Source organism: Chryseobacterium sp. Leaf201 (assembly GCF_001421435.1).
Taxonomy (GTDB): domain Bacteria; phylum Bacteroidota; class Bacteroidia; order Flavobacteriales; family Weeksellaceae; genus Chryseobacterium.
Map to the genome: position 1 here is coordinate 1 of NZ_LMKA01000054.1, position 56,811 is coordinate 56,811.

The window sequence follows — 56,811 nt, forward strand, 5'->3', positions numbered from 1 at the left end:
AGTCATTCAATGCTAAAATAAAAAACTTCAGATTACAATTAAGAGGCGTGCGGGATAAAGCATTTTTCCTGTTCAGGTTGTCTAAACTTTTTGCCTAGTCCCCAAGTTTTGAGATTGATCCCTTTTTGCCTAGTCCCCAAGTTTTGAGATTGATCCAAAAAAGGTTGTACCTAAATAAAAAAGGCTGTAAGAAAATCTTACAGCCTTTACTTGTAGCGAAGACGGGAATTGAACCCGTGACCTCAGGGTTATGAATCCTGCGCTCTAACCAACTGAGCTACCTCGCCGTTTTGGTGGTGCAAATATAGAAAATATTTACAAATCACCAAAATTATTTTAACTTAAAATATTCCAAAACATCACCAACATGTTCTGGTTTGCTGATTATCTTATTGTTAGCATCTAAAATAAAATAGGTCGGAGTTGCATGCACATTATAGGTATCTGCATATGTACTGTTCCATCCTCTCAGTTCGGAATCATTAACCCATGGAAAAGCACTGATTTTTTTAGAGTATGAATCTTTATCCGAATCAAGGGATAAACCTACTACCTGAATATTCTTAGCCTTTAAATCATTGTATTTTGCCAGTAACTGGGGAAGCTCAGTTTCACAGTGTGAACATGTAGAAGACCAGAATACGATAACTTTCTTATCGGCTTTAATATCGTGCAATGTCTTCGCTGTAGTATTTACCGCTGACTGGAATTTATAGTTAGGGAAAACAGCTCCCATTTCAACATTGGCATTTGATTTCAAAGTGGTGGCAAGCCTGTCGGTAATCGTACATTTTAGATTCTTAGCCAGACCCAGGTATTTATTTTTGAAATCCTGCATGTCATACACATCAAAAATATCAATCAGTTCAGAAAGAACCGTCTGTCCGCGTGGAGTTTCAACTTTCAATCTTTCCAAGAGCTTATCCACAGATGCTGTAACATTGGTATTTCCGCCGCTGTTAAGATAGGATACGAGGACCGGTCTTAACAGAGAAGATGTCTCCAGCATGTCATTGGACTTATCAATAAAATTGACGATCTCCTCCTGATTCACTTTTTTAGAAGCATCATTAGAAAGGAATTTACTGTAATTGGTATTGTAATAATAGACAAATGGATGCTGGGCCTGGTCAATGCCCTGAGAACTGCCGGAAAGCCTTTCTATTTCAGTTTTCAAAGCTCTTCCGAACTCTGTGTTGTCTTTATAATATTCTTTGATCTGGGATAGTGCCGGAAGAATCAGTTCTTTTTTCTGTGAGCCTTCCTGAAGTCCGTTCATCAGATTATTGGCTTCATCCAGATAGACAATATTCTTAATTTTATTGGCCTGTGTTTCAAGTTTTACATTGACGTTTTTATTTTCGGAAATAAAATTGAATGTATTATTGGACCCCGGGAAATAGACCTTCATCATTCCCATATAATTTTTCGGATACTTAAAAGTCCAGGTATTGCCTTTGCTTTGCTCTTTAGAGAAAATAATATCCTTGGAACCGTTTAAAGTATATAAAATTGCATCCTGATCTTTGAAATCGACAGGTGCCTGAATCGTTACTGTAAACTGAGCCTGCAATGAAAATACAGCTAAGACAGCTGATAATGTAAAAATCTTTTTCATATCGTAAAAATAAAAAAACTCCCCGACTAATCAGGGAGTTTGGTATTATTTTAATAAAATTTTATGCTTTTGCTGCGGTATACTTTTTAGTAAAGAATGCAATCATGATGATAGCAGCAATTCCTAAAACGTACACATACATATCAACAGGCGTTGCAAGAGCTCCTGTACCTGAACCTCCGGTTCCATCATCTCCAGGTTGATTTGGAGTACCACCACCCTGCGCATTTACACACAGAACAACAAAAAGAAAAAAGACAGTGGCTAGTTTATTAATAGTTTTCATATTCATTATTTTAAAATTTTAGTGTTGACGACATCTCCGGTGCTAGAAACAACTTTAACAACATAAGAGTTTTTGATGTTTTTGTCTAATTCAATTACGAAATCTTTAGACGTTTCTGCATCTTTTTTAGAGATCACTAATTTACCGCTCATATCATATACTTCAATATCAGCTTTCTTCCAGCTAGGATCAAATCTAACAATATAATTATCAATAGCTGGATTATACACTACCAAAGTTCTGATTGGCGCTTTAGTGTCATTGGTTGCTAAAACAATATTGCTTGGCTCGCCGTAGTATAAATCATACTCTGTACCGGCTACCGGGATTACTGCTCCCTGTACAGCCTGCTGCAACGTTCCGCTTGATGTTTTATAGTAGAAACCAATTCCTGCAGACAAAGCATGTGCGCCGTCAGCAATCGGTTCTGCATTTTCTTTGATTTCGAATTTATAAGATTTTACAACCGTAGGACTGTAAGTTACCAATTTAACATTCTTACCTTTAAAGTTAACTTCATTAGCTTCATTGATGTATAACCAGTAGTTGGTATTGTTATAATCATATCCTCCGTTCAGAGATTCCTCAAAAGTTCCGATTACATCTCCTCCTGTAGCAGAAGCCTGAATGGTTGTAGATGCTGAAGTCTGATGTCCGGTAGTTGCGTTAGGGGTTACTACATAATAAGTTCTTCCGATTTCTTTTCCTGCAGCATCCAATGCAATAACACCAAGCTGTTTTACTGTTCCAACGTTAGTATTTTTAGCAGCAGTAACTGAATAATTGATTCCTGCATCTCTTACTGAACTGGAAAATCTTCTAAGTGTACTGAAATTTAAAGTCTGTGGCGTATTGTCTCTTAGTTTAAGGACAAATGTCTGCATCGGCTGGATGACAAGACCTGTATCACCTACAGGAACTCCTGTTAGATCATAAGTTTGTATCTGCGCACCTGTTGTAAATGTAGATCCGTTAGCTTGTGTCGCTACAGTACCTGCAGTGTATTTAACACCCCAAAGGTTTGAAATTGCATTGCCGTCTGTAACAGCTGCTGCTTCAGCATAAGCAATTCTTGATAAATCTAAATTGGTAAAGTAAGGGTTACCGAACTGGTAGATATTCTTACCGTAAGTTAAGGAGAAATAACCGTTGGTTCTGTCAAACTGGTCCTGAAGATAAGAACTGTACAATTCACCGTATTGGTTGGTACCGCTACCGTTAACCCCGAAAGTTGCACTTGCTCCTCCTCCCTGTAAAGTTACCGTAGCAAGATCTTCTGCACGTACGGGAGTACCGCTAAGTGTAAATACAGATCCTGTGGCAGTAGGGGCAATCGTAGGTAAATTTGCAGGCGGAGCGCTTAAATCAAGATTGTTATTTTTAGATCCCAACATATAATACGTAGGAGCTGCTGCCGTTGTGTTCGCCAGGTTGGTCACATGGTTTGAAACTGCGGCTGCATTATTCCAGGTCAGGATTTCATTCTGGGTAAATCTTGTTGTACCGAAGGCTTTGGCCAATTCTGTTGATAAAGTACTGTAAGCCTTACCTGCGAACGGAATGGCAATCTGCTGGAAATAATTTCCGTTACCATGCCTTGCTGTGCGGTATTCTTTGCTTACAATACCTGTAAGGTTAGCTGCCGAAATACCATTTACATAAAGCTGCCCATAAGTAGACGTTGCAAAACTTGCCGGAGTGTTAAGCCTTAACACGATGTTTCCACCGTCTGTTTTGGCACCACCTGCTGTAGTGATTGTTCTGAAAGCAGCAGTAGAAGTTCCTTCTACCATCACATTACCATGAACATCCATAATACCGGTACCTCTTGTCTGAAGACCACCTCCTGCATAAAGCAGCGTGCCTTCGCTTACATACGTAGTAGCAGCGTCATCTATGTGTAATAAAACATCCTGCGCCTGAACAGAATTAATGGCTGCTAATAAACCAATAGCAAATAAACTTTTTCTCATTGTATATAATTATTTGTGTGTTAATACAATATCTCACCGGCAAAGGTATGCCTTTTTTATGAAAAAACAAAAATTTTTCATTTATTAACAAAAATATTATCTTCCGTTAATATGATCTCTTTCTCTTCTCCAATCGAAAACATATAGTCTTCAAGAACCTTTTCTGTAGTACCCCTCAACCCTCTCGCGCCGAGGCCTTTTTCAAGGGTTTCCTCCACTATTTTTTCAATGGATCCGTCTGTAAAAACCAGATTTGTACCGTCCATTTTGAAAAGTTCGATGAACTGATTTACAATTGAGTTTTTAGGCTCCGTCATGATTCTCACCATTGTCTCTTTGGTCAGTTTATCAAGATAGGTAATGATCGGAAATCTTCCTAAAAGTTCGGGAATTAAACCGAAAGACCGAAGATCTACTGCATTAAGATTGGTTAATATGTATTCGTCTTCACCGGTCTTATTGATTTTTTCTGAACTGAAGCCGATAGCCTGCTTGTTCATCCTTCTTTCGATAATCTCCTTGATCCCGTCAAAAGCCCCCCCTGCAATAAACAGGATATTCTGCGTATTTACCTGGATGTATTTCTGGTCCGGATGTTTTCTTCCTCCCTGAGGCGGAACATTAACAATGCTTCCCTCAAGCAGTTTCAACAGTCCCTGCTGAACACCTTCCCCGGAAACGTCTCTGGTGATGCTCGGGTTATCTGATTTTCTTGCAATTTTATCGATCTCATCAATAAAAACAATCCCTTTTTCAGCTTTTTCAACATCATAATCCGCTACCATCAGCAGTCTGGACAGGATACTTTCCACATCCTCTCCCACATATCCTGCTTCTGTTAAAATAGTGGCATCAACAATACAGAACGGAACATTCAGCTCCCGAGCGATGGTTTTAGCCAGTAAGGTTTTTCCCGTACCGGTTTCCCCGATCATGATGATGTTGGATTTTTCCAGCTCCACTTCCCGGTTTTCTTCCTTGGCGTGAAGCAGCCTTTTGTAATGATTGTATACTGCTATTGATAATTGTTTCTTCGCCTGGTCCTGCCCGATCACGTACTGATCCAGGAATTTCTTGATCTCTTTAGGCTTCTTAAGTTCATCCATATTTTCTGCCGGCGCATATCCGGATTCCGGGCTGCTGTCTTTTACAATAGCATGAGCCTGCTCAATACAGTTTTCACAAATGAAACCGTTTTGGCCGGAAATCAGCATCTGAACTTCATTTCTTTTTCTTCCGCAGAAAGAACACTGGTTTGAATTCATTTTTTATATATGATATATAAGATATAGATTAAAGAAACCCGTAAATGTCAGTTTACGAGTTTTTGTATAGTTTAGGAATTTATAATTGAGTCCTGAATTTCTTTATATTCTTCATCTGTCAGTTTTAGTCTCTCATTTCTGAAATTCAGCTCTTCAACTTTATTGAGCGGAATTAAATGGATGTGCGCATGGGGAACTTCCAGCCCTACCACTGCCACTCCTACCCTGACACAGGGAATCGCATTTTTGATTTTTTTGGCCACTTCCTGAGCAAAGCCCCAGAGATTTTTGTATTCTTCAGTTTCAAGATCAAAAATTAAATCGGTTTCTTTTTTGGGAACCACCAATGTATGCCCTTTTACCAGAGGCATCGCATCTAAAAATGCAATAAAATTTTCATCTTCGGCAATTTTGTAAGAAGGGATGTCACCGTTAATGATCTTAGTGAATATTGTGCTCATTTTTCAGAAATTAGTTGAGAGAGATAGAATCAGAATTAAATATCAGGCCTGAAATCAATAATGATTAAAGGGTTATTTCAAGTACTTCGAAAGACAGTTTATTTCCGTTCGGCAGTGTAATATCAGCCGTTTCACCGATTACTTTCCCTAAAAGCCCTTTGGCAATGGGTGTATTCACAGAAATTTTCCCTGCTTTAAGATCACTTTCATTATCCGGCACCAATGTAAATACCTGCTCCTGGTTAGTGGCATTATTTTTAAGCCTTACCGTGGTAAGAATGGAAACTTTTGAAGTATCTAACTGACTTTCGTCTATAATTTTAGAAGTGGAAATAGCATCTTTCAGCTTGGAAATTCTCATTTCAAGCATCCCCTGAGCCTCTTTTGCCGCATCGTATTCTGCGTTTTCAGACAGATCCCCTTTGTCTCTGGCTTCTGCAATCTGCATGGTAATTTTCGGTCTTTCTACAGTCTCCAACTGTTCCAGCTCAGCTTTCATTTTCTCTAACCCCTCCTTTGTAACATAGCTTGCCATAATTTTCAAAATTTAGTTTTAGTATAAAAAAATAATCCGACATTTGCCGGACAATGTTTTCGTTGTTGTAATTGTTTACTTTATACAAATATATAAAAATTTAAATTGAAATGAAAAAAACTTTTTCAATCTTAACGATAATCACATTATTGATTTTCAGTAATTTAACCATACAATCATGCGGGAGCCATGAAGATACCGTAAGTTGTTTCCCAAACAACCCGATCAACGTTACATTGAATCTTAACCTTCCTGCCTATTATGCTTTAAACCAGGTAGGAGGCTGGGTATATATCAACGAACAGCAATCCGGGACCCGAGGACTGATCATTGTAAGATCGTCTGACAGCACCTTTAAAGTATACGACAGAAATGCCCCGCACATATGCCCGGACGGCAATACAACGCTTGAAGTCCAGGACAATATCAGGGTGGTCTGCCCGAAAGATAATGCCCAGTGGATCTTGCTTACCGGACAGCCGACTGCCGTGGCCAACGTTCCCCCGAAAACCTATCTTTACAACTATGATCCTGCAGGTAAGATTTTAAATATTTATTTTTAAAAATGAAAGCCGTTATACAGAGAGTTTCCGAGTCCAGTGTAAAGGTAGACGGAAAATTGGTGGGAGAAATCGGGAAAGGACTGATGCTTCTGGTAGGGATTGATGAAAACGATGAGAAAACGGATGCCGACTGGCTGGTCCAGAAAATCTTAAACTTAAGGATTTTCGGGGATGAAGATGACAAGCTTAACCTCTCCGTTCAGGACATAAAAGGCGAAATATTGTGTATCAGTCAGTTTACCTTGATTGCCGATTACAAAAAAGGAAACCGCCCTTCCTTTATCAAAGCTGCAAGGCCTGAAAAAGCCATTCCCCTCTTTGATTATTTTAAGAAAGAAATCGCAAAATCCGGACTGAAAACGGAGAGCGGAATTTTCGGAGCAGATATGAAGGTATCATTAATTAACGACGGCCCGGTAACGGTTGTGATGGATTCCGTGACAAAAGCTTAAATTTACAAACAGATTATAACTTTATCAAAAATGAAAAAAACATTCATTACTTTAGTCCTGCTGGCAGCATTCAACTTTTCTTTTGCCCAGAAAACCTATACGGATGATCAGAAAGCATCCTATTATATCGGGCTGGATATTGCCCAGAATATGAAGAAACAGGGATTCCCGGTAGATCCGGACCTATTGGCCCAGGCGATGAAAGATGAATTTTCAGACAAGCCGAAATTATTCCCGAAAGAGGAAATGGGACCATTTTTACAGGGTTTTATGCAGAAGCAGAATGAAAAAAGACAGGCTCAGGAAAAAGTAAAGGCTGACGAAAACAAAAAAGCAGGCACCGAATTCCTTGCCAAAAACAAACAGAACAAAAAAATCATTACCACGGCAAGTGGGCTTCAGTATGAAGTATTGAAAGAAGGTGATAAGAAAGCGAGACCTACTGCATCAAGCACTGCTACGGTAAGCTATACCGGAAAACTGATGGACGGAACTGTTTTTGACTCCACAGATAAAAACGGTGGCAAACCGATTGAGCTTAACCTGTCCGGCGTGATCAAAGGATGGACGGAAGGTATACAGCTGATGAGTAAGGGTGCAAAATACAGATTCTATCTTCCTTCTGAACTTGCGTACGGTGATAACGGTGCCGGTAATGTAATCCCTCCGGGAGCAACGCTTATTTTTGATGTTGAACTGGTAGATTTTAAATAATCATTACCCATATCAAACAAAAACGTCTTTCAAAGTTTTGAAAGACGTTTTTTAAATAAATAAACTTTTTATAAAAAAATTAATTTGCAGGAATACTGCTGAAATTAAGGGCAATTCTGATATTCATATCTGAACTGGTCTGATTTTTAAGCTCATAAACCGTTCTTACGGTAACGCCTGTGCTCTTTACCACCGTATCCAGAAAACCTGAGTTTTCAATATCCAGATTCAGCGTTGAGGCATCGGTAGAAATATTTGATCTGGAAGCCACCAGTCTTTCTCCGGTTCCGCTAGATGAAATATATACTTTAATCGATTTGAAAGCGTTCAGGCTTCCGCCTGAAGGTGACACTACCGAAACTTTGGCATCTGAAATCCTTACATCTCTGATCTGTGCATTGTTATTACCGCCAAACCAGGTCTGGACATTGGAGGCCGTAGCAGATGAGGAAACCTCTTTGTTGGCAGGAACCCCTGTGGATACTAAGACATTGGCCGTATAGGGAAATGTATTCTGCACCAGCGACTGCACGGTTCCACAGCTTACCAAAGCTACTGAAGCCACCGCCGCCGACAAAAATATATTTTTCATAATGATAGATTTTAAATTGTGTTTGCAGAAATTATACCAAACAATAAGAGTTATTCGATGCTGACGGTGAAACTTCCTTTTGTATTTCCGGAAGCCATATTGCTTTTACCGATAATCAGCCATACCTCCCCTTTTTCTTTTACGTCGTAGGTGATCTCTCTTCCGAAAGGACCGTCATAATCTCCGTTCGGCAGCCTGATCTGATTGAACCTGATATTAAAATCCTTTTGATTCGTTGATATTTTAGCCTTGATATTCGGCTTGCTGAAACCTGTTATTTTAAGCGTAAATTCCTGTCCGTCTTCAGTAAATTCTTCTCCCAAAGTAACAGGAAGCTGTTCTGCATCTACCGTTCTGGTAATTTTTCCTTCTTTCACGTCCCTCATCACTCCTGTTTTCAGGACTTCTTTGGTTTTCGGGGCATTGTTGATCACAGAATCCTTTATCCTCAATGCAGCAGAATCTGTTTTTTCCGGAACCGCAGGCTGTTCTGAAACCACCGATGAATCCCTGCTTAAAGTTTCGGAAACGGCCGGTTCTTTTTTACATGAAACAATAATCAGCGGGATGAGCAGTAAGGATTTTTTCATAATATTTTTTTTATAAACTGTTTAAATTTCTCTTTTAGTATCACACTATAACTTTTGCAGCAATTGAAATTTAAACATATTGACCATAAAGCCTTTTTGACTTTGAGTATACAGATCAGCTAAAACTGTTCCATCCACAGGATTTTAATATTAAAAAAACGTTAGATTTTACAACCGCACCATTTTGCCACGCTCTGCAGATTAATTAAATGTTCTTATTATTTTCAGCGGATCCTGGAGTGCATTTACAAAATTCACATTCAGTATTGCATCAGGTTAATGTAGGGTCTGATAATAGAGGATTCTGGAAAGGAACTTTTCGTTTTGCTGCGGTTTTACCTTATTCAGAATTTCGGCTCTTAATTTTAAATCTTTCTTCTCTTCTGCATATTTCAGAAGCTGCTTTTCATTAAAGTTGATTTCATTTTGATGATATTCTGAAACAAAGTTTTGACGCTTCATATTTTCAGCAGTGATAATACCGCCCCAGTTGATATAGCTGCAGATGAGAATTGTTGCATAGAAATACCACGCCATGGTATTGAAAAGAAAGGCATTCCTTTTCTGCAGCTGGATTTTGACGAAAGCCGTGATTAAGCCGATCAATGAAAGCACCAGAAATACATAAACCCCCAATCGCTTATAAGTAAATCCGTAGTTGATGATATACTCTGAATTTTTTACCATGGCAGAAATAATGAGTACAGCATTCAGAACAATCCAGACTTTGGCCAGGATTTTCATCAGCCCTGCTTTCGGATCAAAATTAAAACCGGATTTGAAATAAAACATAATCACTAAAATGGCCATTATGATGGACAGGATCACTGCATTTACCCTTTCGTGGGTTTCTTCTGAAAGCTGGCCCGGCGTTTTTGCCGTTTCATAAAACTGTTCATAATTGTAAGTGGCAATAAAAAATATAAGCAGGATATTGAGGGTGAAAAAAGAAATTACACCGCTCATTCTCTCAGCATCCAGATCAAGAAAAGAATACGTTGGTTTCAGGTTTTTATCCCTTGTTTTGAAATCATTATCCAGGATGGAGTTGCTTTTGTAGATTAATTTTTCCACGGCATAATTCCAGTAATTAAATGCAATGAAAAATCCTAACACAATCATGCAGATCAGCTGCCAGAAATTAATATCAATTTCCACATTGGTAAACAGACCGGCAAAATGGTCGCTTCCCGCAGAATAAACCCCAAAGAAAACAGAAACCAGGATAAGGGGAATCAGGAAAAAAGCCAGTGTCTTCTGCCAAAGCCCAGAGACATTCCTTTTGGGCAGCCACTCATCAAAACTGAAGAACCTGCACAATGCCGTAAAACCGTTAACAATAACTACCGGAACCAATAAAAGGATTTTCATCCTTCTGTTTTTAGACCGGTAGCCTAATAATAAAAGGGAACTTACCACCGCCAGCAAGGAAGGGAAATCTCCGTACCACGCAAATGCTGCACTTGACAGAATACTGGTTACGAAAAGTAAAATAAAGGTTTTTAACCTGTTCCTTACCGGGGTTCTGATAAAAGTGAGCAACGCATAGATAATACCGATAATCCCGAGGTTCAGGCCTATATTCTGATCGTAAAATACGATCACGAACAGGGCGGTGGTAAGAAATATATAGTGATGTGTTTTCATGATTTTTAAGATTTATAATTGAATAAAGATGAAGAGATACAGTAATGCGACCGGAATATTAAAGAGAATGAGGAGCGCAGAATTTCCGTGGGACTTTTTATCTGTCACATCGGTGACGAAAATTAACAGTTCAGAAAAAAACACGATTAAATTAAAAATACATGCTGCTATTACATAATAAAAACCCATCCAGGCAAAAAAAACCGATTGCGTCATCAGAAATCCTAACAGAATAACCGTTCCGAATATCCATGAGATCAGAAATGTATTCTTTCCCATCGGGTTAAACTTTATATTTTTCATGATTTAATATAAAACCGGTGTATTTTTCTGCTGGATAAAATCTTTCAGGTTTTCGAAATTCTGCCAGAGAAGTGCTTCAAAATCCCAATGGTAAAACGGACGCATATTTTTACCTTTCTGATACGCTTTGATGTATATTTTGTAATATTCCGGCAAAATCACAGAGCCTAAAACGATGGCTGCCAAAAGATGGGCGTTCAGTTTTCCGTTTCCGAGAAGAAGGAACTGCATGGCGATTTCATCTTCAAAACAGGTTCCGCATCCGGTAATCAGATGGTGAACATCATGATCTTCCATTTTAGGAATCATGGTAAAACCGTGTTTCCTGTAAAATTCTCCAAGTTTTCTGCCCAAAGAATCTTCCTGAAATTCCAGCAGCTGTTTTTCTGTAAACTGCCACTGCCTTTTCTTTTTCTTGAAATATTTCCTGTATAATTTTTGTGTTTTATCATACACAAAAAGAAGAAATTGAACACGTATTTTTTTCATAGTTTAGATATTTAAAAGTGAAATTCCTACATAGAAATATATAATTGCAATAGGAATGTTAATGCAAATGATCATCGAAGCTTTCATGCAGATTTTGAGTTGGGATTTATTGATTAATCCGTAAATCACCAAACATAAGATAACTAACAAATTTATTATCGTACCGAAAATCAACAGGAGATAACCACACATCGCAAATGCATCATTCTTTGTAATAACATATCCGAAAAGGCAGATATTTCCCAATAAAAAAGAAATCCAGAAGAATGATTTTCCGATTAATAAAATATTTTTTTCTTTCATAATATTAAGACTGAGTTAAAGTGAAAACTGTAATTTCCGGGCGCACCATAAAACGGACCTGAAAAGAATGTCCCAGCGCTCGGTTGATGTAGAGCATCCTTCCGTCCTGCAGATTAACTTCGCCGGAGATATAATTCCGGTTTTTCACAGGAACAAGCGGCGTAATTATACCGGGAATCCTGCATTGCCCGCCGTGGGTATGCCCGCTTAAAATCCAGCCCCGGTAACCGTTCCAGATATTCAGATCACACGCATCGGGATTATGGCAAAGAATGATATTCGCTTTTGAAGGATCATAATTTCCCATTACTGTTTCCGGAGCAAAATTGGGCGACCAAAGATCTTCGAAACCGATGAAATGCAATCCGTGACTTTCTTCCTGATCATTTCTCAGCATCTTCATTCCGGAATTTTCTGCTATTCGACAGACATTTTCGGCAACATCTGCTTCACTCCAGTCGGTTCCGTAATCATGGTTGCCAAGAATCCCAAAGGTTCCCAGCTTTCCTAAAACTGCGTGATGCAGTACTTTTTTAAGGTCTTCTCTTTCTTCAGCATTTCCGTGATTTACAAAATCACCTGTGTATACGACGAAATCCGGGCTGTATTTTTTTGCTTTCTGAAAAGAATCGATCAGAAAATTCCAGTCAAAACGGTCTCCCACATGTAAATCTGAAATCTACATTACGACTTTACCTTCCAAATCGTAAGGCAAATTTTTAACAGGGAGTTTTCTTTCCACAAATTCCAGCCAGAACGGTTCGATCTGCCATGAATACAGCATGGGAAAAGCACCGATGAGGGAAAGCTGCGCCAGTCTTTTCAAAAATGTTTTCCTGTTCATTTGTAATTACTGTTTTTTTTGAAATCTACAGTTTAACAATATGCAGTCTAATTTCAGCTTCCCGCAACCGGGCTTCCGAAAATTCCCACTGCAAGTTCAACCCATACCATAGCCAGCACCAGAATTATGGCTGCGGAAACCATTAATTTATACCGAAGGGATTTCTTTGATCTGATGACCAGGTTGATAAAAGAAGCAGTTCCGAAAAGCAATGCTGCCGCAATGATAAAATCGAAGGGCGACCAGTTCCACCCTTCTACAAAAAGGTTTCCGAAAACTGCTGCGACTAATAATACAAACGGCACCGCGAAAATAATGGTTGATTTTTCTTTTTCTGTTGTCATAATTCTAAGTTTTATATTTAAAAGTACTTTGCTTTTCAAAGTTAAATGATAAAAAAATTTAGTTCTTTTATCTTCCTAATAATTTCTCCAGCATATCCAGGTGTTCGGTAAAAGCTTCCCGTCCTTTTTGTGTCACGCGGTAAGAAGTCCGGGGTTTTTTCCCGACAAACTCCTTTTTCACTTCAATATAAGCGGATTTTTCCAATGCAGTGCTGTGGCTGGCGAGGTTTCCGTCGGTAATTTCCAACAGGCTTTTCATTTCAGGGAAATCAACCCAGTCGTTAACCATAAGAACAGACATAATGCCCAGTCTTACACGGCTTTCGAATTCTTTATTGAGTTGATTTATATTGATCATAATCGGATTACAATTTACAGCACATCTGAAAATAATTTTAGGTGCATCTTATTCTTATGTTGTTATTTATATTTCCTGTGCATAATCATGCCATACACAATATGCAGGATGCCGAAACCGATTGTCCAGAACAGCAGTCCCCATCCCAGAATGAATAAGGAGATAAATCCCAATACGATCTGGCAGTAACCCAGGTATTTTATATCGGTCAGCGTATATCTTTCCGCACTTACCAAAGCCAAGCCGTAAAAGATCAGCGTTGCCGGAGCCACAAAAACAAAAAGGTGATGATAAAGAAGAGCCAGACAGAATATACCACCTGAGACCAACGGCACGGCAAAGGTAATCAACAGGCGCCGTGTTGTAGCATCCCAGATTTTCAGTCCTTTCTTTCTGCTTTTATCAGCGGTAAAAATATATCCGCTGAGCAAGGCCACCAACAGAATCAAAGTTCCTACCAGTACAAGTTCCTTTGTCAGAGCGGGCCCGAAAATATTTCTTTCTCCATTAAAATAATCAATTCCCTCTCTTTTAAAAACAAAATATACATAACTGGCACCAATAATAGCTGCCAAACCTGCTACCACTCCGGATAAGCCACTCAGAGAAATAAATCTGGAGGAGCGTTCCATCATAGAACGGATATGTGATAAGTCTTCGTGATAGTTTTTTGAATCCATATAAAGAACTTTGAATTGCAAAGTTATAATTAAATTTTAGATCTCAAAATATTTTTTACAATTTTTATCCGGCTTCTAATTCTGACTGTTTAATTATTTAACTTTAAAAAAAATCTGTTATTCAGAAGATATGAAAAGATTTCTAAAGATTCTACTGATATTATTCGGCTTCATTTTCGGGATTATAGCAGCAGTCATTATTGCATGGAATGTTTCAAGCTCATTGAGAAAAAAGAAAGCGGAAGAAGATTCTATTGCCTATTCGGAAAAATGCGATTCTGTTCCGTTCATTACAGAACAGCCGGAAATCAGATTTGCAGACTTCAGTACAAAAGAAATAAGTACACTTACATTTCAGATTTTACGGAATCAAAAGCTGATCAAAGATTCAACCATCAAAACCGGTCTTAAAGAAAATTCACTGATGTCTGTAAAGATTCCATACAGAAAATTCCTTAAAAGCGATACTCTTGTGGTGACTACGAGAAACCATCTGAAATTTTATATTTCAGGATATCATCACATTGCAGGTCTCCATTATTCGATGATGGGTTATACCGGAGGTTATGAGTGCTTACTGTCCGAAAGCTGTACTATTAATAAAAACGAAAGCAATGGAGTCATTTCAAAAGAGCAGGCATGGCTGGAAACAGAAAAAGAAAACAGGGTAAAAATCATCAACCCTCAAAGTGAAGAATATGAAGCAGTATCCAGGCGCTCGAAAATAAATAAGGACATGGCAAGCTATATATTTCAGAATAACAGGAAAAATAAGCACTGGATGTCTGAAATTCTGTGTGGAATGGAAATCCAGCGAAACGGAAGATTTTATATTTTTATGGAGGAAAGGGAAGATTCCGGAAATAAAGACATCATTAAAATCAATGCTGAAACGGGAAGTTACAGAAGATATACCGATTATCCCTTCCATTAAAAAACCGCCGGATTAATCAGCGGTTTTTCGTTATTCATTAAGAATATAGTATTATTTTGCTCTCAGTCTTTCTTTAATAGAGGCAATATTTTTCTTGGCAGAGTCTTCAAGAATCAGGCTTGCGCTCATGTAAATTCTTGCCGGCATCAGTTCATTGAAATGTTCTGTTCCTTCCCACGAAACTTTTTTAATTAAAGCCAAAGCCTCACTGCTCCTTGAAGCCAAAGTCTCTAAAAATTTCTCCAGCTTTGCATCCATTTCTGCAATATTCTCCGAAACTGAATGATATACATTGTGTTGCTCTGCCCATGCTGCCGATCTGAAATCTGCATCAATTGCCATAGCCGAAAACTGGGATTTTCCGATTTTCCGTTCTACATACGGCCCGATTACAAACGGCCCGATCCCCAGATTGATTTCCGTTAATGCCAGTGCAGCATCTTGGGTGGCAAAACAGTAATCTGCCCCGCAGGCAATCCCGACCCCGCCACCGGTAGTCCGGCCCTGAACCCTTACCACCACAATCTTACCGCAGTTTCTCATGGCATTGAGCACTTTTGCAAAACCACCGAAAAACTGTTTTGATTTTTCCAGCTCTTCAATTTCCAGAAGCTCATCAAAACTTGCCCCGGCACAGAAAGCTTTCTCACCTTCACTTTTTATAAGGATTGCTTTTACTTCCTCTTTTGTGCCTTCCTCCATGATGGTCTGTGCCAGCTTTTCAAGAACGGCTCCGGGAAGCGCATTGCTTTTAGGTGTTCCGAAGGTAATTTCGGCAATATGATTTCTAAGTTCTGATGTTACGGATCCGTTCATTCTATTATAATTGATTGTTGCAAAAATAGTAAATAGTAGTTGTATGCACGGAATAACTTTAAAAATTAAAATTTATCTTATCTGTAAACATCCAGACATTCATTATTCGCTTTTCCTCATCTGTTTGTCGTATTCCAATTCCGCTCTCTTCATAAAAAATTATGAAATATTCTTATCAAATAAAGCTGTTTAAAAAAGCTGTCTACTGTAATCAAACCCGCCATGCAAAAGAATTTATAAAATATTAACTTTTCAATAAAACACACTACTTTTCATATTTCAATATTCAATAAAAACATATAATTATCAATAATTCAAATATAACATGAAATTAATGTTAATTAATATACACAATAATGTGATTTATTAATACCTTTACAGCCTATCCGTAGAAATACGTAATCTGTAATTTGGTATTTTCTACGCTATAGCAGGACGGTTGATTGTTGTTACTTTGGCTTGTCAATAAGACATCAATATACATATTACGGCGGTATCCGAAAAGCCGGTAAGAGAGTAGGAACATTTAAAACTGAAAAATATATTATTATGGACGATGAATTAATGGGAGTCATTAAGACTTTCGCGGGAAATTTCGCACCAAGAGGTTACATGTTATGTAACGGAGCTTTATTAAGTATTGCACAATATTCAGCTCTTTATTCAATTTTAGGAACTACGTACGGAGGTGACGGACAGACAACATTTGCCTTACCGAACCTGAACGGGCGCTCTCCTATCGGTGCAGGAAATCCTTATGTTCTAGGACAAGTGGGAGGAACTACACAAAATACAATAATGGTTCAAAACCTGCCAAGTTTCAGCAGCCAACTGAAAGTTTCGAATTCTAATGCTAATACAGCAACACCTGCAGCATCTGCTTCAATTGCTATTACAGGAACACAGGAAGGAAGAGATTTTACGGCAGTACCAAGTTTTACAGATGCTGCACCAGATACAGTTCTTAATCCGCAATCTGTATTGTTTATAGGCCAGAATATCCCTGTCAACAATATGTCTCCTTACCTTGGATTAACCTATATCATCTGTGTAGAAGGCATTTATCCTTCAAGACCATAATTATAACAAATATTGCTAATCATCAAATACAACAATCATGGACGATGAACTATTAGGAACCATTAAAATATTTGCCGGTAACTTTGCACCGAAAGGATATATGCTCTGCAACGGCATCTTATTAAGCATTAATCAGTACACAGCCCTTTTTGCGATCTTAGGAACTACATATGGAGGGGACGGTGTTACAAATTTTGCTTTGCCTAATCTTAACGGGCGTGCTCCGTTCGGTACAGGAAATTCTACAACCGGAAAAAATATTAATTTGGGCGAGGCGGCAGGAAGTACACAAACTACGATTCTGAGCAGTAATCTGCCCTCAGTGATAAGCCAGCTGAAAGTTTCAAACACTAATGCAAATACAGCCACGCCATCTTCTGCTTCATCCATTGCCATTACAGGAACACAGGCCGGAAGAGATTTCACAGCTGTTCCAAGCTTTACAGATGCTGTTCCGGATACTGTAATCAATACGGCTTCAGTAACCTTTACAGGTGCGAATTTACCTATTGATAATATGCCTCCTTATCTAGGAATAAATTATATTATCTGTGTACAGGGAATCTTTCCTTCACGACCATAAATCAGTTTAAACCTAAACTTAAATTCAATATGAAAAATACTATACTTTATGCTATCTGCAGCCTCTTTATATCCCTGTCTTCATTCGGACAAACCAGTACGGAGACTTTTGAAACTGAAACTCATGGAAGTGCAAGCTTTACAGATAATGGAGTCATCTTTAATATTCTGTCTAATGTGAATATCTATGATATCCAGGCAAATTACCCAAACTCCGGATGGGGCGGTACAACTGCAGACAACAGATATATTGACAATTCCGGCACATTAAACCAGTCTCAGGGTACATCGTTCAGTATTAGGACGACTTCTAACTTATTTAAAGTAAACAGATTCTGGATATATGCCTCTGCTGCCAATCTTAATTTAACTGTGACCGGAACATTGACTATTACAGGAAAATTAAATGGAGTAACAAAATTTACCCAAACCAAAACTGCAGGTTTTAACACTTCAGCCACAGTTACAAAAGGATTTACCCTTATTGACATGACTAATCTTAATGGAAATAATTACAGTAATATTGTCCTGGACCAAATACAGATTACAGCGGGTGGAGGTTATCAATACCTTGCCTTAGACGCCTTTACCTGGGTAAAAGATACAGGAATCGTATTATCTGCCAATGATGTACAAGCTTCTAAAAAAGAACTGAGTATTTATCCTAACCCTACAAGCGGTCCCCTTACCATTAAAGCAGTGGAAAATACAAAGTTTGATGTATACAGCCAGTCCGGACAGTTGGTGAAAACCATTGAGGCCAGGAAAGGTGTAAACCAGGCAGATATTTCAGAACTTCCTAAAGGAGTGTATATCGTAAAATCCCCTTCGGAATCTCAGTCGATCATAAAAAAATAATATATCAATTATCGCCAGGGTAACAACTAATAACCATAATTTTTTTGATATAATAAAACGATCGCGAAGGATTCTAAATACATAAATGTGATACAAATTCCCCTGAAAATAATTTCAGGGGAATTTTCTATCTTGTCCATTTTAGAAGATACTTTACCTGGATTTAATCAGGTCTTCCAGCCTTGACATCATATCGTCTTTTTCTTTCAGCATCCTTTCATAAAGGGCTATTTTTTCGTCATGAAGCATAATCAGCTTATCAATAGGATGTAAATTAATGGTTCCGTAATTAAAAGAATTACTAAAAGCATGTTCTGCGAAAGTATTGGAAATAATATTAACAGCCTGTTCTTCATCAAAGTTTTTAAACGCCTCTACAGGGATTTTCAAAACTTCAGATATTTTCTGAAGCAGCTGATCCTCAACAACTTCCTTCTGTTCGAGTATTGATATTTTCTTCTGGTTCCAGTCTTCACCCAGGTCAAAAGCCAGCGCATCCTGCTTGATGCCCAACATTTCCCTGAACCTTTTGATGTTTCTGCCCTGATGTATTTTCTGTTCCATTTGTGGTTTTAAGTTTTGATTTTGAAAAACTGAAAAGTAAAGATAAATAAATATGGTAAAAGGTAAAAATTTAAGACAGAATAAAATATCCCTGTAATACCGATGAGTAATAAAGTAATCCGTCTCTGTACAATATGATTGAGCCCAACGGAAATACCAGCTCTATACAATCAAAAAAGATTTATCCGGAATATTGTTTCAATGCCAGGATATATTTATCGATGTAGAGTTGTTTTTCTTTCGATTTGTACTGCTGGATATATCTCGGATGTTCCAGAACCGTCATTTTTTCAAAAAGAAGGGCTTCCTGATTGAGTTTTGAAATAAAACCGGCATTCTTTTTTCCTAAGATAAATACTTCTGAAGTATCAAGATCTAAGCTGATATGCTTTTTTAAAGCATCAATCATAAAATCTTTTACTTCATTGAAAAGTTCTTTATCATCGTAATAATTAGCGTTGATCCAGCTTCCTTTCGACTTTCTTACAATGGCCAGAGGAAAAGGTGAATTGATGTAAATGTCTTTATAAAATTCATCGGCTCCTCCATATTCAGCGATCATATCATAAACGAAAACAGACGAAATTTCGTGGGTATGAGCAGACTTCATTTTTATTCCACAGATGTTTTCCAGCCGTTTGGTATCGGTGAAGGGAACTCCGGTAACGCCTGCTCCGTGACGGCTCGGGTTAATTCCGACAATAAATTTTCTCCGGTTGAAATCATTATAATATTTCTGATAAAACTTTTGCATGACTTCCATGGTTTCAGGATTGCCGAGATAAGGATTTAAAACCTGAAAATCATCCGGCAGTTTCCCGTCGTATTTTAGATTCCGGTTAAACTCAACAACTTTATCGGCAAAAGTTTTATTCATGTTTTAATCTTTAAGAAAAACAAAATTTTCAGGTTCATCATCGTCTTCATAATCTTCGTCGTCGCCATCTTCGCTTAAAGCCAGTTCAATATCAATAAACTGAATGTACAGTCCGCAGACCTCATCATTTGCATCATATCCAAAATAAACAGGATAAGAGCCGTCACCAAAACCGCTGGCAAACATCGGGATCTGATAATCGGTGTTCGGAACCGTCCAGTTGATCCAGTCACCCGCATCCCGCTGGTTGTTGGGATGATCTTTGTAGCTTTGCGCAAAAAGTCCGGCAAAATAATCATCATACATATTGTCGACATCCAGTTCAGCTTCAAATTTATCCACATACGGAAGCACTTCCGCATCAGCAATACAGCCTAAACCGGCATCCACTCCGAAACCAAAAAAATCGTCTTCGTCTACACCTTCCAAATCTTCAATTCCAACCAGGGCTTCGCGGTAAACAACAGGCTTTTCTTTGGTAAACTCTACTTTTACCACCGCATATCGGTCGCCCCAGTCTTCGGATTTCACAACAGCAATCGTTACGGGGAAATTCCCTTTCGGAGCTTCGATAAAATAAGGGGATTGATTGGCATTCAGAGCAACCAGCGGATCTCTCACCACCACCTTTCCGGAAGGAAGGGAAACATTCCCGATTTCCATGGTTTCCAGTTGTTGTCCGGCAATTTCATTGGACGTAAAATAAGTTTCCAAATCGGTCGGGCAAACCAATATATCTTTTACTTCCTCGTACTTCTGCATCCAGTTCTCGTTCATTTTTAATATTTTAAATTGGGTTAATTAATTATTAAAAGTACAGTTTATTTATTCTGCATCAAATTCTTCTTCGTCTTTCAAGCCTTTAATAAAGCTTTCAAAATCCTTTGCCAGAAAAATCTTCCTGTAATCACCTTCCTGATCGACATGAACCACTTCCGGCTCGCCGTCTTTTCCGCATTTTGAATAATCAAGAAGAATCATATCATGACCGGCAGACGGACAGTCGGCAATATAGACTCCATCGGCAGGATATCCCCACTCCTCAATCATAAATAGGCTCCCGAGTTCGCCACATACGGAATAGGTTTTTTCCCGCCCGATTCCCATAATCCCGGTGATTGCTATATGATCGTCTGCCCAGGAATTGTATTCAGTAGTCGGGAAACATGATCTATCAACCAGCCCTCCGTTTTGGATTCTCATTAATTCAATATAGGATGCGGGAAGTTTATAGCCCAGCTCCTGTTCAACAGAAGCAATCATTTCATCATCCGGAAATCCTTCGATATAATCTCTTTCCGAATAACTGCTTTCATTCCAGAAACCGTTAAAGTCAAAATCTTTGAAAAATTGTAGTTCCATATTATTTGTTCATTAAAAAAGGAAGCCTTATCAAAAGCTTCCTCAAATATCATTATTTATTTTGAATTAAATCAATCCAAACTGTTCAAAATGATGGGTAAAATGTTTTTTATGGATCAGTTCCCACATTTCTTTGTTTAATTTTCCGAAAACGAAATTCATGTGTTCCGCCTGTGGATTTTCTTTGTAATAAATGGAGAATCTCTTCAGGTTACCCATGAAAGACTGTTTTGCCGCTTCAAGATTTTTATGTCTTAAGTCCAATAACTTTTCATCTTCTGCCAGAAAAGGTGCCGGGAAATCTTTCGGCATTTTTCTGTGATTGTACAGAGAATCCTGCCATTTTTCCAGCTGTTCTTCCGGAGTAAAACATTTGTCCGCTTCCGGTTCGCCTAAACTTACCAGAACGGTAAAATCCAGATGCTCAATCATCTGCTGAGGTGACATTCTGCCCCAGTTTGGCTGCGTGTTTTCGGTTAAACCATTTAATGCTTTCTGAATATTTTTCAGGTTCAGATCAATAAAAGGAGATTTTTTCGCCACCAGCGTTAAGATAGTTGCTACACATACGGTCTCATCTCTCTGATTTACTACCTCAACCAGCCATTTAACTACTCCGGAAGGAATGTTTCTGCCTTTTACACCGCGGTTGATTTTTTCTTTTGCCGTTAAATAAACCGTCATTGTATCGCCCGCATATACAGGCTTGAAGAACGAACAGTTTTCCAGACCATAATTGGCGATAACAGGTCCTTTTTTACCTGAAACGAATAATCCGGCCGCTGCAGAAAGAATGAAATATCCGTGAGCCACGGTTTTATCAAAAATAGTTCCCGTTAAACTTGTTGCATCGGTGTGTGCGTAGAAATGATCCCACGAAACATTTGAGAAATTAACGATATCTGCATCTGTAACGGTTCTTCCCGCTGTTTCTAAAGAATCTCCAACTTCAACATCTTCAAAATATTTTTGGAAAGGATGTTTATCTGCATATTTTTTCTCTGCACCTTGCTGATATACTTTAGTAATCGCCGTTAAAATATCCGGCGACCCTTGAATGGCTGTTTTTTGAAGGAAGAAATGAAGTCCGTTCAAACCGCCCATTTCCTCACCGCCTCCCGCTCTACCGGGACCGCCGTGCATCAAAGTCGGAAGCGGCGAACCGTGACCTGTACTTTCTTTCGCATTGTCTCTGTTCAGTACGAAAATCCTCCCATGCTGAGAAGCCATTTTCCATGAAGTTTCTGCTACGAATTTTTCATCATAAGAGATAATGGAACCTACCAGACTTCCTTTTCCTCTTTTTGCCAACGCTGCCGCTTCTTCCGCATCTTTGTAAGGCATTAATGTAGAAACCGGACCGAACGCTTCGACATCGTGAGAGATATTCTTTTCGAAAGGCCTGTCATTTAAGAATAATTTCGGAGACATAAATGCACCATTTTCATAATCTGCATCTACCAATTCGTGTTTTCCGTCGTAGATCAGTTCTGTTTCAGCTTTCAGAAGGTTTACTTTTCTCAACACTTGGTCATACTGCTGCTTTCCGACCAAAGAACCCATTCTGGTCTCCCTGCTTAACGGATTTCCGATTTTTGTCTGATCCAAAGCTTTAGACAAAGCATTCTGAACATCACCAATTAAGTTTTCAGGAACAATAATTCTCCTGATTGCCGTACATTTCTGTCCGGCCTTTGTGGTCATTTCCGTACGGACTTCTTTGATGAACAGATCAAATTCCGGAGTTCCGGGTTTTGCATCCAATCCGAGAATTGAGCAGTTTAATGAATCTGCTTCCATATTGAAACGGACAGAATTTCCTGAAACAGAAGGCAAAGATTTTAATTTTTTGCCCGTTGTTGCAGAACCTGTGAACAATACAGAATCGCCATCCTGAACATAGTCCAGAATATTTCCCGGTTCACCACAAACCAATTGAAGTGCACCTTCAGGAAGAACACCACTTTCAATCATGTCCTGGAAAACCGCATTCGTTAAATACGAACCGTAAGGCGAAGGTTTCACAATACTTGGGACACCTGCCAATAATGAAGTTGATAGTTTTTCCAGCATTCCCCAAACCGGAAAATTATAGGCATTGATCTGCACAGAAACACCTTCACTCGGCGTTAAAATATGAGTTCCCAGGAAAGTTCCATTGGCAGAAATTTTCTGAGTATCGCCATCTACCCAAAACGGAGTATTTGGAAGCATCCTTTTTGCAAGCCCTGAATAGGTGAAGAACGTACCGAAACCTCCTTCAATATCTACCCATGAATCTGCGTGAGTCGCCCCGGTTTTATATGATAATTCGTAATATTTTTTCTTTCTTTCTAACAGGTAAAGCGCTACTTTTTTCAACATTTCTCCACGATCGTAGAACGTCATAGATGAAAGGTTTTTGTAACCGACTGTTCTTCCGTAATCCAGAGCCTGCTCAAAATTCAGCCCTTCTGTATCCGAAACAGCAACCTGCTCTCCAGTCACGGCATTGTACAAAGGAATTCCGTTCCCGGTGCCTTCTACCCATTCGCCATGAATATAGTTTTTTAGTTTGTTCATATTGTTTTTTACTTTTTCAATTTAAATATTTCCAATAATTATTTTAAAGCCTTTCTGATTCCATAATAGATTAAAAACAGGACAATTGCGGCATCCAGAATCAAGACACTGTTAACAATGGCATCATAAAGCTGTCGTTTTGATTCAAGTTTTTCAATTTTATCCTGACCTGCAAATTCCAATAAATAGGCTGTTTCCAAAGACTCAACATAGAAAAAAAAGCCTAAAACATTGAATTTAAAACCCAAAACCAATATAATAAACCCATATTTTTTAAGAAAATTTTCCAGTTTAATCATGATTGTTTTATTTAGGCTCCTGATAAGGAAACAATTTCACCAGACCTTCATACAGGCTTCTGTGAAGAATAGTCGCATGATTATCCGTTTCCATCATTTTATATTCTACTGTCCAGTTTTTTTTGTTTGATTTTTTAAGAATATCAAATAAGTCTTCTGCATCTTTTACCATTACTTTATGCTCGCCTTTCCCTACAGAAACATAAACAAATTTCTTTTTATCCGCTGATTTAGAAAGCAGCTGCGTGGACTGTTTTAAAAGGCTTTCATCATCCCACCATAAACTGGGGCTGATGATGAAATAATTATCGAACATTTCAGGTTTTTTCAATAAAATTTCTGTCGCCAGAAGTCCGCCGAGCGATTGCCCAAACAGATATGTATCGGTTGTTTTAAACTGACTTTCAATGTAAGGCTTTAGTTCTTTTTCCAAAAAATTAATGAATTTAGCCGAATGCCCTGTTGTAGGATAATCTTTCTGCAGATCTTTTAAATCCGTATGAAAAGTGAAGTCTTTCTTTCTGTCAATGTTGGCAATTCCCACCACAATTGTTTCCGGCATTGCATACATTTGATTGAAGAACTGCAACAGGCCTACGACATGAATAAAATCTTCATTCATGCTTCCATCCAGAAGATAGATCACCGGATGAGCTTTTGTTTTATCGAAATTTTGCGGAAGATAGATGTTTAACGTTCTTTCTTCGTTTAGAACCTTAGATTTCAAGGTTCTTATTTCTCCGATTGTCAAAGGTTTTACATTTCCATTCTGGGCAAAAACCATAGTTTGGAATGCAAACAGGAGACTGCAGAAAATGAGAATTTTTTTAATCATTTTTATTTATTGGTTTAAATTCTTTCCTTCGTCAATTCTTAGACTAATCTTATTAAGTACTTCATTGAAACCTAACGGGTTTTAAAAACCCGTTAGGTTTGATTTATCAACAATTATTCGAAATTCAAAAAATCATATTCAATATCAGATTGGTGATAATTTTTAAAAACATCTAACGAATCAAAATATTGCATGATTTCCGTTCTGTTCAATTTACTTTCTTTTTCAGGATGTAGATATGAATTATATGAAGAAAACTCCCAATGATCAGCTTTATTTACAAATCCATGATTAACCGGATTATTGTGGATATAATGCAAAACTTTCAGTAAATATTTCTCATCTGTTATTTTCTTCCGCTTTACTGCATTAAGAAAAAGTGCACCCTTACGGTTGTATTTTTTATTAAATGCTTTTGCATAAGAATTTAGGAAATTTCCAAAATTTTTCATTAAAGCCTGATGCTCGTCTTCAGCATTTACATCTTCAATATTTTTAAATCTTAATAATAAATGAAAATGATTCGGCAGCAGGCAATACGCATAAATATCCGCAATCTGAATAATATATTTATCTAACTGCTTCAGAAAAAATTGATAATTTGTCTGTTCACGGAAAATTAGTTCTTTCCCATTTACATGAGAAAAAATGTGATAAACAGATTCAAACTCAAAACTTTCTGTATTGATCATTTTGCTTTAATAAAACCTAACGGGTTTTAGAAACCCGTTAGGTTTGGGTATATTCAATTAATTTGCTTACTAAAATCACTTCACATCATCCCAAATGCCGTAATCAACCACTTTTGTAGGAATCTGCTGAACATATTCAGTAAACGGTTCGCAAGGCAGAATGGCCTCTTTTCCTTCTCTTGCCAGTTCCTGGTAGAGTTTTGTACCTTCCGTTTTCCATTTGATCATTTCATCGGAAACATCACGGATGATTTTTGCCGGACTTCCGACAATCAGTTTTCTTGCATCACATTTGAAATTTGCAGGAACAAAAGCCAGTGCACCAATGATACATTCGTCACCAATTACAGCTTTATCCATTACAACCGCGTTCATTCCAACCAGACAGTTTCTTCCGATATGTCCGGAATGAATAATCGCACCATGACCGATGTGCGCAGATTCTTCTAAAATGGTTTCGATGCCCGGGAAAACGTGGAGTGTACAGTTTTCCTGCACATTTGCCCCGTCTTTGATGATAATTTTGCCCCAATCGCCGCGGATCACTGCGTTCGGACCGATATAAACCTCTTCGCCGATTTCTACGTTACCAATAATCACTGCTTGCGGATGAACGTAAGCAGAGGGTTTGATGATGGGACGAATGCCATGATATGAGTAAATATTCATAATTTTAATTTGAAAATTTGATAATGAGCTAATTTGGAAATTAAAACGTCTTAAAAAACATTTTCAAATTCTCAAATTAGCTCATTTTCAAATTAATTATACTTTTTCAATCACCATTGCATAACCCTGTCCGACACCGATACAAAGGGTACACAATGCGTATTTTTTATCCTGTTTCTGAAGTTCTAAAGCAGCAGAACCGATGATTCTCGCCCCGGAAACTCCAAGAGGGTGACCAATGGCGATGGCTCCTCCGTTTGGATTTACCCTTGAATCGTCATCCTGCAGACCTAAGCTTCTGGTTACAGCCAAAGACTGCGCGGCAAAAGCTTCGTTCAGTTCAATAACATCCATATCGTCTAACGAAAGATTAAGTCTTTTCAAAAGTTTCTGAGTCGCTTCAACCGGTCCGATTCCCATAATTCTCGGTTCAACGCCGGCAACAGAAGATCCTAAAATCCTTGCTTTTGGTTTTAATCCGTATTTTTTTACCGCTTCTTCACTTGCCAGAATTAAAGCAGCGGCTCCGTCATTCATGCCTGAAGCATTTCCGGCCGTTACCGTTCCCCCTTCTTTTCTGAAAGAAGGACGAAGTTTCCCTAATCCTTCCATTGAAGAAGTCGGTTTGATGAATTCATCTTTATCAAAAACTTTCGGTTCTCCTTTTTTCTGTGGAATTTCAACTTTTATAATTTCTTCCGCCAGTCTTCCGCTTTCCTGAGCCTGGGCTGCTTTCTGCTGAGACCAAAGAGCAAATTTATCCTGGTCTTCACGGCTGATGCTGTGCATTTCCGCTAAGTTCTCAGCCGTGTCTCCCATGGCGTCAACGCCGTACATTTCTTTCATTTTGGGATTCACAAACCTCCAACCGAAAGTGGTGTCAAACATCTGGCTGTCTCTTCCGAAAGCAGCGCTCGGTTTTGACATTACATAAGGCGAACGCGTCATGTGCTCCACTCCACCTGCAATATAAATTTCGCCTTCTCCTGAAGCAATCGAACGGAAAGCATTGGCCACCGCCGACATTCCTGAAGCACATAATCTGTTTACGGTCTCCCCTCCGATTTTGTAGGGAAGTCCGGCCAGTAAAAGTCCCATTCTTGCTACATTTCTATTATCTTCTCCGGCCTGATTGGCGCATCCGAAAATAACGTCTTCAATTTCCTCAACCGGAACTTCAGGATTTCTTGCCACGATTTCTTTCAGCACAATGGCCGCCAAATCATCGGCTCTCACTTCTGACAGTCCTCCGCTTAGTTTTGAAATGGGAGTTCTGATATAATCTATGATGTATACGTTGTTCATAATAATTCAATTTAACAATCTAGTAGTGTAACAATGTAACAATCATTGGTAGACTGGTATATTGGTACATTGTTACACTAATTTTTTAAACTTGTACTTAATATTTTATAAATAATTTTTCCTAATTCTACAATCTGATGTTCTAGTTTTTCATCAAACGGATAATTTTTGGAATGCTTACATAGGTAAAGCCAATATTTAGTTTCTTCCAATTCTTTAGCTGAAATTTTTATCTTGTTGATAAAATCATTTTTACTGTGAGGGTTTTGTGCTTCAAATGCATTTGCTCCAATGCTTGTTCCGGAACGTAACAACTGTTTTGCAATAACAAACTTTCTTTTGTCTTCTAATAATTCGCAGAATTCAATTATATCTAAAGAAAATTGAACAGTTTTCGTTATCAAAGGATTATTCTCAAAATTAATCATGCCTTTAAAATTGTTACATTGTTAAACTTTTACATTGTTACATTGAGCCTAAAGCTCTGTTACTTTTTTTCCTATTTTATAAACTGTTCCGACGAATTTTGCAATCAGGTCGTTGTTTTGATTGGTAATTTTAATGTCGTAAACAGCGGTTTTCCGGGTGTTGTTTGCCAATACACTTTCTGCCCTGAAAATATCACCTTCTTTTCCGGCTTTGGTAAAATTGATGATACAGTTTAAGGCAACAGCCGCCTCGCCGGTATTGTTGGATGAGAATGCCAGCGCAGAATCTGCAAAAGCAAACGTGACGCCGCCATGGACTGTTTTTAATCCATTGATCATCTCTTTTTTGATGGGCATTTCCAGCAAACAATAATTTTCTTTAACTTCGATCATCCTGATATTCATCCATTGGGAAAAATAATCCTGATCAAACATATATTCTGCAACCTGTCTTGGATTCATTCTTTAATGTGTGTTGGTATTTTATATGTAGATATTTATTATTTTTAGATCATATATAATCGCGTTTTGCTATCAATATTAATCTTTACGAAACATGGCGATTTCTTCATATAATTCATCGGACAGTTTATCATAAATGTTCATGGTCTTGCCGAGAATTACCTGCTCATAGGAAAGGGTTCCTGCATCTGACAGATTTTCATTTGAATAAGGAGTATTTAAATCAATACCATTTTCACTGGCTAATCTCCTGATCAGCTGTTTATATTTTTCATTAAATTTCCCAAGCAACTCAAGCCTTTCCTGATCATCTTCTGTTAAGGAAAGCTCCTGAATGATGTACTCTTTTTCAATAAGAAGCCTTGTTTCCAATTCTGCTCTGAATCCGTCTATATCCATTTTTTAATGTAATAATTTAACAATGTAACAGTTTACCAATGAGATTTTTCACTTTGCTCAGAATGACAGTACGATTGCTACATTGTTAGATTGCTATATTGTTACATTTTTCTCAGTAACGGGCTTTGTCTGTATCTTTCCTCCTGATATTCTTCGTAAAGATTCTGCAGGGTTTCGGAAATTTTTGAAAAACCGATCTCTTTTCCCCATGCCAATAATCCTTTCGGGTAATTTACTCCTTTTTGCATTGCCAATTCCAGATCTTCATCATTTGCAATGCCTAATCTTTTTGCTTCAACGGCTTCATTAATCAGCATGGAAATGATTCTTAAATAGATCTGCCGATACAAAGCTTCGTCTTTTTCTGCAACCGGATTTTGGGCATTTTCTGAATAGTCATAAAAACCTTTTCCTGTTTTCCTGCCGTGAAGCTTGGCTTCAGACATTCTTTGCTGCAATAAAGACGGTTTGTATTTTGGGTCGTAGAAATAATCTTTGTAAACGGTTGTTGTTACGGAGAAATTTACATCGACACCAATTAAATCCATGAGCTCAAACGGCCCCATTTTAAAATTCCCTAAAGTTTTCATCGCATCATCAACCTGTTCTACAGTGGCGATATTTTCTTCAACAATTCTTAAACCTTCACCGTAATACGGACGGGCAATTCTGTTGACAATAAATCCAGGAATATCTTTAGCAATAACAGGCGTTTTACCCCAATCTTTCATAAGGGTATACATTTTTTCCGCTAAAGATTTTTCTGTAATTAAGGACGGAATAATTTCAACCAAAGGCATCAATGGTGCCGGATTGAAAAAGTGGATTCCGATGAAACGCTCCGGTTTTTCTAATTCCGCGCCGAGAGAGGTGATGGAAATGGATGAGGTATTGGAAGCAATGACACAGTTTTCTGAAACATGTTTCTCCAATTCTGTAAAAACTTTGGTCTTGATTTCCTTGTTTTCGATGATAGCTTCGATGATTAATTCGCAATCTTTGAAGTCTTTCAATTCTGTAGCGATGGAAATATTCGTTAAAATTTCAGTCATTTTTTCTGCTGAAATCTTCTGTTTATCAACCAATCTGGTCAATGTTTTTTCCAAACCTACGGTTGCCGTTTCTACCTGTTTTGCGTTGGCGTCATAGACCCAAACTCTGCATCCGTTCGTGGCGGCTACTTGTGCGATGCCAATCCCCATTGTCCCGGCACCGATAACTCCTATATTCATAATCTAACAGTGTATCAATGTAACAATGTAATAATTACGCCCTGTCATGCTAAGCTTGTCGAAGCATCTCAATTGGTAAACTGATACATTGGTACATTGTTATATTAATTTTTATTTCCCTTTATATTCAGGTTTTCTTTTTTGCAAAAAGGCTTGTACACCTTCTTTGAAATCCTCTGTTTCTGCTGCTTCCTGCTGAAGGTCGCCTTCCAGTTCCAACTGCTCTTTCAATGTATTGTTGTATGACTGAGCGAATGCTTTTTTGGTTAGTTTGATTGCGGCAGTTGGCATATTTGACATTTTTTCAAGAATTTCCATTGATTTTGGAGCGAATTCTTCTTCATTGAAAACTTCAGCTACCAAACCGTAAGATTTTGCTTCTTCAGCCGATAGTTTTTTTCCGGTGAATGCTAAATAATTTGCCAATTGTCTACCTAATAATTTCGGTAAGAAGTATGTTCCGCCCGTATCAGGAATCAAACCGATATTGGAGAATGCCTGAGCAAAATACGCCTTGTCAGCTGCGAGAACGAAATCAGAAATTAAAGCCAGCATCGCACCGGCTCCTACTGCCGGACCGTTTACCAATGCAACAACCGGTTTTCTGCAACGTGTAATTTCGGTTACCAAAGGATTATAATAATCTACTACAATCTTTCTGATGATATCGTCATCACGATGTTCATTTCCCTGAACGAAAGCATCATCCAGATTCTGCCCGGAACAGAATGCCCTTCCCCTTCCTGAAATGGCAACGCATCTTACGGTTTCGTCATTGCTGCATTCTTTAATAAAATCTTTCAGATCTGATAAAGACGGCTTGGTAAGCGCATTCATCGTATCCGGTTGATTCAGGTAAGCAATTTTCAGTTTCCCGTCAAAATGCGTTTCGATATCCAGTTGTGTGTACATAGTATTAATTTTTTAATTTGAAAATTAGTCAATTTGAAAATTCTGATTTCACTACTAATTTACTCATTTTCAAATTAGCACATTTTCAAAATTTTTAATGACATTTAAAATAATCAAAAGGCTCAAGACAGTCTAAACACTGGTAAGAAGCCTTACACAGTGTAGATCCGAATCTGCTGATCTGTTTTGAGTTCATAGAGCCGCACCGCGGACACTTTTTCGGTTTCCCGATGTGATGTTCGTCGGCTCCTTTTTCGGGAGGTGAAATTCCGTAGACGCGGAGTTTTTCCCTTGCTTCATCCGTCAGCCAGTCTGTTGTCCAGATCGGAAACATTTTGGTGACTACTTTAGCATGCCAGCCGTTTTCCTTCATGATCTTGATGATGTCTTCTTCAATGGTAAACATAGCGGGACAGGCAGAATACGTCGGCGTAATCGTTACTTCACAAGAATTCTCACTCGTAACTTTGGCTTTTCTTACAATGCCCAGTTCCACGATATTGATTACCGGAATTTCCGGATCGGGAACTAATTCTAATATTTCTAAAGGATTTTTCATTTATTAATTTGAGAATTAAAAAATTTGAAAATTTGAAAATTAAAAGCTGTCCACCATTTTCAAATTAACTCATTTTCAAATTAACTCATTGATTTTTTACCACGTACATCCCGGATAGGCTCTCTGCATATACTGCAGTTCACAAAGCATAAATCCGAAATATTCTGTGTGATAGCCTGTTCTTGATTTTGGCTGCATGAATGGATTTGCAGGATATTCCAAACCGAAATCCTGAAAATCCCGGGTGGTAACGGATACAAAATTTTCATACAGAGCCTCAACATCAGGAGCGACATTTAAAGCAATTAAATCATCTTCTCCCTCTACTTTTGCAAATAAACCTTTGGTGTATTCCCAGATATTATCAACGGCTTTTATCAAACGGCCCCTGCTTTCTTCTGTTCCCTGAGCAAAAATTTTCATCCATGAAGCAGCATGTGTGTAATGATACCTTACTTCTTTCAAGGATTTCTGAGCAATGGCAGAAAGTTCTTCATCCGCAGAATCTGACAATGCCTCGTACATCAGTTTCTGATAGACTGAGAAAACATATACTTTCAGGATGGTCTGTGCATAATCTTCGTTCGGAAGCTCTGTCCAGTGTGCGTTTACATATTCATGCTCATGTCTTAAGAAAGCCAGATCATCTTCGTTTTTGCCATTATCGGCAACTCTTGAAGCGTAAACATAAAAGTTATTGGCCTGTCCGAGTTCATCCAAAGCGATGTTTGTCAATGCAATATCTTCCTCTAAATAAGGGCCTTCACCGCACCACGCAGACAAACGCTGTCCCATGATGAAACTGTCGTCTGCTAGTTTTAATAAATAATTATATAATGGGTTCATTGTTTTATTTTTTGTAAAGTGTAAAATGTCGGATGTACAATGTACTTTTTACAGCTGACATTTTACAAAAGATTACATATTTTTCACATCGTTTGGAATCTCGTAGAACGTCGGGTGACGGTACAATTTATCATCAGCCGGATCAAAGAAAGCTTCTTTATCAATTCCTTCCGAAGTCACAATATATTTACTTGGAACTACCCAAACAGAAGTCCCTTCTTTTCTTCTTGTATACACGTCTCTTGCGTTCTGCAATGCCATTTCTGCTGTTGGCGCCTGTACAATGCCAACGTGTTTGTGGGACAATCCCGGTTTAGTCTGAATAAACACTTCCCACATATCTAAATTTGCCATAATTCAATTTGAAAATTTGAAAATTAGTTAATTTGAAAATTGATGATTCTGTATAATTGAAAATTTGATAATAAATAACACGGTCAAGGTCATTTTCAAATTTTCAAATTAGTACATTTTCAAATTATATTACTTTTTGTTGTTTCTCAGCGAAAGCTGCTGCTGCCTCTTTTACCCAGGAATTTTCTCTCTGCGCTTTTCTCTTGGTTTCAATACGTTTCTTATTGCAGGGCCCGTTTCCTTTTAAGATTTCCATGAATTCACCCCACGGAAGTTCTCCGAAATCGTAATGCTGTCTTTCTTCATTCCATTTTAAATCTTTATCAGGAATGGTTAATCCTAAGAATTCAGCCTGAGCAACGGTAACATCAACAAATCTCTGACGAAGGCTGTCGTTGCTTTCTCTTTTCACCCTGTAGTTCATTGAGATTTTAGAGTTTGGCGAACTGTCATCATTCGGGCCGAACATCATCAGGGCCGGCCACCAGAACTGATCTAAAGATCGCTGGGCCATTTCTTTCTGCTGTTTGGTTCCCCGGCAAAGCGCCATCAGAATTTCATATCCCTGCCTTTGGTGGAAAGATTCTTCTTTACAGATTTTCACCATCGCTCTGGAATAAGGACCGTAAGAATTCCCCATCAGCATCACCTGGTTCATAATCGCTGCACCATCAACCAGCCAGCCGATGGCACCGATATCTGCCCAGCTCAACGTTGGATAGTTGAAAATACTTGAATATTTCGCTTTTCCTGAAAGCATATCGTCATAAGTGGCATCTCTGTCCGCTCTGATCGTTCCGTTTCCTAATGTTTCCGTTGCTGAATACAGGTATAAACCATGGCCTGCTTCATCCTGAACTTTAGCCAGAAGTGCCATTTTTCTTCTTAATGAAGGTGCCCTGGAAATCCAGTTGGCTTCCGGCAGCATTCCGACAATCTCAGAATGGGCGTGCTGTGAAATCTGACGAACCAATAATTTCCTGTAATCATCGGGCATTAAATCTTTCGGTTCTACTTTATTTTCTTCGTGTACGTACTGTACGAATTTTTCTAAGTCCATAATTTTTTGTTTTTTGTAGTAAAGTAAAATGTCGGTTGTACAATGTATTCTGATATACTTTTTACATTATACATTTTACACTTTACAAAAAATTAAACATCATAATTAAGCATCACCACATTGGTTGTCGGGTGGCACTGGCAAGTCAGAACAAAGCCTCTTGCTACTTCTTCTTCGGTAAGTGCGTAGTTTTTCTCCATGAAAACCTCTCCTTCGAGAACTTCCGCTTTACACGTACAACACACGCCTCCTTTACAGGCAAAGGGCACAGGAAGATTGTCTTTCAGTGCTTTATCTAAGATACTTTCTTTTTTTGAATTGAGGTGGAATGAATATTCATCATCATCGATAATGACCGTTACCATGCTTTCGATATTGGCAATTGCCTTGAATTCATCGCTCATTTCCGCAGAATCCTCTTCATCAGGAGCCGAAAAATATTCAAACAAAACCTGAATCGCCGGTACCTTTTTCTCTTTCTTCAGGTAATCTGAAATCCCTTTGATCATTTCCGAAGGCCCGCAGATAAAATAAGTGGCTTCCCGGACATCAATATCGGTATACCTTTCAAATAAAAGGTCCAGTTTTTCAGGAGAGATCCTTCCTTCAAAAATCGGGTCCTCATGCTTTTCACGGCTTACGAGATAAACCACCTTCAGCCTGCCGCTGAACTTTTCTACCAAAGCATCGATCTCAGCTTTTTTCATCACGTGATTCATGCTCCTGTTGCTGTAGAACAGATAAGCATTAGAATTGGGCTCCTGATAAAGGCTTTCCTTTATATTGGAAAGAATCGGGCTGATCCCGCTTCCTGCCGCTAAACCGACGTACGTCTTTGTATTGGTCGGGTGATAAGCAGTATTGAAACTTCCCATCGGAGGCATTACTTCCAGGACTTCATCCATGTGAAGATGCTCATTGAAATATCCGGAAACCTTCCCGCCTTCCAACAGCTTCACCAATACTTCCAGGGTATTGCCCCGCTCACTCGGAGCGTTGCAGATGGAATAAGAACGGCGTTCTTCGTTACCGTTAACCATTAATTTGAAATTGAGATACTGGCCTTGTCTGAACCTGAATTTGTCTTTCAGCTCTTCAGGAATTTCCAGTGCAACATTAACGGCATCATTGGTATCTTTCTGAACTTTTACCGTTTTTAATTTATAAAATGAATTCATTTCGATTTTAGTATTCTGTTAATTTTTCCACCTTCACATTTAGGCAGACTGTCCTGAGCATGGATTTTTACTTTTGTGGTGATTCCTACCCTTTTTTTTATTTCGTTTTCGATGCTTTTCCCAAAACTTCCTGCGAAATCAAGGTATGCATCTGTATTTAATTCCAGATTTTCTTCCGTCACTAGCACATCATCAATTTCAACATCAATATCCAATGCCACACACATCTGTTCTTTTTCCACCGGAGTCAGATAATAATTCGGCACTACGCCTTTTACATGGGAAAATGCTTCTTCAATCTGGCTCGGATAGACGTTGACCCCCCTTACAATCAGCATATCATCAGCCCGGCCAAGAATCGGCTTCATTTTAACCATCGTTCTTTTGGCATTTTCATCGTAGTACAGACTTGTGATATCATTGGTCCAGTAACGCAGAAGCGGCATGGCCTTTTTTGTTAAAGTGGTAATCACCAAAACCCCTTCTTCACCTAACGGAAGCGGCTCTTTGGTAATTGGGTCTAAGATTTCAGGATAAAAATGGTCTTCCCAGATGTAAGAACCTCCTTTTTCCTCAAAGTCTTCCATCGAAACTCCGGGTCCGATAATTTCACTTAACCCATAAATATTGGTTGCATGAACACCTAATTTTTCTTCAATATGATGTCTAATAATCTCCGTCCACGGTTCTGAACCTAAAACGGCATATTTTAAACTGATTTCGTCTGATGAGATTCCTCTTTTCGCAAATTCATCAGCGATTGTTAAAGCATAAGAGGGTGAGCAGCAAAGTACTTCAGGTTTGAAATCTATGATTAAATCTACCTGTCTTGTGGTCATTCCGCCCGAAATCGGAAGAACGCTCATGCCTAATTTTTCCGCACCGTAATGAAGTCCGAGTCCGCCTGTAAAAATTCCGTAACCGTAAGCGTTATGCAACTGCATTCCCGGTTTTGCTCCGGCTGCATTCAATGATCTTGCCACCACTTCACTGAACAGGTCAACATCTTCTTTGGTATATCCCACCACGGTTGGCTTTCCGGTTGTCCCGCTTGAACAGTGAATTCTCTGCAGTTCATTTTTCGGAACCGTAAATAAGCCGAACGGATAATTGTCCCTTAAATCCTTCTTATAGGTAACCGGAAGTTTTGTAATGTCTTCTATTGATTTTATATCATCAGGTGATATCCCTGATTCATCGAATTTCCCTCTGTAAAAATCAGATCTCTCCTGAAGATAGTGTACAAGCCCCACCAATCTTTCCGACTGGAGGTTCCTTAACTCATCTAATTTTAAATATTCAACGGGGAAGTCCATAATTAACTAACTAACACTTGTTAGGTGTAAATTTAAAAAGATTTTATGACCTGGCAAAATTTTTATGATTTTTGTCACGTTTGAATTAAGAACGAAGTTAAAGTAGACAAATGTTTGTGTTGAGTTTGTCGTTTAAGCACAAACAGAAAGTTTACAAACGTAATCAGTGGAGCGTAAAACCTCTAATAATTAGAGTTGGGATTCTTCCTTCGTCAGAATGACAAAATACGGTTTGTTATTTCTGGTTTCCGAGCAGCCCAAAAAGCACTTTATCCCTTATTTCATCGGTGATTTCAGTAGTGGATTCAATATTTCTTTTAAACCAGAAATATGAGTTGTTCAGGGTATGGAGTATAAACCTAGTGGTGAAAGCCGGAGATTTCAGTTCCCAGTTTTCTGCCTTGTAGATTTCAGAGATCAGCTCTTCTACATCCTGCTGGTAATTTTTTCTCAGTTCAATAAATTCAGGCAGCCTTTCTTCCAGATGCTTCCATTCATTGGAGTAAATATGGGTGACATCACGGTTTTTAAGAACAACCGACAAATGTTTATCAATAAAGAGATTCAGTTTTTCTTTAGGAGGAATATCGGTATTTTTTACTTTCTGAAGTTCGGTAAAGAAATCATTGGCAATGCCGAAGCAGATCCATTCCAGAATTTCTTCTTTTGAACGGATGTGCGCATATAAAGAAGCGGCCTTGATGTTCAGCCTCGTAGCCAGATCTCGTACAGAGCTGCCCATATACCCTTTCTCTTTGAAAAGTTCTACAGCAATGTCCAGTATTTTCCTTTGTTTTTCTTTCAGTTCCATCAATGGAGGCAAAAGTAATTATTTTGATTTTAATAATCTGATTTTTTTCTTCTCTACAATGGAGAAGAATTTATTACGATTAATAGTTCGCCTGACGATTCTTACATTATTTTAAACAGAAATTTTATGATCCGGAAATTTTGTCCAGCAAAATTCAATTAAAAATACATATTTCGGAAATTTTGTCTTTATTTTTTAAAAAATCAACAATTGAATACTTTTTGCGATAAAGAAATCAGAATTAAATGATTAAATAAGATTAAGGGCATCAGAAATTAGAAAACCGGATTAGGAAATTAACATTTATCTTAAACGTATGGTCTGAAATCTGATGTCTGAAATCTAAAACTGAACTGAGTAAAAAATCAAAAATATATACAATATGAATTTAAACCAATATACTGTAAAGTCACAGGAAGCCATCCAGGCCGCACAGCAGGTCGCCATGGAATTCGGCAATCAGAGTATAGAGCCCCAACATCTTCTGGAAGGAATCTTTCAGGTAGATGAAAATATATCGCCTTTCTTATTAAAAAAATCTGAAGCAGACGCAGCTTTGGTAAGGGAACGCAACCGTGAAAATCTTGAAAAGCTTCCGAAAGTACAGGGAGGGAATATTTATCTTTCACAATCGGCAAACAAAGTGTTGCTTGATGCTCCCAACATTGCTAAAAAGATGGGTGATGAATTCGTAACCATTGAACATTTATGGTTGTCACTTTTAGAAACAAATTCTGAAGTTTCTAAAATGCTGAAAGATATGGGTATGACCAGAAGCCTTCTGGAAGGCGGAATTAAAGAATTGAGAAAAGGAAGCAAAGCCACTTCTGCAAGTTCAGAAGAAACCTATCAGTCCTTAAATAAATATGCTAAAAACTTCAATGAATTAGCAGCAGAAGGAAAATTAGATCCGGTTATCGGCCGTGATGAAGAAATCAGGAGAGTTTTACAGATTCTTTCAAGAAGAACAAAAAACAACCCGATCCTGATTGGTGAACCGGGAGTTGGTAAAACTGCAATCGCAGAAGGAATTGCCCACCGAATTATCAGTGGAGATATTCCTGAAAATTTGATGGATAAGACCTTGTATTCACTGGACATGGGAGCTTTGATTGCCGGTGCAAAATACAAAGGTGAATTTGAAGAGCGTTTGAAATCGGTCATCAATGAGGTTACAAAATCCAACGGGCAGATCATTCTTTTCATCGATGAGATCCACACGTTGGTGGGAGCCGGAGGCGGCGAAGGTGCGATGGATGCAGCCAATATCCTGAAACCTGCCCTGGCAAGAGGGGAATTAAGAGCCATCGGTGCCACGACTTTAAATGAATATCAAAAATATTTTGAAAAAGACAAAGCACTGGAAAGACGTTTCCAGAAAGTGACGGTGGAAGAACCGGATACGGAATCGGCAATTTCTATTCTTCGTGGTATTAAAGATAAATATGAAGCGCACCACAAAGTAAGAATCAAAGACGAAGCAATTATTGCGGCAGTGGAAATGTCCCAACGCTATATTTCCGACCGTTTCTTACCGGACAAAGCAATAGATTTGATTGATGAAGCCTCCGCTAAACTGAGAATGGAAATCAATTCAAAACCTGAAGAGCTGGATGTTCTCGACAGAAAACTGATGCAGATGGAAATTGAACTGGCAGCTATTTCAAGAGAAGGAAACCAGACAAAAATTGAGCATTTAAAAGAAGATATTTCCAAAATTTCTGAACAGAGAAATGAAATCAATGCCAAATGGCTCAAAGAAAAACAGAAATCTGAGGATTTAACATCCATCAAAAAAGATATTGAATCTCTGAAACTGGAAGCCGAAAGAGCATCAAGAGCAGGAGATTACGCAAAAGTTGCCGAAATCCAGTACGGAAAAATAAAGGAAAAAGAAGATGCTTTGCAGAAACTCGAATTGGAGATGCAGAACCATCAGAATGAACTGATTAAAGAAGAAGTGACTTCTGAAAATATCTCCGAGGTAATTGCCAAATGGACGGGAATCCCTGTTACCAAACTGCTGCAATCTGAAAGAGAAAAATTATTACACCTGGAAAATGAAATCCATCACCGGGTTGTAGGACAGGATGAAGCGATCCAGGCGGTGGCAGATGCAATCAGAAGAAACAGGGCAGGATTAAGCGATGAGAAAAAACCCATCGGGTCATTCCTTTTCCTAGGAACAACCGGAGTCGGTAAAACCGAGCTGGCAAAAGCACTGGCAGAATTTTTATTCGATGATGAAAACAACATGACGAGAATTGACATGAGTGAATATCAGGAAAGACACAGCGTGTCCAGGCTTGTTGGTGCACCTCCGGGATATGTCGGGTATGACGAAGGCGGCCAGTTGACGGAAGCTGTGAGAAGAAGACCTTACTCAGTTGTGCTTCTGGACGAAATTGAAAAGGCACATCCGGATGTTTTCAACACCTTGCTACAGGTTTTGGATGATGGTCGTTTGACGGACAATAAAGGCAGAGTCGTTAATTTCAAAAACTCAATTATCATCATGACTTCGAATCTAGGTTCGCACTTAATTCAGGAGAATTTTGAAAATATTACCGATGAAAACCAGGACGAGATCGTTGACAAAACAAAAGAGGAAGTTTTTGATTTACTAAAACAAACTTTACGTCCGGAATTCCTGAACAGGATTGATGAGATTGTACTGTTCCAGCCTTTAAGGAAAAAAGAAATCGGAAAAATCGTAACGTACCAGTTGAGAGGATTCAATGATATGCTCGCAAAACGAAACATTATTATGACGGCCACTCAGGATGCTTTAAATTATTTAACCAACAAAGGGTATGATCCGGCTTTCGGGGCCCGGCCTTTAAAAAGAGTGATCCAGCAGGAAGTCCTCAACAAATTATCGAGAGAGATTCTGGCAGGAACCGTGAACGACGGCGACAGGATCACACTGGATTATTTTGAGGAAACAGGTTTGGTTTTCCGGCCTGCAGAACTGTAAGTAGTTTTTTTTCATATATATATTATTTTGTAATAAATGCCGCAGATAAAAGTCTGCGGCACTTATTTTTTTATTTAGTGCCTGGTATAACAAATATGGCTTAACCCCAAGAAACCCCTATTAAGCAATATCAAGTTTTCATATTAAATAGTTAAAACAAATGCTCATTTACTATCACATGTTCATTAAAAATACAAAATTACTATTTAATGAATAATAAAATAACTCAACAAATAGGTGAAATACTTGTATATTAACTCCAGATTATTTAATTTCATCATCGTAACAAAATATATATTTATGAAGAAACTAATGTATGGAGTTCTTATGTTGAGCTTCCTGTCTGCCTGCAACAGCGATACTATTGCAAATTCGAGTGAAGAGTCTGATAACCTGGCTGCCGTAGCGGGAGGTTCTGCTTTACAGCGAGGCTGTGCTTCTGAAGAAATCAGGAAGGCTGCCCTGCAGAGCAGTCCTGAGCTCAGACAGAAATATTCGGAACTTGAATCCAAAACTGAAAAATTCGAAAATGACTTTAAGCTCGGAAAAGTATTAGCCGACGGTACCGTAGAAATCCCGGTCGTAGTGAATGTTCTGTACAGGACTTCTACTGAAAACCTTTCTGCTGCGCGGATTGCAGAACAGATTGCCGTTCTAAATGCCGATTACGGCGGAACCAACACCGACGCGTCTAAAATCCCTACGGCATTCCAAGGTATAAAAGCCGGAGATGTAAAAGTAAGGTTCAGACTGGCAAATACTGTGAGAAAGGCGACAACAAAAACCAGCTGGAGTACCAATGATGCTATGAAAAAAGCATCCAGCGGGGGAATTGATGCTACCAGTCCGGCCAATTACCTGAACATCTGGATTGTCGGAAATATGGGACAGATCCTGGGCTATGCCACCTTCCCGGAATCTTCAGGATTATGGAATGACGGCGTGGTGATTGCTGCTTCCTATTTTGGGAAAACCGGTGCTTCATCTCCTTTCAACCAGGGAAGAACGGCCACCCATGAAGTAGGCCATTACCTGAACCTGAGACACATCTGGGGAGACGCGAACTGTGGAAATGACCTGGTGTCAGATACGCCTACGCAGACCGCTGCCAATTACGGAAAACCAAGCTATCCGCTGTACAATACCTGCAGTGGCGTACAGAGATCCGTTATGTTCATGAACTATATGGATTATGTAGATGATGCTGCGATGTTTATGTTCTCTGCGGGACAGAAAACAAGAATGCAGTCTGTAGTAGCCTCTTCAGGTGCAAGATCAGGTTTGAGGGTATTATAAACTGAGATCAGTTTTTATCATTCAATCTTATAATTTTATATAAGCTAAATGCCGCAACAAAAAAAAGTTGCGGCATTTTTATGATCTGTTACTTTTCAGATATTGATATTTCGTTCTTCTTCTACATTTTCCACCCCTTCAATTGCTTTGATTTCAGAAACCAATGAATTATCGGGCTCTACAATAATCACGTTGATCATTTCTAAAACGTCAAGCACTTTAACTCCTTTTTTTTCTAAAGATTCTGTTACTTTATGTATGGAACCCTGAGAAACGGAAATCAGCCATTTCATCTTCATTCTTATTTTTCTATGGGCCCAATCGGATCAATCGGAAATTTGGGATTGATCAAAATCGGTTTAGGGAATGGAAACGGCCTTAACAGTCGGAGCTTAGTCGGAGCCTGTACCAGACCGGCGCCCACATCTCTCTTGGGCTGCGGTAAAGCTTTCGCGGTAGCAATCAGCTTATTCCAGAGATTCATTCCGCGCAGTCCTGTTGCCTGGGCCCAAAGTGCTGCAATCCCGGCTACATGCGGTGTTGCCATGCTGGTTCCGTTCCATGCAGCATATTTTCCAGGAAGTTTGGTTGATGAATATACATTTACACCAGGCCCTGCAATATCTACTGCACCATACGTAAGGAACTGGCCGCCGTTGGAAAATGCCGCAACATTCATATTAATATCTACGGCACCCACCGCCATGATGGAAGGGCAGTTTGCAGGATGCGAAACCGGCCTGATCAAACCCGGACGTGCAGAATCATTACCTGCGGCAGCCACAATTAAAGTTCCCAGAGACAGTGCTCTTGCGGCAGCCGTTTCAAAAACAGCAGAAAATCCTGAGTTTACCGTTGGTGCCCCGAGAGACATACTTACCACAGAGCAGCCGTTGGCAATGGCCCAGTTGATTCCGGCCAGAATTCCGCCGTCAGCGCCTTTGCCCAGATTATTAAGCACTTTACCGATATAAATCTGCGATCCATAAGCAATACCATAGCGTTCTGAAGCTGACACTGAGCTTAAAGGGCCGCATGCCGTTCCCGTACAGTGTGTGCCGTGGCCGTGGCCGTCCTGTGAAGCCTGCCCGGAGACGAAGCTCTGCTGTACAATCGGCCTGCCAGAAAAATCAGGATGACTGAAATCAAAACCGGTATCCAGAATTGCCACCTTAATTCCGGCTCCCGTATAAGGGTTGTAGCTTAAAACGGTAGAGGGTGTAACTTTCGTCGCTTTCAGCCCCCACGTTGATCCTACAGATTCGATATCGGCTTCCATCGATGTATAATCTTCTTCGTTTAAAGGGGAACCGACAAGCATTTCCGTGAACTGATTAACGGCATCGCGATAACCTTCCACATATTTCTGCGTGGTATCATCCAGCATATGGATGGCGTACACTACCCTCTCTTTTTCCACAATCATACTGCTTTCCCCGAGGCTGCTGATTGAATTTTCAACAGCAGGCTTTTCATTCAAAATGGCAATTCCCAGTTTATCAAGAATAATTCCGTCGGTATCTTCCAGATCTTTCATGGTGAAAAACTCGTTTTCAAAATCAAGCGAACTTTTCAGGTTCAGGCCGCTGTCCTGGTTTATAGAACTGATAGAATCTGCAGTGTTAGCTCCTTCAGGCAAAAGAACCAGATATTTTCCCGTGTATTCTACCTGTTCTGCTTTTTTTAAATTTTTTGACATGATTTTATATTTTATTAATTTCTGCCTACTCTTGGGATTTTCGGCGTTCTCCGTTTCTAAGAATGATTTTGATGTTTAAACACAGGTCAAAGGTCTGCAGAGTCAACAGCAAATTCCTCAGGGATTTACCTGAAACTTCAGCCAAAGACAACGGAAATATTTTACCGTAAAATCACGGTAAGGTAAATGGGGAAAGACCTGAGCTTTTCCGGGAAAATTTTTGAGAGTTTTGTAAAATAATGTTTAATTTTAAATTAAAACCTTAATCATGAGAATCCAGAATTTCACAACCGAACATTTTTTGCTTTACACAGTTACCTTCATTGCAGGCGGGCTGATTTTTTTACTGATCAGAAAGTTGACAGACCATTCTTCGGAACCGCCTTCCGTACCTGTTTCCCCGAATACAATGCCGGAGATCCTCATCCGGAATATGATCAGCAATTACCGCAGGAACCAGCTTGCTGCCATTCAGAATTCATTGCAGATAACAGACGCGCAGTCGGTAAGTTTTGATATCAGAACACTGAAAAACTTCATTTACAGCATTGAAAATGAAAGCAGGAAACGAAATTCTTCTGTAGACGAGAAAGATTTGGGGATCCGATTTTATTACGCAGCATATCCCGAAGATCTCAGCGCACCCGACTTTGACAGTGTGGATAAGAATTACGCAAAAAAGCATACGCTGATTATGATTCCTACCTTGAGCAGACTTGACGAAACGGGTAATTACATGGATTTTGATTTTAATCCGCTTGACGGATCTACCTATATTCAGGGCCGGGAAAAAACTTCACAGCCTGAAACAAGGATGATGGCAGTAAGCTCAAAATCCAGTTCTGAAGTGCTGGCACAGAATCATGGCGGCCTGATACCTCCGGATTCTATTGTAACCCAAAATTATTAAACAATGGATCTCATTAGGCACATCCTGGAATATATTTTTTACCTGTCTGAAGGATTTGCCGCCTTAACAGCACTGTATTTTATAAAGTCTGTAAAAGAAAAAACCTGGAAATTTTTTACCGCTTATCTGGTCATCATTTTTGTTTTAGACCTCTTCGGGAGATTTGGGTATATGTTTTTTGAGTTTTCGAAAATGTACTATTACAATTACCTGGTAATTCCTCTACAGTTTATTTTTTTCTTCTGGCTTTATACGGTGAGATTTCCAAACGGGAAACTTTATTTTTATTCATTGACCTTTCTTTATCTCGTTTCATTTTTACCAAGTGAGCTTTATTTCAGCAAGAGCACGATTATCAATTCATTTAATTATACGTTCGGATGTTTTTTACTGCTGGTTTTAATTGTTTCAGAATATTACCGGCAGCTGTATGCTGATGACATCCTCTATTTCAGGAAAAACAGGATGTTTTATATCAATCTCGGTGTCACACTGTTCTACATCGGAACCTTGCCGTTTTACACTTTTTATAAAATACTGTACAGCGAATATCCATCTTTGTGGTTAACGTACTGCTCGTACGCACAGATCTCGGACATCCTTATGTATTTACTTTTTTCAGCTTCTTTTATATGGGGAAAACAGAATTTTTAGTAACGTTGATCATCTTCAACCTGTTTTTTGTAATGTTCGTCGTTGCAATTGTTGTGTATATCAATAAATACCGGCTCAGGAAAAAGCAGTACCTTAATGAGATGAGGCTGAAAAACGAGATTCACGAAAAAGAGCTTCTCACAATGCAGATTGAGATCCAGCAGGCTACCATGCAGCAGATCGGCAGAGAACTTCATGATAACATCGGGCAGAAACTTACTCTGGTAAGCCTGTATGCCCAACAGCTGCTGCACGAAAAAAAGGAGGAACAGGTAAATGATCGTATCGAACAGATCTCCCAGATCACAAACGAATCGCTGGAAGACCTGCGAAACCTTTCCCGGACACTTACAGACGACAACATCAGCAATAAAGATATTGTTACATTGATTGATAATGAGATATCAAAAATAAAATCGCTCCACAAATGTAAAATTTCATTTGAAAATAACTTAAAAAACAGTGACCTCAGCTTTTCTCACAAAAACGTGCTCTTAAGGGTTATCCAGGAGTTTATCCAGAACAGCATGAAACACTCTGAGTGTGAAAATATTTTTATAAAATTAACCGGCCCGGAAGCGTATCTGTGGAAACTGGAACTTAAAGACGACGGAAAAGGGTTTGTTCAAGACGCACATAAAAGCAACGGAATCGGCCTTGCCAACATAAGGAAAAGAGCAGAAATCATCGGCGCGGAATATGAACTTACCACCGCACCGAACAAAGGCACAGCAATCACCCTGAAAATAAAACATCCATCATGAAAACCACTGTTGTTATCGTAGACGATCATATCCTGATTGCAAAAGCGCTTGAAAGCATCGTTACTCATTTTAAAGATTTTGAAGTCCTGTATGTCTGCGAAAACGGCCGCCGTCTTCAGGAGAATTTAGCCAATCATGCAAAAGTGCCTGACATTATCCTTCTGGATATCAGCATGCCCGAAATGGATGGTTTTGAAACCATACTCTGGCTGCAAAGTGAATATACTGAAGTAAAAACCATAGCCTTAAGCATGCAGGGCGACGACAGCAGTGTGATTAAAATGGTGAGAAACGGGTCCAAAGGGTACCTGCTGAAAAACACAAGCCCGGCAAAACTTGAAAAAGCATTAACAAGAGTGCGCGACGACGGTTTTTATTATCCTGAATGGGCCTCAAAAATTATCTTTTCAAATTTTAAACATCATGAAGAAAGTACAGCATTAAAATTTTCAGACCGCGAAAAAGAATTTCTGAAGTATGCCGTTACAGAACTCAGTTATAAAGAAATTGCAGAAAAAATGTGCTGCAGCCCAAGAACCGTGGAAAGCTACCGCGATCAGCTTTGCGAAAAACTGGAACTGAAAACCCGGGTCGGGCTTGCTGTTTTTGCCTTGAAAAACGGTTTCGCAGATTCTTAAAAGAAAAAAACTTTTTCAATAATAAAAAAGTTTTTAAGTTCTACCAGGTTTTACTGTTGTCAGCCGGCGTATAATCCATAAAAATGCCGCCATCCAGATTCACGGACTTTGCTTTTTTCGTAACCGGAATGGTGAGCATCGTTTTCTTCTGGTCTTTTTCCCATACGGATGGTGAAAAATGCAGTTTTTCAACCGTTCCGTCCTCATAACCGATTTCAGCATCGAAAGGAATCGCAAAACCTCCCACGTTATCCACATGCACGGTAAGAAGGCCGTTTGCCTCTGAGGTATCTGAAACTTTAAGGTCAATATAATAATTCGTATAAAACCAGTTATTAAAAAACCAGTTGAGATTTTTCCCCGAGCCTGTATTCATTGAGTTGAAATAATCCCACGGAACCGGATGCTTTCCGTTCCAGTTGTTCATGTAATGATGCAGTGCTTTTTTAAAAAGGTTATCACCCAGATAGTCTTTTAAGGCCAGATAAGACAGAGAAGATTTCACATAAGAATTGTTTCCGTAACCTGCCCCGCTTACCTGCGTGCTCATCGTGATGATCGGCTGGTCCTGTTCTGCAGAAGGATCACTGATCCATCTTTTTACCCTGAAATTTTTATAAAATTCCTTTGCTTTTGCCTCCCCGTTTTCATCAATTCCGATAAGATATTCCAGTGTGGTCGCCCATCCTTCATCCATGAATGCATACCGGGTTTCATTGATTCCCATATAGAAAGGGAAATAAGTGTGTGCAATTTCATGGTCTGCGGTAAGCCTTGCATCCTGAAAATCATCCGGGATACTGGTATCATTAATCATCATCGGGTATTCCATATCTGCATACCCTTGAATTGCGGTCATCACATTGTACGGATATTCAACGCCCGGCCAGTTTTTTGAAAACCAGTCCAGATTATAACGCATCCACTCTGTATAATGTTCAAAATCTTTCGCTCCGGCTTTATATGCAGTCTGAACACTGGCTCTTTTTGTTTTAAGCTGGACACTTGAGGCATCCCATACATAATGGCTGCTCAGGGCAAAACAGAAATCCGTAATATTTGCGGCTCTGAATTTCCAGGTATTCCATTTGTTCTGCTTCGTGACTTTCCCGGATTTCATTTCCTGTTCGGAAGCGATATGAATGATCTTGTCGCTTTTTAACGAAGCCCTGTATCTTTTTAAATATTCAGGCTGAAGCACCGCATCAGGATTCAGGAAATCTCCCGTTGCCCAGACCACATAATTTTTCGGTGCCGTAATGGCGAAGCTGTAATCATTGAAATCATTGTAAAACTCCTGCCGGTCTGAATGGGGAAGCATATCCCAGCCGTTATAATCATCATAGACGGAAATCCTCGGAAAGGAATAGGCCACGTAAAAAGTTTCAGGATCAATCTGCCCTTCCCTGCCGCTTTGTACGGATAACGGATATTCCCATTCTATTTTAATTTCCGCTTTTGTCCTGGATTTCAGAACCTTGCTGAGCTTTACCTTTTCTACGGTTCCCCAGTCGTCGGTATTCACTGCATACTTTTCACCGTTTACTGTAAACGACCTGATGTGAAGGCCTGATGATAAAAAATCTTTGGAAACCACGCCTGATCTCGGGGCCTGAGGTTTGTGCAGATTGTTGACAAAGCGTATCGCAAGTTCATTAAGATCGTCCGGACTGTTATTGCTGTATACAATGGTTTCTTTTCCTAAAACGGTTTTTGAAGCGGCATCTACCTTTACTTCAACATTATACACCCCTTTGTTCTGCCAGTAATTTTTACCGGGAGCACCCGAAAGGTCACGCGTACCGTTTTCGGATGCTTTTTTAATATTCCTGGGCATATACAGCTCCTGAGCGGAAACCTGTACTGAAGCCAACATGACCAATCCAAAGAAAAGTTTTTTCATGTAAATTTTTTAATACCTGATCACAAAATTAAGCAAAATGTTGCAGAAAAATTATGATGTTAAGTCTCAATATAATGACAAGTTCAATATTACATCCTTCCCTGCTCGTCTGCTTTCTTAATGGATTTGGCATCCTTCACCGATTGGTTTCCGAAGTTGAATTTTAAAGAGAGAGTAACGCTTTGCGTATCGCGGTAATCAATAAAATAATTATCCTGATTGGCATATCTGGTACTTACCTTTTCACCGGATGTCCTGAAAATATCATTAAAGATAAAACTTGCTTCCAGTTTATTGCTGAAAAACTTTTTATTCATCACCAGATATGCAGACGAAGATCCTGAAATTGTGAATGTTCCCTGGATGGAAGGCGAATTATACCGGTGGCCCAGCTCCAGTTTCCAGTCACTTTTTTTATCCAGTGTAAAACTGGTGGAAATATCAGAAACCCAATTCCAGACTTTATTTTTATAGAGCAAACGGTCAATTCCCATAAAATAATTCTCATTGTGCTCAATGTTTTCAGAGAGGCTTAAACTCCACCAGGGCCTGATCTGAAAATTTTTGTACAGGTTTAAACCATACGCCTGGCCTTTTTCAATATTCGTATAATAATACACCAGATTATTGACACTGGGGTCCTGATAAGAGATTTCCATCGATGGGAAGATTTCTTTCCTGTAATAGAAATCAAGGTTCCATTCTTTCCAGGTGTAGGTTAAGTTAAGGTTGTGGATAATTGTGGCTTTCAGCTTCGGGTCGCCCTGGAAATAGGAAAACAGGTTGTAATAAGACTTTGCAGGATTGAGCCATGAGTAAGACGGACGGCTGATGCGCTTTCCGTAAGACAGCCCGAACTGATGATTGCTTTCTGTAGTATATTGGGCATAAAACGTGGGAAATAATTTCCAGTAATTGTTTTTATTGATTTCAAAAGGTTCTGAGACCACCCCTTCCAGATCGGTTTTCTCAGCCCGGAGGCCTGCTTTGAAATTCCATTTTCCGGGATTATACGCCAATGAGGAATACAGTGCGAAATTGTATTCTTTATAATCAAAAATATTGCTTTTATCTGCCCTGTACTGCAACGCTCCATTTTCATTATCAGAAAAATCAAGCTGGCTGCCGGTTTTCACGAAACTGTATTTCCCTCCGGATTCCAGTTCCCATTTTTCATTTTTCCACTGATAATCTGCCTGTGTGGAATAGAGCTGCACATCACTTTTATTGTTCGTTACAAAGTTATTCTCTGCGGGCGGCTGATTGACAAAATCAAGATACGTCAGGACATTCTGATATTTCCGGGCATTGTTTCCTGCAAAATAATTCGTCCATGTCAGTTTGCTTTTAGCATTCAGCTTCCGGTCTGCCTGAAAGCTTACCGAATTATTGATGATCCGGGAATGGTGGTCATTGATGGTGGTATACATGGATTCCGCCACATTCTGATTATTATAGATCAGGGTAGGGACATTGTAGGTTCCGAAAGATCTCGGACTGAAAAATCCTGAATAATTCAGGCTCACATTCGTAAGGCTGTCGATTTCATATTCCAGATTGAAATTCAGGGTGTTCTGGCTTCTGTTCTGGTCTTTCCTGTTCATGGTGCTGATCCACCGCTTCTGGTCTTCAGCATAGTTTACATAATCAGTCCCTTCACGGTAATAGGTCCCGCTCCCGAAATAATAGTTTGCCATTACCGAAAGCCTGTTCTTTTTATAATACTGCGAAATTCCGGCTAACCCTTTTGCATATTGGCTCTGTATGTATTTTGAGGTGATGGTTCCGCGGTACCCTTCAATCTTATTTTTTTTCATCACGATATTGAGAACGGCACTTCCGGATGCTTCATATTTGGCAGGCGGATTGGTAATCACCTCAACGGATTTCACTTCATCACCCTGGGTATTTTCCAATAAGTTTTTCAGTTCATCCCCGGTCAGCATAACTCTTTTATCATTGATGGTCACCAAAATACTCTGGCTTCCTTTGATGGCTAAAACATCATTTCCTGCCGTAACTCCGGGTGTTTTTTTAATAATCTCCCAGGCGTTAAGCGAAGAAATATTGCTGTTTTCCACATTAAATTCCAGCCGGTCTATTTTTCTTTTCACCAACGGCTTCTGCCTGGTCATTACCACTTCCTGAATGTCCTGAACCTCTTTTTTCAGAACAATCTGCAAGGCTCCGTTTTCAATTTCCAGATTGAGCGTTTTTTCAGCCTGGGTGTACTCCAGATCTTTGATGATTAATTTTACCGATTTGTCATCAATATTTTCCAACATGAAAAATCCGTTCTGATCTGTGGTCAGAGTTTTTATTAAAGCATTCTGCGAATTATAAACTTCTACAGAAACCAAAGGAAGCTTTTCATTCTGGGTGTTGGTAACCGTTCCCTGGATGGTATGTTTCTGGGAAAACAGCAGCACCGGAAAAAATAATAAAATGAGGAATTTATACATCGTTAATTTTTTTTAGGTTTAAAAAACGGAGGGCAATACATTTCTCCCGCTACAAAAGTCTGCATTGGCAAAGAGAATTTGGGTTAACGGAAGGTTAATGAAGGGTTAATGGCTGCCGGACAAAAGATGAAAGCTTTATCTTTGTTTCAATGATTTCAAAAAGTAAAAACCTTATCGCTCTTTTTACCGCTTTATTCCTGCTTCTTATAGGGATCCAGGGGTATTTCATGTATAAGACCTATCAGGTGAAAGAGCGTGAAATCTACCGTACCGTACACAAAAGACTCACAGAATATACAGACCGCCTGGAAGATAGAGGTGCTATGAGAAAATCACCGGACGATTCCATACAGGCAATTTTAGTCCGTTTTAAAGACAGAAAAATCACCCGGGATGAGTTCCTGGATCTTTTTGACAAGAACAGAAAGGCTACCGAAAAGGAATTCAGCAAATTTGTAGATAAACAGTTTAAAGAGGAAGGCTATCAGGTAGCGGTAAAAATTGAGTATTCATCGATTGTTTTTAACCCTACGAAAACCAACCTCATCCGTAAGCCTATCGTAATTTATGAAACGGAGAAGAAGGTTAAAAATGCCGGGATTGCCAATACAGGATCCTGGGAAACCATTTCAAAATCCACCGATGAAACTGATAAAAAAATCACCAGAAACAACAGCTTTTCAGTCAGGAGCATTACCGGATATGAAATTTTAAATATCAAAAGTGTTGTTTTCAAGGAACTGACTTTGCTTATTCTCTGCTGCATAGCCCTGCTTGCCAGTGTGCTGAGCCTTTATATTTTCACCATTAAAAATCTGATAAAGCAGCAGAAGCAGATTGAGGTTCTCCATACGATTGTTGACAATATTTCCCATGAGTTCAAGACACCGATTGCCACTTTAAAGATCGCTTCCAAAGCCCTCAAAAAGAACATGAATCATGAAACCACGCTTCCTCTTATCGACAGGCAGATTATCCGCCTGGAAAGCCTGCTGCATCAGCTGCACCAGGAAGAGCATGAAGAACATGCAGACAGGATCCGGCCAGAGGACTGGAACTTTTTTATTCAGGATTTGGCGTTTACCTATTCCGGAAATACCTTCAGGCTTCAAAGCAATGTTGTAAAAGAACTTTCTTTCGATAAAAACCTGATGGAAACGGTTATTAAAAACCTATGTGAAAACAGCGTGAAATACGGAGCCTCTGAAATTGATATCCATCTTACTGATCTTGAAAAAAACCTGGAAATTACCGTAGCGGATAACGGAGAAGGAATCCCTAAAAGTGAAATGAAAAGTATTTTTGAAAAATTCTACAGGATACAGGCCAATAACATCCACAACACAAAAGGCCTTGGGCTGGGACTGTATTTCGTACACAATATCATTACAAAGTATAAAGGGAAAATTGATGTGACCAGTACCCTGAAAAAGGGAACAACTTTTAAAATAAACCTTCCGTATGAAAACTAAAATCTTATTGGCAGAAGATGATTCCGATTTTGGAATGATTTTAAAACAGTATATGGAACTGGAAGATTTTGAGGTAACATGGTTTCAGAATCCGGAAGATATCGTAGCCATTTTACCTTCAGACTTTTCATTCCACATTGGTATTTTAGATATTATGATGCCGAATATTGACGGGTTTTCTTTAGCTAAAATGATTTTAAAAGAAAAACCAGGGTTCCCGCTGCTTTTCCTGACCGCTAAAAACCAGAAAATAGACCGGCTTACCGGACTGAAAATAGGAGCGGACGATTACATTTCCAAACCCTGCGATCCTGAGGAACTGATTCTGAGGATCAGGAATATCCTTAAAAGGACGCTGCCTGTACCTGCCGAAACCCTGATAAAAATCGGTGAATATACGCTTGATACCGAAAAGCTACTGCTTTCTCACCGGCAGTCTGATATAAGGCTTACCATCCGGGAACAACAGCTTTTGCTTTACCTGCTGAAAAACAACCGCAAGACTATAAAGCGGGATGATATTTTAGACAATCTCTGGCAGACCAGCGATTATTTTACAGGCAGGAGCCTTGATGTCTTTATCAGCAGGCTGCGGAAATATTTTATCCATGATCCTGAAATAAAAATTCAGTCCCTTAGAGGAATAGGCTTTGAAATTAATTTCCCGGCCAACTAATTTTTCAGGAAACTCAGTTCCGCCAGTACAGGGAAATGGTCTGAAGGATACAGCAGGTTCTCTCTCCTGTCATTGATGTGGCGGTGAGATCTGATCTTGAAACCTTTCACAAAAATATAATCGATCCGGTCTTTAGGAACCTCATTGATATTGAATCCTGTAAATGTCCCTTTAGGCCCGTAATGCTTCGTCTCCGAATGGTAAAAAGAATCCTGAAGGTTCTGCGACATGATTTTAATCGGTTCCGAATCTTCTGTCAGGTTGAAATCCCCACTCACGGTAACCGGTAAATTTTTAGGATTGATTTTCCTGATCTTCTTTAAAATCAGTTCTGAAGATTTTACCCTTGCGATAGTGCCGATATGGTCAAAATGAAGATTCAGAGCCATGAATTCTTTCTTTGATTTTTTATCCCTGAAAACGGCATAGGTACAGATCCTGTTCAGCGCAGCATCCCATCCTCTGGAGGGTTTTTCCGGAGTTTCCGAAAGCCAGAATGTCCCTGATTTTACCGCCTGCAGCCTCTCAGTATCATAAAATATCGCTGAAAACTCCCCTTTTTCTTTTCCGTCATCTCTGCCGACCCCAATGTAATCATAATTTTTCAATCCGTTTTTAAGATCTTTCATCTGTCCGGGAAGTGCTTCCTGAACGCCGAAATAATCAGGATGATAATAAGTAAGCAAATCCTCGACATCCTGTTTCCTGTTCGTCCATGAATTCTCTTTATCGGAATCTACATTCAGCCTGATGTTGAAGCTCATTACTTTAAGATCCTGTGAAAAACCTAATGCAAAAAGCATCAGAAATACGATGGAAAATCTGAAATTCATACGTTCTTATTTTAATTATCAAAACAGCAAAAATAAGATTTCTCCATCAGAGAACCGTTATGGATTCTATATTTATTGTTAATTAAGCCCAATAAAAAACTCCGGAATATCCGGAGCTCTGTATGTATTTGAATTAAGGAAATTTATTCCTTCGTAAATTTGAACTCCCGTCCTGCCTGTGTAAAAGTAATTGTTTTTTTGTCTGCGCTGAAAGTCATTGAGATTTGCGCCTGGTCAAAAGTAAACGTATTGTTTCCTGCATACTCAAGAGGGAATTCCTGCTGGCCCGTTGCCTGGCCGAAGAGCTGGCTGTTCTTTTCCTTGAATGTTATTTTTATAGGTAGGTCTTTACTGCCGTAGGTTCCCGTAAAATCTTTAACATTGATTTTCTCCACAGGTTTTGCATCTGCTGAAGACCAGCTGTTGTTCTGGGCATTCACATCAGGGATATTGGAATCCGGATCAAGCTTCACCTGCTCTATTTCTTTGGCAGAATCCACTTTAAACGTCCATTCTGTATTTCTTTTCCATACCTCAACAGGTATCTTTACGATCTGCTGGGTCCCGTCTTTGAATTTCACCTGTACGGTGGTAGGCATCGGCAGCTGTCCGATATTTTCAACGGTAACCTGCGCTCCGTTTTTATAATCCCCGTTTACGTATTTCACATTTTTCACAGCCTGGTCTATTTTCCATTTGTTGATAAACCAGCCTCTCCAGAACCAGTTCAGCTCTTCACCCGAAACATTTTCCATCGTGTGGAAGAAATCCCACGGCGTCGGATGCTTGAAAGCCCAGCGCTGAATGTAGGTCTTGAATGCTTTGTCAAATTTTTCAGGCCCCAGGATCGATTCCCGTAAGATACCCAGTCCCATCCCCGGTTTGTAGTAAGCCAAAATCCCGATGTTGTTTTCCTTCATGTTGTCCGGTCCTACCATAATCGGCTCAAAACTGTCATTCATCAGGAATGCTCCCATCTGGGCTATATTTTTCTTTTCGTAATATTCCCCTTTATTAAAAGCTTCTGTTGAAAGTTCATTGATAAAAGTGTTAAACCCTTCATCCATCCAGGCAAACAGTCTTTCATTGGAACCTACAATCATCGGGAACCAGTTATGCCCGAATTCGTGATCGGTAACGCCCCAGAGCTCTGCGCCTTTAGAATTCATATGGCAGAAAACGATGCCCGGATATTCCATTCCGCCTTCGTTTCCGGCAACGTTGGTAGCGGCAGGATAAGTATATTCATACCATTTAGCAGAATAATGTTCGATGGCCGCTTTTGTATATTCCGTTGATCTTCCCCATGCTTTTTCCCCGGCACTTTCTACAGGATATGCAGAGATGGCCAGTGATTTTTTTCCGCTTGGAAGGTTAATTCTTGCCGCATCCAGCACAAAAGCCGATGAAGATGCCCAGGCAAAATCCCTGGCCTGTGTGATTTTGAATTTCCAGATTTTCGTGCCTGCCTGCTGGTTCTTCCCTATTTCAGATTCAGAACGGATCATTACTGTTTTATCGCTGTTCTTAGCCTGCTCCCATCTGTTATTTTCTTCTTTGGAATACACTTCTTTCGCATTAAGCAATTCTCCTGAAGCCACTACATAATGACTCGCAGGAACCGTGATGTTTGCAGTGATATTACCATATTCCAGATAAAACTCAGATGCTCCCAGATATGGCATCGTATTCCAGCCCAATACATCATCATATACGCACATCCTCGGGTACCACTGCGCTATGGTAAAGACCTTTCCGTTCTTCGTATCTTCTATTCCCATCCTGTCTGATCCGTATTTCGGGGAAAGGAATGAGTATTCAATTTTAATTTTTGCAACGCCTCCCTGCGCTTTCAGTTCGTTGGGCAGGTCAATCTGCATTCTTGTGTCTGTGATGGTATATTTCACGTCTTTACCATCAAGCTTTACCGACTTGATGGTATAGCCTCCTTCAAATTCTTCTCCATGAGATCCGTTACGGCTCCCGGACATCGGAACTACCGCATTTCCTCTCGAATCTTTTTCAAACAGGTTTTGATCCAGCTGCAGCCACAGAAACCCTAATTTATCCGTACTGTTGTTGGTATAAGTAATTTCTGCCGTTCCGGTAATTTCATTTTTGGCTTCGTTAAGGCTCACATTCAGATTATAGTCTGCGGAATTCTGCCAGTACGCATATCCCGGCTGTCCGCTTGCAGATCTTGTCGGAGTCCCGGTCTGGGTATAGAAAAACGGCTTAAAAGCCTCTACATAATCATATTTGGGTGCTTCCTGAGCATAGGCCGGCTGTGAAAAGAGCATAACGGCTAGAGTGGAAACGAGGATCGGAAATTTACAATTCATTGAATTATTATTTTGTTTGGTTAATTAGTAAAGCAAACTACCGGAATTGTTACATTCCGGCAGCTTTTACTTCTTGCAATAAGAGCGTATTTCAACTCAGTACTTAAACTTAATAAATATTAGAGCTGATTTAAATACATCATCTCCGGAAAATTATTTTGAATAATTAATACCTGAAATTAATTGGATTTCTGTGCTTTAATCATCGCTTCCAGGGCATCCCACATTTCCTGCGGAATATCCTCCAGCATATTGAATTCTCCGGCGCCCTGCAGCCATTCCCCGCCATCAATAGTTACCACTTCACCGTTAACGAAAGATGAGAAATCCGAAACAAGATATGCCGCAAGATTAGCGAGTTCCTGATGTTCCCCCACCCGTTTAAGCGGATTTTTCTTTGCCAGGTCAAACTGGTCTTTCATATCTCCAGGCAGCAACCGGTCCCAGGCTCCTTTCGTAGGGAAAGGCCCCGGAGCAATGGCATTAAACCGGATGTTGTATTTCCCCCATTCAACAGCCAGAGACCTCGTCATGGCCAGAACCCCTGCCTTGGCACAGGCTGACGGAACTACATAAGCAGAACCGGTCCACGCATATGTTGTCACGATATTTAAAACCGTTCCCGGAGTTTTTGAGTCGATCCAGTGTTTACCGACGGAAAGTGTACAGTTTTTAGTTCCTTTCAGCACAATATCCAGGATAGAATCAAAAGCAGAGTGGGTCAGCCGTTCCGTCGGGGAAATAAAATTCCCTGCAGCATTATTCAGAAGGATATCAATTTTCCCGAATTCTTTCAGGGCTGCTTCTTTCATGGCTTCCACCTCATCCCAGTTTTTTACATCACAGGCTACGCAAAGCACTTTTCCGCCGGTCTGCTCTTCCAGTTCCTTTGCAGTTCCCTGTAATTTTTCCAGATTTCTGGAGGTAATCACTACTTTCGCCCCTAATTCAAGGAAGTATTTGGTCATGGCTTTTCCCAAACCGCTTCCGCCTCCCGTTACGATTGCTACTTTATCTTTGAGTGCATCTTCACGCAACATCGGCTGTGTATACAGATTCATATTTTTATTGTTTGAGTAAATTTAAGATTTTAAGTGGTTCGGCAAGCTATAAATAATATGCGGACAATAATAAGCATTGCATGTTTTTAGTTTCGGCGGCGGCAAGGCCGCCGCC

Annotated in this window: 61 protein-coding genes, 1 tRNA gene and 1 pseudogene; 16 read left to right on the forward strand and 47 right to left on the reverse strand. The window is 39.4% G+C overall.

Annotated features, from left to right (window positions below):
• A pseudogene (locus ASE55_RS20620) lies at positions 1-98 on the forward strand (DDE transposase); the annotation flags it as partial.
• A 115-nt stretch (positions 99-213) separates the two neighbouring features.
• On the opposite strand, the gene ASE55_RS04940 reads toward ASE55_RS20620, so the two are convergent.
• The 7 genes from ASE55_RS04940 to greA form a co-directional block, all read right to left on the reverse strand.
• Positions 214-287, reverse strand: a tRNA-Met gene (locus ASE55_RS04940).
• Positions 288-331: 44 nt separating this feature from the next.
• Positions 332-1,618, reverse strand: a complete 1,287-nt coding sequence (locus tag ASE55_RS04945; RefSeq protein ID WP_056216228.1) for a peroxiredoxin family protein — start codon at positions 1,616-1,618, stop codon at positions 332-334.
• Positions 1,619-1,679: 61 nt separating this feature from the next.
• Positions 1,680-1,904, reverse strand: coding sequence for a hypothetical protein (locus ASE55_RS04950; protein WP_056216340.1), 225 nt, complete (start codon positions 1,902-1,904; stop codon positions 1,680-1,682).
• Positions 1,905-1,909: 5 nt separating this feature from the next.
• Positions 1,910-3,877 carry a T9SS type A sorting domain-containing protein gene (locus ASE55_RS04955; protein ID WP_056216230.1) on the reverse strand — a complete coding sequence of 656 codons (1,968 nt, stop codon included), beginning with the start codon at positions 3,875-3,877 and terminating at the stop codon, positions 1,910-1,912.
• Between the two features lie 77 nt (positions 3,878-3,954).
• Positions 3,955-5,142, reverse strand: a complete 1,188-nt coding sequence (gene clpX, locus ASE55_RS04960) for an ATP-dependent Clp protease ATP-binding subunit ClpX (RefSeq protein ID WP_056216232.1) — start codon at positions 5,140-5,142, stop codon at positions 3,955-3,957.
• A 71-nt stretch (positions 5,143-5,213) separates the two neighbouring features.
• The gene (locus tag ASE55_RS04965; RefSeq protein ID WP_056216234.1) at positions 5,214-5,603 is read right to left on the reverse strand and encodes an HIT family protein; all 390 of its coding nucleotides are present in this window, start codon (positions 5,601-5,603) and stop codon (positions 5,214-5,216) included.
• Positions 5,604-5,667: 64 nt separating this feature from the next.
• Complete coding sequence (greA, locus tag ASE55_RS04970) at positions 5,668-6,138, reverse strand: transcription elongation factor GreA (protein WP_056216236.1); 471 nt, start codon at positions 6,136-6,138, stop codon at positions 5,668-5,670.
• Between the two features lie 110 nt (positions 6,139-6,248).
• Here greA and ASE55_RS04975 point away from each other — a divergent pair, with 110 nt between their 5' ends.
• The 3 genes from ASE55_RS04975 to ASE55_RS04985 are packed head-to-tail and all read left to right on the forward strand — an operon-like array spanning position 6,249 to position 7,867.
• Positions 6,249-6,701, forward strand: a complete 453-nt coding sequence (locus tag ASE55_RS04975) for a hypothetical protein (RefSeq protein ID WP_056216238.1) — start codon at positions 6,249-6,251, stop codon at positions 6,699-6,701.
• A gap of 2 nt (positions 6,702-6,703) precedes the next feature.
• Positions 6,704-7,153 carry a D-aminoacyl-tRNA deacylase gene (gene dtd, locus ASE55_RS04980; RefSeq protein WP_056216241.1) on the forward strand — a complete coding sequence of 150 codons (450 nt, stop codon included), beginning with the start codon at positions 6,704-6,706 and terminating at the stop codon, positions 7,151-7,153.
• 30 nt (positions 7,154-7,183) lie between these two features.
• Positions 7,184-7,867: an FKBP-type peptidyl-prolyl cis-trans isomerase gene (locus tag ASE55_RS04985; protein ID WP_056216242.1), complete on the forward strand. Its 684-nt coding sequence runs from the start codon at positions 7,184-7,186 to the stop codon at positions 7,865-7,867.
• A gap of 79 nt (positions 7,868-7,946) precedes the next feature.
• Here the strand turns inward: ASE55_RS04985 and ASE55_RS04990 are convergent, their stop codons facing one another.
• The 10 genes from ASE55_RS04990 to ASE55_RS05035 all read right to left on the reverse strand — a co-directional run bounded on the left by ASE55_RS04990 (position 7,947) and on the right by ASE55_RS05035 (position 14,017).
• Positions 7,947-8,459, reverse strand: coding sequence for a hypothetical protein (locus ASE55_RS04990; RefSeq protein WP_056216244.1), 513 nt, complete (start codon positions 8,457-8,459; stop codon positions 7,947-7,949).
• Between the two features lie 50 nt (positions 8,460-8,509).
• Complete coding sequence (locus ASE55_RS04995; RefSeq protein WP_056216246.1) at positions 8,510-9,049, reverse strand: hypothetical protein; 540 nt, start codon at positions 9,047-9,049, stop codon at positions 8,510-8,512.
• Between the two features lie 276 nt (positions 9,050-9,325).
• Positions 9,326-10,696, reverse strand: a complete 1,371-nt coding sequence (locus tag ASE55_RS05000; RefSeq protein ID WP_056216248.1) for a DUF4173 domain-containing protein — start codon at positions 10,694-10,696, stop codon at positions 9,326-9,328.
• Positions 10,697-10,708: 12 nt separating this feature from the next.
• On the reverse strand, positions 10,709-10,999 hold the full coding sequence (locus ASE55_RS05005; protein WP_056216250.1) for a hypothetical protein: 291 nt from the start codon (positions 10,997-10,999) through the stop codon (positions 10,709-10,711).
• 3 nt (positions 11,000-11,002) lie between these two features.
• Entirely contained in the window at positions 11,003-11,488 is a 486-nt protein-coding gene (locus tag ASE55_RS05010; RefSeq protein WP_056216252.1) for a Coq4 family protein, read from the reverse strand.
• A 307-nt stretch (positions 11,489-11,795) separates the two neighbouring features.
• Positions 11,796-12,470: a metallophosphoesterase gene (locus tag ASE55_RS05020; protein WP_317041549.1), complete on the reverse strand. Its 675-nt coding sequence runs from the start codon at positions 12,468-12,470 to the stop codon at positions 11,796-11,798.
• Entirely contained in the window at positions 12,471-12,635 is a 165-nt protein-coding gene (locus ASE55_RS20845) for a hypothetical protein (RefSeq protein WP_317041548.1), read from the reverse strand. It abuts the gene before it with no gap.
• 53 nt (positions 12,636-12,688) lie between these two features.
• Positions 12,689-12,979: a hypothetical protein gene (locus ASE55_RS05025; RefSeq protein ID WP_056216257.1), complete on the reverse strand. Its 291-nt coding sequence runs from the start codon at positions 12,977-12,979 to the stop codon at positions 12,689-12,691.
• 67 nt (positions 12,980-13,046) lie between these two features.
• The gene (locus ASE55_RS05030; RefSeq protein ID WP_056216258.1) at positions 13,047-13,337 is read right to left on the reverse strand and encodes a winged helix-turn-helix domain-containing protein; all 291 of its coding nucleotides are present in this window, start codon (positions 13,335-13,337) and stop codon (positions 13,047-13,049) included.
• Positions 13,338-13,399: 62 nt separating this feature from the next.
• A complete protein-coding gene (locus tag ASE55_RS05035; protein WP_056216260.1) occupies positions 13,400-14,017 on the reverse strand; it encodes a hypothetical protein in 618 nt (205 codons plus the stop codon).
• A 130-nt stretch (positions 14,018-14,147) separates the two neighbouring features.
• On the opposite strand from ASE55_RS05035, the gene ASE55_RS05040 reads away from it, so the two are divergent.
• A complete protein-coding gene (locus ASE55_RS05040) occupies positions 14,148-14,951 on the forward strand; it encodes a hypothetical protein (RefSeq protein WP_056216262.1) in 804 nt (267 codons plus the stop codon).
• 51 nt (positions 14,952-15,002) lie between these two features.
• On the opposite strand, the gene ASE55_RS05045 is transcribed toward ASE55_RS05040, so the two are convergent.
• Positions 15,003-15,767: an enoyl-CoA hydratase/isomerase family protein gene (locus ASE55_RS05045; RefSeq protein ID WP_056216264.1), complete on the reverse strand. Its 765-nt coding sequence runs from the start codon at positions 15,765-15,767 to the stop codon at positions 15,003-15,005.
• 549 nt (positions 15,768-16,316) lie between these two features.
• Between ASE55_RS05045 and ASE55_RS05050 the strand changes: the two genes are divergently transcribed.
• The 3 genes from ASE55_RS05050 to ASE55_RS05060 are packed head-to-tail and all read left to right on the forward strand — an operon-like array spanning position 16,317 to position 18,287.
• Entirely contained in the window at positions 16,317-16,847 is a 531-nt protein-coding gene (locus ASE55_RS05050) for a phage tail protein (protein WP_056216266.1), read from the forward strand.
• 37 nt (positions 16,848-16,884) lie between these two features.
• Positions 16,885-17,430, forward strand: a complete 546-nt coding sequence (locus ASE55_RS05055; protein ID WP_056216268.1) for a phage tail protein — start codon at positions 16,885-16,887, stop codon at positions 17,428-17,430.
• Positions 17,431-17,459: 29 nt separating this feature from the next.
• A complete protein-coding gene (locus ASE55_RS05060; protein WP_056216270.1) occupies positions 17,460-18,287 on the forward strand; it encodes a T9SS type A sorting domain-containing protein in 828 nt (275 codons plus the stop codon).
• Positions 18,288-18,440: 153 nt separating this feature from the next.
• Here the strand turns inward: ASE55_RS05060 and ASE55_RS05065 are convergent, their stop codons facing one another.
• From ASE55_RS05065 to ASE55_RS05170, 22 genes are all read right to left on the reverse strand, one after another.
• A complete protein-coding gene (locus ASE55_RS05065; RefSeq protein ID WP_056216272.1) occupies positions 18,441-18,851 on the reverse strand; it encodes a helix-turn-helix domain-containing protein in 411 nt (136 codons plus the stop codon).
• Positions 18,852-19,032: 181 nt separating this feature from the next.
• Positions 19,033-19,728, reverse strand: coding sequence for an SMUG2 DNA glycosylase family protein (locus ASE55_RS05070; protein WP_056216274.1), 696 nt, complete (start codon positions 19,726-19,728; stop codon positions 19,033-19,035).
• A gap of 3 nt (positions 19,729-19,731) precedes the next feature.
• On the reverse strand, positions 19,732-20,505 hold the full coding sequence (locus ASE55_RS05075; RefSeq protein ID WP_185116277.1) for a DUF4241 domain-containing protein: 774 nt from the start codon (positions 20,503-20,505) through the stop codon (positions 19,732-19,734).
• Between the two features lie 48 nt (positions 20,506-20,553).
• Positions 20,554-21,090: an SMI1/KNR4 family protein gene (locus ASE55_RS05080; protein WP_056216278.1), complete on the reverse strand. Its 537-nt coding sequence runs from the start codon at positions 21,088-21,090 to the stop codon at positions 20,554-20,556.
• Between the two features lie 66 nt (positions 21,091-21,156).
• Positions 21,157-23,652, reverse strand: a complete 2,496-nt coding sequence (gene paaZ, locus ASE55_RS05085) for a phenylacetic acid degradation bifunctional protein PaaZ (protein WP_056216280.1) — start codon at positions 23,650-23,652, stop codon at positions 21,157-21,159.
• 38 nt (positions 23,653-23,690) lie between these two features.
• Positions 23,691-23,951 carry a hypothetical protein gene (locus ASE55_RS05090; RefSeq protein ID WP_056216282.1) on the reverse strand — a complete coding sequence of 87 codons (261 nt, stop codon included), beginning with the start codon at positions 23,949-23,951 and terminating at the stop codon, positions 23,691-23,693.
• Positions 23,952-23,958: 7 nt separating this feature from the next.
• Positions 23,959-24,786, reverse strand: a complete 828-nt coding sequence (locus ASE55_RS05095; protein WP_056216284.1) for an alpha/beta hydrolase — start codon at positions 24,784-24,786, stop codon at positions 23,959-23,961.
• 113 nt (positions 24,787-24,899) lie between these two features.
• A complete protein-coding gene (locus ASE55_RS05100) occupies positions 24,900-25,478 on the reverse strand; it encodes a transposase (protein ID WP_056216286.1) in 579 nt (192 codons plus the stop codon).
• Between the two features lie 75 nt (positions 25,479-25,553).
• The gene (locus ASE55_RS05105) at positions 25,554-26,147 is read right to left on the reverse strand and encodes a transferase hexapeptide repeat family protein (RefSeq protein ID WP_056216289.1); all 594 of its coding nucleotides are present in this window, start codon (positions 26,145-26,147) and stop codon (positions 25,554-25,556) included.
• Between the two features lie 96 nt (positions 26,148-26,243).
• Positions 26,244-27,452 carry a 3-oxoadipyl-CoA thiolase gene (pcaF, locus tag ASE55_RS05110; RefSeq protein WP_056216291.1) on the reverse strand — a complete coding sequence of 403 codons (1,209 nt, stop codon included), beginning with the start codon at positions 27,450-27,452 and terminating at the stop codon, positions 26,244-26,246.
• Positions 27,453-27,529: 77 nt separating this feature from the next.
• Positions 27,530-27,880 carry a four helix bundle protein gene (locus tag ASE55_RS05115; protein WP_056216293.1) on the reverse strand — a complete coding sequence of 117 codons (351 nt, stop codon included), beginning with the start codon at positions 27,878-27,880 and terminating at the stop codon, positions 27,530-27,532.
• Positions 27,881-27,928: 48 nt separating this feature from the next.
• Positions 27,929-28,342 carry a PaaI family thioesterase gene (locus tag ASE55_RS05120; protein WP_056216295.1) on the reverse strand — a complete coding sequence of 138 codons (414 nt, stop codon included), beginning with the start codon at positions 28,340-28,342 and terminating at the stop codon, positions 27,929-27,931.
• A gap of 78 nt (positions 28,343-28,420) precedes the next feature.
• Complete coding sequence (locus ASE55_RS05125; RefSeq protein WP_056216297.1) at positions 28,421-28,741, reverse strand: hypothetical protein; 321 nt, start codon at positions 28,739-28,741, stop codon at positions 28,421-28,423.
• Positions 28,742-28,842: 101 nt separating this feature from the next.
• Positions 28,843-29,973 carry a 3-hydroxyacyl-CoA dehydrogenase NAD-binding domain-containing protein gene (locus ASE55_RS05130; RefSeq protein ID WP_056216299.1) on the reverse strand — a complete coding sequence of 377 codons (1,131 nt, stop codon included), beginning with the start codon at positions 29,971-29,973 and terminating at the stop codon, positions 28,843-28,845.
• Between the two features lie 111 nt (positions 29,974-30,084).
• Positions 30,085-30,885 (reverse strand): enoyl-CoA hydratase/isomerase family protein, encoded by an 801-nt coding sequence (locus ASE55_RS05135; protein WP_056216301.1) that lies wholly within the window; start codon positions 30,883-30,885, stop codon positions 30,085-30,087.
• 94 nt (positions 30,886-30,979) lie between these two features.
• Entirely contained in the window at positions 30,980-31,444 is a 465-nt protein-coding gene (paaD, locus tag ASE55_RS05140; protein WP_056216302.1) for a 1,2-phenylacetyl-CoA epoxidase subunit PaaD, read from the reverse strand.
• 96 nt (positions 31,445-31,540) lie between these two features.
• Positions 31,541-32,290, reverse strand: coding sequence for a 1,2-phenylacetyl-CoA epoxidase subunit PaaC (gene paaC / locus ASE55_RS05145; protein ID WP_056216304.1), 750 nt, complete (start codon positions 32,288-32,290; stop codon positions 31,541-31,543).
• 72 nt (positions 32,291-32,362) lie between these two features.
• Positions 32,363-32,644: a 1,2-phenylacetyl-CoA epoxidase subunit PaaB gene (paaB, locus tag ASE55_RS05150; RefSeq protein WP_034695796.1), complete on the reverse strand. Its 282-nt coding sequence runs from the start codon at positions 32,642-32,644 to the stop codon at positions 32,363-32,365.
• 124 nt (positions 32,645-32,768) lie between these two features.
• On the reverse strand, positions 32,769-33,704 hold the full coding sequence (paaA, locus tag ASE55_RS05155; protein ID WP_056216306.1) for a 1,2-phenylacetyl-CoA epoxidase subunit PaaA: 936 nt from the start codon (positions 33,702-33,704) through the stop codon (positions 32,769-32,771).
• Positions 33,705-33,796: 92 nt separating this feature from the next.
• On the reverse strand, positions 33,797-34,882 hold the full coding sequence (locus tag ASE55_RS05160) for a 2Fe-2S iron-sulfur cluster-binding protein (protein WP_056216308.1): 1,086 nt from the start codon (positions 34,880-34,882) through the stop codon (positions 33,797-33,799).
• Complete coding sequence (locus ASE55_RS05165) at positions 34,879-36,198, reverse strand: phenylacetate--CoA ligase family protein (protein WP_056216310.1); 1,320 nt, start codon at positions 36,196-36,198, stop codon at positions 34,879-34,881. The genes ASE55_RS05160 and ASE55_RS05165 overlap by 4 nt, the downstream gene beginning before the upstream one ends.
• Before the next feature lie 235 nt (positions 36,199-36,433).
• Entirely contained in the window at positions 36,434-37,009 is a 576-nt protein-coding gene (locus ASE55_RS05170; protein WP_056216311.1) for a TetR/AcrR family transcriptional regulator, read from the reverse strand.
• Positions 37,010-37,391: 382 nt separating this feature from the next.
• On the opposite strand from ASE55_RS05170, the gene clpB reads away from it, so the two are divergent.
• Both clpB and ASE55_RS05180 read left to right on the forward strand, forming a co-directional pair.
• Entirely contained in the window at positions 37,392-39,986 is a 2,595-nt protein-coding gene (gene clpB, locus ASE55_RS05175) for an ATP-dependent chaperone ClpB (RefSeq protein WP_056216313.1), read from the forward strand.
• Positions 39,987-40,286: 300 nt separating this feature from the next.
• Positions 40,287-41,282: a zinc metalloprotease gene (locus ASE55_RS05180; RefSeq protein WP_056216315.1), complete on the forward strand. Its 996-nt coding sequence runs from the start codon at positions 40,287-40,289 to the stop codon at positions 41,280-41,282.
• A gap of 95 nt (positions 41,283-41,377) precedes the next feature.
• Here ASE55_RS05180 and ASE55_RS05185 read toward each other — a convergent pair whose 3' ends face one another.
• Together ASE55_RS05185 and ASE55_RS05190 are read right to left on the reverse strand one after the other, a co-directional pair.
• Entirely contained in the window at positions 41,378-41,575 is a 198-nt protein-coding gene (locus tag ASE55_RS05185; protein ID WP_238584996.1) for a hypothetical protein, read from the reverse strand.
• A gap of 8 nt (positions 41,576-41,583) precedes the next feature.
• Positions 41,584-42,981: a S8 family peptidase gene (locus tag ASE55_RS05190; RefSeq protein ID WP_082474351.1), complete on the reverse strand. Its 1,398-nt coding sequence runs from the start codon at positions 42,979-42,981 to the stop codon at positions 41,584-41,586.
• Between the two features lie 268 nt (positions 42,982-43,249).
• Between ASE55_RS05190 and ASE55_RS05195 the strand changes: the two genes are divergently transcribed.
• The 4 genes from ASE55_RS05195 to ASE55_RS05210 are packed head-to-tail and all read left to right on the forward strand — an operon-like array spanning position 43,250 to position 45,947.
• Positions 43,250-43,891 (forward strand): hypothetical protein, encoded by a 642-nt coding sequence (locus ASE55_RS05195; protein ID WP_056216319.1) that lies wholly within the window; start codon positions 43,250-43,252, stop codon positions 43,889-43,891.
• A gap of 3 nt (positions 43,892-43,894) precedes the next feature.
• A complete protein-coding gene (locus ASE55_RS05200) occupies positions 43,895-44,545 on the forward strand; it encodes a hypothetical protein (RefSeq protein WP_056216321.1) in 651 nt (216 codons plus the stop codon).
• On the forward strand, positions 44,524-45,309 hold the full coding sequence (locus ASE55_RS05205; RefSeq protein WP_056216323.1) for a sensor histidine kinase: 786 nt from the start codon (positions 44,524-44,526) through the stop codon (positions 45,307-45,309). Before ASE55_RS05200 ends, ASE55_RS05205 begins: the two co-directional genes overlap by 22 nt.
• Positions 45,306-45,947, forward strand: a complete 642-nt coding sequence (locus ASE55_RS05210) for a response regulator transcription factor (protein ID WP_056216325.1) — start codon at positions 45,306-45,308, stop codon at positions 45,945-45,947. The genes ASE55_RS05205 and ASE55_RS05210 overlap by 4 nt, the downstream gene beginning before the upstream one ends.
• 40 nt (positions 45,948-45,987) lie before the next feature.
• Here the strand turns inward: ASE55_RS05210 and ASE55_RS05215 are convergent, their stop codons facing one another.
• Positions 45,988-47,850 (reverse strand): M1 family metallopeptidase, encoded by a 1,863-nt coding sequence (locus tag ASE55_RS05215; protein ID WP_056216327.1) that lies wholly within the window; start codon positions 47,848-47,850, stop codon positions 45,988-45,990.
• Positions 47,851-47,939: 89 nt separating this feature from the next.
• A complete protein-coding gene (locus ASE55_RS05220; protein ID WP_056216329.1) occupies positions 47,940-50,312 on the reverse strand; it encodes an outer membrane beta-barrel family protein in 2,373 nt (790 codons plus the stop codon).
• Between the two features lie 149 nt (positions 50,313-50,461).
• Between ASE55_RS05220 and ASE55_RS05225 the strand changes: the two genes are divergently transcribed.
• Both ASE55_RS05225 and ASE55_RS05230 read left to right on the forward strand, forming a co-directional pair.
• Positions 50,462-51,784 (forward strand): sensor histidine kinase, encoded by a 1,323-nt coding sequence (locus tag ASE55_RS05225; RefSeq protein ID WP_056216330.1) that lies wholly within the window; start codon positions 50,462-50,464, stop codon positions 51,782-51,784.
• A complete protein-coding gene (locus ASE55_RS05230) occupies positions 51,774-52,460 on the forward strand; it encodes a response regulator transcription factor (protein ID WP_056216332.1) in 687 nt (228 codons plus the stop codon). Before ASE55_RS05225 ends, ASE55_RS05230 begins: the two co-directional genes overlap by 11 nt.
• Here ASE55_RS05230 and ASE55_RS05235 read toward each other — a convergent pair.
• The 3 genes from ASE55_RS05235 to ASE55_RS05245 all read right to left on the reverse strand — a co-directional run bounded on the left by ASE55_RS05235 (position 52,457) and on the right by ASE55_RS05245 (position 56,696).
• Positions 52,457-53,293 carry an endonuclease/exonuclease/phosphatase family protein gene (locus tag ASE55_RS05235; protein ID WP_056216334.1) on the reverse strand — a complete coding sequence of 279 codons (837 nt, stop codon included), beginning with the start codon at positions 53,291-53,293 and terminating at the stop codon, positions 52,457-52,459. The two genes, ASE55_RS05230 and ASE55_RS05235, sit on opposite strands and share 4 nt — an antisense overlap.
• Before the next feature lie 143 nt (positions 53,294-53,436).
• Positions 53,437-55,635: a M1 family metallopeptidase gene (locus tag ASE55_RS05240; RefSeq protein WP_056216336.1), complete on the reverse strand. Its 2,199-nt coding sequence runs from the start codon at positions 55,633-55,635 to the stop codon at positions 53,437-53,439.
• A gap of 179 nt (positions 55,636-55,814) precedes the next feature.
• Entirely contained in the window at positions 55,815-56,696 is an 882-nt protein-coding gene (locus ASE55_RS05245; RefSeq protein WP_056216338.1) for an SDR family oxidoreductase, read from the reverse strand.
• Between the last annotated feature and the right edge of the window lie 115 nt (positions 56,697-56,811).

Excerpts from the sequence above, each read along its gene's own strand:
- ASE55_RS05050 (WP_056216266.1), top strand. The coding sequence starts at position 16,317 with ATGGACGATGAATTAATGGGAGTCATTAAGACTTTCGCGGGAAATTTC.
- pcaF (WP_056216291.1), bottom strand. The coding sequence starts at position 27,452 with ATGAACAACGTATACATCATAGATTATATCAGAACTCCCATTTCAAAA.
- ASE55_RS05210 (WP_056216325.1), top strand. The coding sequence starts at position 45,306 with ATGAAAACCACTGTTGTTATCGTAGACGATCATATCCTGATTGCAAAA.
- ASE55_RS05045 (WP_056216264.1), bottom strand. The coding sequence starts at position 15,767 with ATGAACGGATCCGTAACATCAGAACTTAGAAATCATATTGCCGAAATT.
- ASE55_RS05235 (WP_056216334.1), bottom strand. The coding sequence starts at position 53,293 with ATGAATTTCAGATTTTCCATCGTATTTCTGATGCTTTTTGCATTAGGT.
- ASE55_RS05190 (WP_082474351.1), bottom strand. The coding sequence starts at position 42,981 with ATGTCAAAAAATTTAAAAAAAGCAGAACAGGTAGAATACACGGGAAAA.
- ASE55_RS05065 (WP_056216272.1), bottom strand. The coding sequence starts at position 18,851 with ATGGAACAGAAAATACATCAGGGCAGAAACATCAAAAGGTTCAGGGAA.
- greA (WP_056216236.1), bottom strand. The coding sequence starts at position 6,138 with ATGGCAAGCTATGTTACAAAGGAGGGGTTAGAGAAAATGAAAGCTGAG.
- ASE55_RS05095 (WP_056216284.1), bottom strand. The coding sequence starts at position 24,786 with ATGATTAAAAAAATTCTCATTTTCTGCAGTCTCCTGTTTGCATTCCAA.
- clpB (WP_056216313.1), top strand. The coding sequence starts at position 37,392 with ATGAATTTAAACCAATATACTGTAAAGTCACAGGAAGCCATCCAGGCC.
- ASE55_RS05185 (WP_238584996.1), bottom strand. The coding sequence starts at position 41,575 with ATGAAATGGCTGATTTCCGTTTCTCAGGGTTCCATACATAAAGTAACA.
- paaZ (WP_056216280.1), bottom strand. The coding sequence starts at position 23,652 with ATGAACAAACTAAAAAACTATATTCATGGCGAATGGGTAGAAGGCACC.
- ASE55_RS05035 (WP_056216260.1), bottom strand. The coding sequence starts at position 14,017 with ATGGATTCAAAAAACTATCACGAAGACTTATCACATATCCGTTCTATG.
- ASE55_RS05245 (WP_056216338.1), bottom strand. The coding sequence starts at position 56,696 with ATGAATCTGTATACACAGCCGATGTTGCGTGAAGATGCACTCAAAGAT.
- ASE55_RS04995 (WP_056216246.1), bottom strand. The coding sequence starts at position 9,049 with ATGAAAAAATCCTTACTGCTCATCCCGCTGATTATTGTTTCATGTAAA.
- ASE55_RS05225 (WP_056216330.1), top strand. The coding sequence starts at position 50,462 with ATGATTTCAAAAAGTAAAAACCTTATCGCTCTTTTTACCGCTTTATTC.
- ASE55_RS05010 (WP_056216252.1), bottom strand. The coding sequence starts at position 11,488 with ATGAAAAAAATACGTGTTCAATTTCTTCTTTTTGTGTATGATAAAACA.
- ASE55_RS05120 (WP_056216295.1), bottom strand. The coding sequence starts at position 28,342 with ATGAATCCAAGACAGGTTGCAGAATATATGTTTGATCAGGATTATTTT.
- ASE55_RS20845 (WP_317041548.1), bottom strand. The coding sequence starts at position 12,635 with ATGAACAGGAAAACATTTTTGAAAAGACTGGCGCAGCTTTCCCTCATC.
- ASE55_RS05205 (WP_056216323.1), top strand. The coding sequence starts at position 44,524 with ATGGGGAAAACAGAATTTTTAGTAACGTTGATCATCTTCAACCTGTTT.
- ASE55_RS04955 (WP_056216230.1), bottom strand. The coding sequence starts at position 3,877 with ATGAGAAAAAGTTTATTTGCTATTGGTTTATTAGCAGCCATTAATTCT.
- ASE55_RS05055 (WP_056216268.1), top strand. The coding sequence starts at position 16,885 with ATGGACGATGAACTATTAGGAACCATTAAAATATTTGCCGGTAACTTT.
- ASE55_RS05025 (WP_056216257.1), bottom strand. The coding sequence starts at position 12,979 with ATGACAACAGAAAAAGAAAAATCAACCATTATTTTCGCGGTGCCGTTT.
- ASE55_RS05005 (WP_056216250.1), bottom strand. The coding sequence starts at position 10,999 with ATGAAAAATATAAAGTTTAACCCGATGGGAAAGAATACATTTCTGATC.
- ASE55_RS04950 (WP_056216340.1), bottom strand. The coding sequence starts at position 1,904 with ATGAAAACTATTAATAAACTAGCCACTGTCTTTTTTCTTTTTGTTGTT.
- ASE55_RS05070 (WP_056216274.1), bottom strand. The coding sequence starts at position 19,728 with ATGAATAAAACTTTTGCCGATAAAGTTGTTGAGTTTAACCGGAATCTA.
- paaA (WP_056216306.1), bottom strand. The coding sequence starts at position 33,704 with ATGGACTTAGAAAAATTCGTACAGTACGTACACGAAGAAAATAAAGTA.
- ASE55_RS04985 (WP_056216242.1), top strand. The coding sequence starts at position 7,184 with ATGAAAAAAACATTCATTACTTTAGTCCTGCTGGCAGCATTCAACTTT.
- paaB (WP_034695796.1), bottom strand. The coding sequence starts at position 32,644 with ATGGCAAATTTAGATATGTGGGAAGTGTTTATTCAGACTAAACCGGGA.
- ASE55_RS05040 (WP_056216262.1), top strand. The coding sequence starts at position 14,148 with ATGAAAAGATTTCTAAAGATTCTACTGATATTATTCGGCTTCATTTTC.
- ASE55_RS05075 (WP_185116277.1), bottom strand. The coding sequence starts at position 20,505 with ATGAACGAGAACTGGATGCAGAAGTACGAGGAAGTAAAAGATATATTG.
- ASE55_RS05135 (WP_056216301.1), bottom strand. The coding sequence starts at position 30,885 with ATGTACACACAACTGGATATCGAAACGCATTTTGACGGGAAACTGAAA.
- ASE55_RS04965 (WP_056216234.1), bottom strand. The coding sequence starts at position 5,603 with ATGAGCACAATATTCACTAAGATCATTAACGGTGACATCCCTTCTTAC.
- ASE55_RS05220 (WP_056216329.1), bottom strand. The coding sequence starts at position 50,312 with ATGTATAAATTCCTCATTTTATTATTTTTTCCGGTGCTGCTGTTTTCC.
- ASE55_RS05115 (WP_056216293.1), bottom strand. The coding sequence starts at position 27,880 with ATGATTAATTTTGAGAATAATCCTTTGATAACGAAAACTGTTCAATTT.
- ASE55_RS05215 (WP_056216327.1), bottom strand. The coding sequence starts at position 47,850 with ATGAAAAAACTTTTCTTTGGATTGGTCATGTTGGCTTCAGTACAGGTT.
- ASE55_RS05200 (WP_056216321.1), top strand. The coding sequence starts at position 43,895 with ATGGATCTCATTAGGCACATCCTGGAATATATTTTTTACCTGTCTGAA.
- ASE55_RS04975 (WP_056216238.1), top strand. The coding sequence starts at position 6,249 with ATGAAAAAAACTTTTTCAATCTTAACGATAATCACATTATTGATTTTC.
- paaC (WP_056216304.1), bottom strand. The coding sequence starts at position 32,290 with ATGAACCCATTATATAATTATTTATTAAAACTAGCAGACGACAGTTTC.
- ASE55_RS05105 (WP_056216289.1), bottom strand. The coding sequence starts at position 26,147 with ATGAATATTTACTCATATCATGGCATTCGTCCCATCATCAAACCCTCT.
- ASE55_RS05130 (WP_056216299.1), bottom strand. The coding sequence starts at position 29,973 with ATGAATATAGGAGTTATCGGTGCCGGGACAATGGGGATTGGCATCGCA.
- ASE55_RS05180 (WP_056216315.1), top strand. The coding sequence starts at position 40,287 with ATGAAGAAACTAATGTATGGAGTTCTTATGTTGAGCTTCCTGTCTGCC.
- paaD (WP_056216302.1), bottom strand. The coding sequence starts at position 31,444 with ATGAAAAATCCTTTAGAAATATTAGAATTAGTTCCCGATCCGGAAATT.
- dtd (WP_056216241.1), top strand. The coding sequence starts at position 6,704 with ATGAAAGCCGTTATACAGAGAGTTTCCGAGTCCAGTGTAAAGGTAGAC.
- ASE55_RS04945 (WP_056216228.1), bottom strand. The coding sequence starts at position 1,618 with ATGAAAAAGATTTTTACATTATCAGCTGTCTTAGCTGTATTTTCATTG.
- ASE55_RS05195 (WP_056216319.1), top strand. The coding sequence starts at position 43,250 with ATGAGAATCCAGAATTTCACAACCGAACATTTTTTGCTTTACACAGTT.
- ASE55_RS04990 (WP_056216244.1), bottom strand. The coding sequence starts at position 8,459 with ATGAAAAATATATTTTTGTCGGCGGCGGTGGCTTCAGTAGCTTTGGTA.
- ASE55_RS05160 (WP_056216308.1), bottom strand. The coding sequence starts at position 34,882 with ATGAATTCATTTTATAAATTAAAAACGGTAAAAGTTCAGAAAGATACC.
- ASE55_RS05080 (WP_056216278.1), bottom strand. The coding sequence starts at position 21,090 with ATGGAACTACAATTTTTCAAAGATTTTGACTTTAACGGTTTCTGGAAT.
- ASE55_RS05060 (WP_056216270.1), top strand. The coding sequence starts at position 17,460 with ATGAAAAATACTATACTTTATGCTATCTGCAGCCTCTTTATATCCCTG.
- ASE55_RS05030 (WP_056216258.1), bottom strand. The coding sequence starts at position 13,337 with ATGATCAATATAAATCAACTCAATAAAGAATTCGAAAGCCGTGTAAGA.
- clpX (WP_056216232.1), bottom strand. The coding sequence starts at position 5,142 with ATGAATTCAAACCAGTGTTCTTTCTGCGGAAGAAAAAGAAATGAAGTT.
- ASE55_RS05000 (WP_056216248.1), bottom strand. The coding sequence starts at position 10,696 with ATGAAAACACATCACTATATATTTCTTACCACCGCCCTGTTCGTGATC.
- ASE55_RS05170 (WP_056216311.1), bottom strand. The coding sequence starts at position 37,009 with ATGGAACTGAAAGAAAAACAAAGGAAAATACTGGACATTGCTGTAGAA.
- ASE55_RS05240 (WP_056216336.1), bottom strand. The coding sequence starts at position 55,635 with ATGAATTGTAAATTTCCGATCCTCGTTTCCACTCTAGCCGTTATGCTC.
- ASE55_RS05090 (WP_056216282.1), bottom strand. The coding sequence starts at position 23,951 with ATGATTAAACTGGAAAATTTTCTTAAAAAATATGGGTTTATTATATTG.
- ASE55_RS05100 (WP_056216286.1), bottom strand. The coding sequence starts at position 25,478 with ATGATCAATACAGAAAGTTTTGAGTTTGAATCTGTTTATCACATTTTT.
- ASE55_RS05165 (WP_056216310.1), bottom strand. The coding sequence starts at position 36,198 with ATGGACTTCCCCGTTGAATATTTAAAATTAGATGAGTTAAGGAACCTC.
- ASE55_RS05230 (WP_056216332.1), top strand. The coding sequence starts at position 51,774 with ATGAAAACTAAAATCTTATTGGCAGAAGATGATTCCGATTTTGGAATG.
- ASE55_RS05125 (WP_056216297.1), bottom strand. The coding sequence starts at position 28,741 with ATGGATATAGACGGATTCAGAGCAGAATTGGAAACAAGGCTTCTTATT.